Here is a 56,869-nt window from a genome sequence, read left to right on the forward strand (position 1 = left end):
GTTCGTGGTGCTGGTACGGCTGACCTTGGCGCTGCGGCCGCCGAAGTAGGCGGCGAAGCAGCGGTCGTACCTGGGCAGGTCGTCGGGTGCGGCGCAGAGCGTGAAGCGGCCGGCCCAGTAGACGTCGGCCGGAGCTGCCACGTCGAGGTGGTCGAGGGCCAGCAGCAGGTTGCGGGTGCGCTCGTGGTCGGCGGCGACGCCCGCGGCGCGCAGTGTCCTGGCGAAGCCCGTCATGGTCGCGGCCAGCTCACGCATGGAGGAGCCCGTTGCCCAGGACGTTTTCGACGTCCTCGCGGTATTTCAGCGCGGCGCCCAGCGTGGCCGCGGCGCGGGCGGGGTCGAGCTCCTTGGCGCCCAGGGTGAGCAGCGCCTCGGTCCAGTCGAGCGTCTCGGCGACGCCCGGCGGCTTGACCAGTCCGGCCTGCCGCAGCCGCGCCGCCGCCTGGGCCACCTGGACGGCCAGGGTTTCGGTGCAGTCGGGCAGGCGGCGCAGCAGGATCGCCACCTCCCTGTCGAAGTCCGGGTGCTCCAGCCAGTGGTAGAGACAGCGGCGCTTGAGCGCGTCGTGCACCTCACGGGTCCGGTTGGAGGTGACGACCACGACCGGCGGCGTCTTGGCGCTGACCGTGCCCAGTTCGGGGATGGAGATGGTGAAGTCCGACAGCACTTCCAGCAGGAACGCCTCGAACTCGTCGTCGGCCCGGTCGATCTCGTCCACGAGCAGCACGCTGGGCTGCGTCTCGACGGCCTTGAGCAGCGGCCTGGCGATCAGGAACCGGCGGTCGTAGATCTCGCCTTCGAGACGGCCCACGTCGGTGATCCCGGCGGCCTCGGCGGCCTTGAGGTGGAGCAGCTGGCGGGCGAAGTCCCAGTCGTACAGCGCCTGGGCGGCGTCGAGCCCCTCGTAGCACTGCAACCGGATCAGCGGCGCCTCCAGCAGCGCGGCCAGGGTCTTGGCCAGCTCGGTCTTGCCCACCCCCGCCTCCCCTTCGAGGAAGAGCGGCCGGCCCATCCTGAGCGCCAGGAACGCGGCCGTGGCCAGTCCCTCGTCGGCCAGGTAGGCGTGCCGGTCGAGCAGCTCGATGAGCTTGTCCGGAGACTGGATGTCCATTGCCGTGATTGTCCGCCGCAGCACGCCTTCAGGCTACGCGCCACTTGGTCCACGCGAGAATCCCGCGCCTAGTGCTCCTCCGCGTCCTGTCCGCCCTTCGCCTCTCCGCGCTCGTGGATCAGGGCGGCCAGCTCGGCCGTGGCGCGGTGGGCGCGGGCCTTCTCCGAGCCCTGGATGCCCATCGCGCCGATGGTGCGGCCGTCGGAGAAGTCCAGCTTGGGCCAGGGCTCGCCGACCAGCAGGGTCACGTCCAGGACCTCCGGCCAGCTGTAGCGGTGGGTACGGATGGCGTTGACGATCGTCAGCCCCGTCTCGTCGGCCTCGACCCGCACCCGGCCCAGCAGGTGCAGGACGAAGGCCACCAGGCAGCCGAACAGCACCAGCCCGATCCGGTCCACCAGCTGGAACGGCTCGGCGATGAGGACGGCCATCACCACCGAGCCGAGGACGATCAACGTCGCGGAGCCGTACGCGACGATTCTCCCCCGGCGGGGACGCCAGGTGATGGGCAGCGGCGGGGGAGTCATCGGCTCGGACACGAACGGAAACCTATCGCAGGTCAGTGGAGGGTCTTCAGGAGGAGTGCGGTCTCCAGCGCGGCGATGGCCGACTCATAGCCCTTGTCCTCCTTGCTGCCCGGCAGGCCCGAGCGGTCGAGTGCCTGGTCGAGCGTCTCGCAGGTGAGCACGCCGTTGCCGACCGGGGTCTCCTCGTCGAGCGAGATCCGGGTCAGGCCGGCGGTCACCGAGTCGCAGACGTACTCGAAATGCGCGGTCTCGCCCTTGATGACCGCGCCCAGCGCCACCACCGCGTCGCAGCGGCGGGCCAGCGCCTGGGCGATGACCGGGATCTCCAGCGACCCCGGCACCCGTACGACGGTGGCCGTGGCGCCGCTGTCCTCGCACGCCTGCAGGGCGCGGGAGAGGAGCTGGTCGGTGATCTTGGCGTGCCAGCCGGCGGCGACCACGCCGACCGTCAATCCCGCGGCGTCCGGTGCCGCGGCCGCCGCAGGACGTCCTTCCCCGCTCATGAAGCCTCCGAGATGTCGTGGCCGAGGCGGTCGCGCTTGGCCTTGAGGTAGCGCTCGTTGTAGGGGTTCATCGCCACCGGCATGGGCTCGCGGCCGAGCACCTTGATGCCGTAGCCGTCCATGCCCTTGAGCTTGGCCGGGTTGTTGGTGAGCAGCCGCACGGACTTGACGCCGAGGTCGGCCAGGATCTGCGCGGCGTTGGAGAACTCGCGGGCGTCGACCGGCAGGCCCAGCTCGATGTTGGCGTCGACGGTGTCGCTGCCGGCGTCCTGCAGGCTGTAGGCCCTGAGTTTGGCCAGCAGGCCGATGCCCCGGCCCTCATGGCCGCGCAGGTAGACCACGACGCCGCGGCCCTCCTGCGCGATGGCGGACATGGCGTGCTCGAGCTGCACGCCGCAGTCGCAGCGCAGCGAGCCGAACACGTCGCCGGTCAGGCATTCGGAGTGGGCACGGACCAGGATGTTCTCGCCCGGCTCGGCGCCGGACAGGTCGCCGTAGACGAGGGCGATGTGCTCGCCGCCGTCGAGCGCGCTGGCGTAGCCGTAGGCCCGCCACATCCCGTAAGCGTTGGGCACGTTCGTCTCGGCGACCCTGGTGACCATGCTCTCGGTCCTGCGCCGGTAGTCGACCAGCTGCTCGATGGAGATGAGCGCCAGATCGTGCTCGTCGGCGAAGACCCGCAGCTCGGGCAGCCGGGCCATGGTGCCGTCGTCGTTGACGATCTCGGCCAGGACGCCCGCGGGGCTGAGCCCGGCGAGCCTGGCCAGGTCGACGGCCGCCTCGGTGTGGCCGCGCCGGCTCAGCACGCCGCCCTCGTGGTAGCGCAGCGGGAAGATGTGGCCCGGCCGGACCAGCTCGTAGGGCTCGGTGGCGGAGTCGGCGAGCGTACGGATCGTCCTGGCGCGGTCGGCGGCGGAGATGCCGGTGGTCACGCCGTCGCGGGCGTCGACGCTGATCGTGTACGCGGTGCGCAGCCGCTCCCGGTTCTGGAACACCATGAGGGGCAGGCCCAGCCGGTCCAGCTCCTTGCCCTCCATGGGCACGCAGATGACGCCGCTGGTGTGCCGGATGGTGAACGTGAGCAGCTCGGGAGTGGCCTTCGAGGCGGCGAAGATGATGTCGCCCTCGTTCTCCCGGTTCTCGTCGTCGACGACCAGGACGGGCTTGCCGTTACGGATGTCGTCGATCGCCCGTTCGACCGGGTCGAGAATGGTCTCGGTCATGATGCCACCGCCAAGTCCGCGGGAGCGCTCTGGTACTCCCTGAGCCATTTCACGAAGCCGTACAGCACGAGCACGAAGAACACCCCGTAGACGGCGCCGGAGACGACCAGCCCCGAGCTGAACGCCAGCGGCACGCCGACCAGGTCGACGGCCACCCAGATGATCCAGAAGTCGACCAGCGCCCGGCCCTGCGCCCAGGTGGCGACCGCGCTGCCGACGAAGATGTAGGCGTCGGCGGCCACCAGGAACGCGCCCTTCGGCAGCGGCACGCTGGCCCCCCACGACAGGTGGGTGAAGAAGAACAGCAGGCCGACGAGGACTGTGCCCAGCACCATCACGCCGATGTAGGCGGTCCGCTCACGCGAAGTGGCCGGGCGTACGGTCAGCTGCTTGCCGCCCTCCGTGCCGCGCCGCCACGCCCACCAGCCGTAGACGGCCAGCGCCCCGAACATCACCTGCTTGAGGGCGTTGCCGGTGATGCCCGCGTTGATCGAGGCGACGAACAGCAGCACCGAGCCGGTGAGCTGCACCGGCCACGTCCACACCGACTTGCGTATCGCCAGCAGGACGGTGCTCAGCGCGGCGATGTTGCCGACCAGGTCCGTCCAGAGGACGTGCGTGCCGAATACCTCGAATCCGGCGTTGGCCCAGTTCACTGCTTGCCCACCAGCCTTTCCACGTACTTCGCGATCACGTCGACCTCGATGTTCACCATGTCGCCCACTTCGCGCTCGCCCATCGTGGTCAGCTTCAACGTGGTGGGGATGAGACTCACGCCGAAGCCGTCGTCGTCAACCGTGGTGACCGTCAGACTGATTCCGTCGATGGCGATCGAACCCTTCTCCGCCACGTAACGGGCGAGGGAGTCGGGGAGGGAGAAGCGGAGGTTGTCCCAGTTCGCCCCGGGTTCCCGGGATCGCAGCACGGCCGTGCCATCGACATGGCCCTGCACGATGTGGCCGCCGAGACGCTGGTCGGCCCGTACGGCCCGCTCCAGGTTCACCGCGGAGCCCACGTCCAGGGCGCCGAGCGAACTGCGGTCGAGCGACTCCTTGATCACGTCCACGGTGAACACGTCGTCCTGGACGTCCACGACCGTCAGGCAGACGCCGTTGACGGCGATCGAGTCACCATGGCGCGCGTCGGAGGTGACGATCGGGCCGCGGACGGACAGCCGCGCCGAGTCGCCTACCGCCTCGACGGCCACGACGTCACCCTTTTCCTCGATGATTCCGGTGAACATCAACTCTCCTTGCGTGGTGGTGCCAGCACCGGCCGCGCGGTCAGCCGCAGGTCCGGTCCGATGGGGGAAACGTCGTCGAAGGCCAGCCGGTGGGTGGCGGCGATGGTCGCCACGCCCGCCTCGCCGAGCGCGGCCGGCCCGGCGCCCAGGAGGGCCGGGGCGAGGTAGGCGATGACGCGGTCGATCAGGCCCTGGCTCAGGAACGCGCCCGCGAGCGTCGGGCCGCCTTCCAGGAACACACTGACGACCTCGCGCGCGGCCAGTTCGCGGAGGAGGGCGTGCAGGTCGAGGCCGCTGTCCTGGCGCGGCAGCCGGATCAGGTCGGCCTTGAGGCGGGTCTCGACGTCGTCGGCGACCGCGACGAGCGTGGGCGCCGCGCCGTCCAGCACCCTGGCGGCGGGCGGGGTACGCGCCTCGGAGTCGACCACGACGCGCAGCGGCACGCGTACGGCGGGCCGGGCTTCGCCGTCCGGGCTGGTCGGACGGCTCGCGTCGGACGAGCTGGTCGGACGGCTCGCGTCGGACGGGTTGGTCGGATCGCTCGCTTCGGCCGGGCGGCTCGGGCGGGCGGTCAGGTGGGGGTCGTCAGCGAGGACCGTGCCGATGCCGGCGATGATCGCGCCGGACTCCGCGCGCAGCCGGTGGACGTCGGCTCGGGCCTCGGGGGAGGTGATCCACTGACTGGTGCCGTCGGGGGCGGCCGACCGGCCGTCGAGGGTGGCGGCGAACTTCCAGGTCACGTACGGCCTGCCGAGCCGGGCGTACGTGAGCCACTCGGCGTTGACCCGCTCAGCCTCCTCGGCCAGCAGCCCGGACTCCACGGCGACGCCGTGCGCGCGCAGCCGCGCGGCGCCTCCGGCGGCCTTGGGCGTGGGATCGGCGACCGCCACCACCACCCGCGCGACGCCCGCGTCGAGCAGCGCCAGGCTGCACGGCCCGGTCCGGCCGGTGTGGTCGCAGGGTTCGAGCGTCACGTACGCGGTGCCGCCGCGGGCCCGCTCCCCCGCCGCGCGCAGCGCGACGACCTCGGCGTGCGGGCCACCGGCGTAGGCGTGGAAGCCCTCACCGGCGACGTTCCCCGAGGCGTCGAGGACGACGCAGCCGACGACGGGGTTCGGGCTGGTGGCGCCCCGCCCGCACGCGGCCAGCTCGACAGCCCGCGCCATGTGCGCGGGGTCCGTGCGGGCACGTGCGTGCGCGGGGTCCGTGCGGGCATGCGCCTCGCGGGCGGCCCGCGCCGAATCCGCGGGGTCCTGAGCGGGTGTCTCCACCCCGGGCCTCCTACTCGCCAGTAGCTCCAAGCCACGGCGGGCCCCGGGGGGTATGGCGGTGCGCGTACGCACCACAGTGGCGCCCGGCTCAAGGCCGGACACCCGCGCGCTTCCTCCCATCCGGACTTTAACCGTCGGTCCCGGAATTTCACCGAGTCAACCGGCCGATGGCATCGGCCGGGTCGCGGACTGTAACCGCCGGTTCGGAATTTCACCGACCCCGGAGCACGCTAGCTCTCTTCTCACACCAGTCTGCCATGCCGACAAAAGCGGATGCGACCGCCCCCTACTATGCCAAACAAGCGCTCGCTTGGTCAACGGTGAGCTGCAGGAGGGCTGACGGTGGGCGGCGGGAATGACGGAAGGTCAGGCGGGGGGACAGCCGAAGGGTTAGGCAGTGGGACGGCGGAAGGTCAGACGGCGGAACGTCGGGAGGCCAGGCGGCAAGACGGCCGCAGGTCAGGCGGCCATGAGGCGGCGGGCGAGACGGGCGGCCGGGCTGTAGCGGACCTGCGCCGGGATCAGCCCCAGCCCGGTGTGCAGCGCCTTCAGCGTGGTCGTCGCCCACAGGTCGCCGACCGGGGTGGCGGGCAGGCCGTACAGCCGCCTGGCCCAGCGCGGGAGCGTCGCGAACGCCAGCAGCGTCACCCCCGGCAGGACCGGCTTGAGCGGGGTGAGCAGCAGCGGGAGCGGCGCGGTGAGCGACAGGCGGAGCGGGTGCGCCGCCTCGGGGACGAACCGCAGACCGGGACGTTCCCCCTCGATGTAGTCCCGCAACTCGCCCACGGTGCCGGGGACGGAGGCCGGGTCGAGGCCGACGACCTCGGCGGCCCGTCGCCATTCGGCCACGAAGGTGTCCGCCTCGGCGTCCGTCAGCTTGACGCCGCCCCGGCGCGCCACCGAAAGGTAGGAGTCGACCTCCCCCACGTGCACCCAGCGCAGGGCGTCCGGGTCGTCGAGGTGGAAGCGCTCGCCCGTGTCCGGATCCCACGCGGTCAGTTTGGCGTGGATCCTGCGGACCCGGCGGCCGGCCCGCTCGACCTCCTCGTGCGTCCCGTACGTGCGGACCCGGACGAATTCCGTCGTCCGGGTGAAACGCGACCACGCCTCGTTCGGGTCCATCAGAGAGGAGTTCTGCAGCACACCGCGCATCGCCTTGGGGTGCAGCCCCTGCATAAGCAGCGCCCGCAAGCCGCCGACCAGCAGGATCGGCTCGCCCATCACCCGCCAGGTCACCGATTCGGGCCCGAAGAGCCCATGGTCCTCCATAAGCGGACAGTTACCCAGGTAACGCCTGCTTCATGTCACAGCATCATCTTGTTTATGCCTTGATTCCGTGATTAAGAAAACGTCACCACGACAGATCATGACATCGCATACATGACCAGGTCAACGGCATAGAAGGCACGACCGCATCGATATTTCACAACAAAACAATCAAACCTTGGCGAAGCATTGCCCTCACCCGATCTGGCCTGCAAATCTGCCATATGGCCTGAAACTTCCCGTTCTGGCACGTTCCTTGGGGGCCTTGTTAGATGACCACACCGACGTCCACCGCACCAGAGATCGACGCGACGTCCGTGACCGAAGCACCGGATGCGGTGGGCCGATCGCCCGGCCAGCTCATGTGGCTGCGCTTCCGGCGGGACCGCACCGGGGTCATCTCCGCCGCGATCGTGATCTTCTTCTTCCTGGTCGCCATCCTCGCGCCGGTCATCTCCCTGGTGTACGGCAAGGACCCGTACACCCTGTACGGCCAGGACCGGCCCGGACTGCTCAACGACTTCGGCTACGCGATGGCGCCCAACGGCGGGATCAGCTCGGAGTTCTGGTTCGGCATCGAGCCCAACCTGGGCCGTGACGTGTTCATGCAGCTCATCTACGGGATCAGGACCTCGCTGCTGATCGCGGTGGTGGCGACGATCCTCACCACCCTGATCGGCATCGTGGTCGGCATCATCGCCGGGTACGCCGGCGGCAAGACCGACTTCTTCATCGGCCGGGTCATCGACCTGATGCTGTCGTTCCCGCAGGTGCTGTTCATCATCGCGTTCACGCCGGTGGTGGACCAACTGCTGGTGCCCTCCAACGAGGAGACCCCGGTGTGGCTGCGGGCGGTCACGCTGACCATCCTGCTCACCATCTTCGGCTGGGCCGGGCTGGCCAGGCTGCTGCGCGGCCAGGTGCTGTCGATGCGCGAGCGTGAGTTCGTGGAGGCCGCCAAGGTCACCGGCGCCTCCCCCGCCAGGATCGTGTTCAAGGAGCTGCTGCCCAACCTCTGGACCCCGATCCTCATCCAGTCGACGCTGCTGCTGCCCGCCCTGGTCACGGCCGAGGCGGCGCTGTCCTTCCTGGGGGTCGGGATGGGCGAGCAGGTCCCCGACTGGGGCCGGATGTTCCTGCGGGCCACGCAGGTCTACCAGAACGACATCACCTATCTCATCTTCCCCGGCGTCGCACTGCTGATCTTCGTCATCGCCTTCAACCTGCTCGGTGACTCGGTCCGCGACGCCTTCGACCCCAAGATCAAGCGCTAGGAGAGAAATGAATCACCGCAAACGGTCGGCTCTCGCGGTTGTCGCGGCGGCCTCGCTGGCGTTGGTCGGCGCCTGCGCGCCGGGCAACGCGGGCGCTCCGTCGAGCGCCCCCGCGAGCGCGGGCGCCTCGTCTGCGCCGGCGGCGGCCTACAAGCCCCCGACGATCACCCTGGGCACCGCGGAGGACTCCAAGGGCCCCGCCATCCCGCCGGAGGGCGTCGTCAAGGGCGGCACCGTCACCATGATCGACCGGGACGACTTCGCCCACTTCGACCCGGCCCAGATCTACGTGAACACCGACGCGAACTTCGGCCTGCTCATCAGCCGCGGCCTGACCGGCTACAAGCGGATCGCCAAGGGCGACTACAAGCTGGTCGGCGACCTGGCCACCGACGCGGGCACGCCGTCCGACGGCGGCAAGACCTGGACGTTCACCCTGAAGGACGGGGTGAAGTGGCAGGACGGCAGCCCGATCACCTCAGCCGACGTGAAGTGGTCCGTCGAGCGGATGTTCGCCCCCTTCGTCACGTTCGGGCCGAACTACATTCAGACGTGGCTCACCTCCGAGGACTACAAGAAGGCCTACCCCGGCCCGTACGGCGGCAAGGAACTCGACAACATCGAGACCCCTGACGACAAGACGGTCGTCTTCAAGTTCAACTCGCCGCACGCCGACGCCAACTACGCCTTCGCCATGGCGGGCTACAACATCGTGCCCAAGGCCAAGGACACCAAGGAGAAGTACGACAAGGAGCCCGTCTCCTCCGGTCCGTACATCATCAAGTCGCACGTCGTCGACAAGTCCCTCGAGCTGGCCCGCAACCCCAACTGGGACGCCGCCACCGACCCGATCCGCGGCGCGTACCCGGACGTGTGGAAGATGGAGTTCGGCCAGGAGGCCACTCAGGTGACCGACCGGTTCGTGGCCGACTCAGGACCCGACCAGACGGCGTTCACGTTCTACTCCAACACCCCGGCGGAGCGGCTGCAGCAGGTGCTGGGCGACGCCAGCCTGGCCGACCGCCGCATGATCAGCCCGTCGCCGTACGGCAACTACTACTACTTCAACCTCGACCGGGTGAAGGACCAGAAGATCCGTCAGGCGATCAACTACGCCTGGCCGGCCAAGCAGATCCAGCAGGCCCTGGGCGGCCCGCAGGCCGTGGCGCTGCCGACGACGATCCTCAACGAGAACACCACGGTCGGCTACAAGCCGTACGACCTGTTCGGGAAGACGGCCAAGCCCGAGGGCGACATCGAGAAGGCCAAGCAGCTGCTGGCCGAGTCGAGCAACCCGCACCCGACCATCGTCTACGCCTACAACAACCTGCCCACCCAGGAACCGGTCACCCTGGTGATCAAGAACGCCCTGGAGAAGGCCGGGATCAAGGTCGTGGCCAAGTCGCTGGACCGTAAGACGTACTACGACTCGATCAGCCAGACGAAGAACGAGTTCGACCTGTACTGGGGCGGCTGGGGCGCCGACTGGCCGTCCGGCTCCACCGTGATGCCGATCATCTTCGGCCCGGTCTCCGACGGCGGGCAGAACATGAGCCACCTCAACGACCCGACGGTCAAGGCCGAGATGAAGAAGATCTCGGAGAACCCGGACATCAACGCGGCCAACGAGGCCTGGATGAACCTCGACAAGCAGATCCAGGAGACCATCACCCCGCTGGTCGTGGCCGAGAACCGGATCGGCACCTTCCTGCACGGCTCCAAGGTGGGCGGCGCCGAGATCGATCCGCAGCAGTGGATCGTCTCCCCCAACACCATCTTCGTGAAGCAGTAGCACCGCCGCTCCGGGCGCCGTCGCGGCGCCCGGAGCACCCTTTTGGAGATCTCGTGCTTCGATTCCTGACCCGCCGCGTCATCGGCGCCGCGGTCATCCTCGTGATCATCTCGGGGGTGACCTTCTTCCTGTTCTTCGTGATCCCCGCCGACCCGGCCCGACTGGCGTGCGGCAAGGTCTGCCCGCCGGAGACGCTGGCGCAGGCCAGGCACAACCTGGGCCTCGACCAGCCGGTCGTGGTGCAGTTCGTGTCGTGGCTCGGGGGGATCTTCTTCGGCCGCAACTTCGAGGGCCTCGGCAACTGCCCCGCGCCCTGTCTCGGCTACTCCTTCGTCAACCGCGCCCCGGTCTTCGAGACCATCATCGACCGGCTGCCCGTCACCATCGCGCTGACGATCGGCGCCTCGGTGATCTTCCTGACGTTCGGCGTGGCCACCGGCATCCTCGCCGCGCTGCGCCAGGGCAAGCCGCTCGACAAGATCGCCAGCATCTCGTCGCTGGTCGGCGCCTCGATGCAGATCTACTTCGTCGGCACGCTGGCCATGTACTTCTTCGTCTACCAGGCGCACATCTTCCCGCAGCCCAAGTACATCCCGATCACCGAGGATCCGCTCGGCTGGTTCGGAGGGCTGCTCCTGCCCTGGATCGTGCTGGCGATCATCTTCACCGCCAACTACACCAGGATGACCCGCTCCACGATGGTGGAGAACCTGGCTGAGGACTACGTACGGACCGCCAGGGCCAAGGGCATGTCCGGCAGGAGCGTGGTGCTGCGCTTCGCCCTGCGCGGCACGCTGACCCCGATCATCACCATCTTCGGCGTGGACCTGGGCCAGCTCATCGGCGGCGCGATCATCACCGAGACCACGTTCGGGCTGCAGGGGATCGGCCGCCTGTCGGTCCGCGCGGTCGACAACTCCGACCTGCCCACACTGATGGCCACCGTCCTGGTGGCGGCGGGCGCGATCGTGGTGATGAACATCGTCGTCGACGCCCTGTACGCCGTCATCGATCCCCGCGTGAGGCTGAGCTGATGTTCCTTGAGGTCAACGAGCTCACCGTCGACTTTCACACCGAGGACGGCGTGGTCCACGCGGTGGACCGGCTCTCCTTCCAGGTGGAGCAGGGGACCACGCTCGGCATCGTGGGAGAGTCGGGCTCGGGCAAGTCGGTGACGAACCTGGCCGTGCTCGGCCTGCACAATCCGGAGACGGCGAAGATCTCCGGCAGCATCACCTTCGACGGCCAGGAGCTGATCGGCGCGTCCAGGTCCACGATGGAGAAGCTGCGCGGCGACCGGATCGCGATGATCTTCCAGGACCCGCTGACGTCGCTGTCGCCGTTCCACACGATCGGCGCGCAGATCGCCGAGGTGTATCGCAAGCACAAGGGCGTCTCGCGGTCGTCCGCGCGGGACCGGGCGATCGAGATGCTGGACCGGGTCGGCATCCCGCAGCCGAAGGTCCGCGTCGACGACTACCCGCACCAGTTCTCCGGGGGCATGCGCCAGCGCGCGATGATCGCCATGGCGCTGGTCTGCGACCCCGGGCTGCTGATCGCCGACGAGCCGACGACAGCGCTCGACGTCACCGTACAGGCGCAGATCCTCGACCTGCTGAGCGAGTTGCAGGAGCAGTCGGGCACGGCGATCGTGCTGATCACCCACGACCTGGGCGTGGTGGCCAACACCGCGCACAACGTGCTGGTCATGTACGCCGGGCGGGCCGTGGAGCGGGGCACGATGCACGAGGTGCTGCGCGAGCCGCGCCATCCGTACACCTGGGGGCTGCTGGGCTCGATGCCCAGCCTGCGCCGCCCGGTGGACCTGCCGCTGGAGCCGGTGCGCGGCACCCCGCCCAGCCTGATCAACCTGCCGTCCGGCTGCGCGTTCCACCCGCGCTGCGACTACATGAAGCTGCTGGGCAAGGAGGTGTGCGCCGGTGACCGGCCCGAGCTGTCGCCCGAACACGGCCACGGCGACGCCTGCTTCCTGACGCTCAAACAGAAGGCGGAGCAGCGCCGGCGACCAGTTGAGGAGACGAAGTGACGGAGAAGCTGCTGGAGCTGTCCGGGGTGGTGAAGCACTTCCCCGTCAGAGGCGGCTTCCTGGTCAAGCACCAGGTCGGCGTGGTGCACGCGGTGGACGGCATCGACCTGACCGTGCACGCGGGCGAGACGCTCGGCCTGGTCGGCGAGTCGGGCTGCGGCAAGTCGACGACCGGACGGCTGGCGGCCCGGCTGCTGGAGCCGACCGGCGGCCGCATCACCTATGACGGCCGCGACATCACCCACGCGGGCCGCCGCGAGCTCAAGCCGATCAGGCCCGAGATCCAGATGGTCTTCCAGGACCCGTACTCCTCGCTGAACCCGCGGCACACGGTCGGCTCGATCATCCGCGGCCCGATGGACATCAACGACATCAACCCGCCCGGCGGCCGGGAGGCCCGCGCCAGGGAACTGCTGGAGATCGTCGGCCTGAACCCGGAGCACTACAACCGCTTCCCGCACGAGTTCTCCGGCGGCCAGCGGCAGCGCATCGGCGTCGCCAGGGCCCTGGCCCTGGAGCCCCGGCTGATCGTGGCCGACGAGCCGGTGTCCGCGCTGGACGTGTCGATCCAGGCCCAGGTGATCAACCTGCTGCAGCAGCTGCAGCGGGACATGGGGATCGCGTTCCTGTTCATCGCGCACGACCTGGCGGTGGTCCGGCACTTCTCGCAGCGGGTCGCGGTCATGTACCTGGGGAAGATCGTCGAGATCGCGGACCGGGAGTCGCTCTATGAGCGGCCGCGCCATCCGTACACGCACGCGCTTTTGTCGGCGGTGCCGGACGCGGACGTGGAAGGGCCGGCGCGGCAGCGGATCCGGCTGGCGGGGGACGTCCCGTCGCCGCTCAACCCGCCGTCGGGGTGCCGCTTCCGTACGCGGTGCTGGAAGGCGCAGGAGAAGTGCGCGGTGGAGGAGCCGCCGCTGACGCGGCTGTCGGGCAACCACGAGGGCCACCTGACCGCCTGCCACTTCCCCGAGGCCCCCACCACCCAAGGTGAGGACGTGGTGCTGGACCCGGCGCTGGCGTGATCATCCTGCTCTGACCGACCATCCGGCCCGCCGTGCTTCTCGCGGCGGGCCGGACGTCTTTCACAACCGTTTTTCTTGTACGGCCTGAGCTTGTTCGGCCTGGGACCGGAGGGCGTCGACCGCCGCCGCCGGGTCCGAGGCGCCATAGACGGCGCTGCCCGCCACGAAGACATCCGCGCCGGCCACCACGCAGCGCTCGATGGTGTCCGCGTCCACCCCTCCGTCCACCTGGAGCCAGATCTGCCCGCCGTGCCGCTCGATCAGGGCGCGGGCCCGGCGGATCTTGGGCAGCACCATGTCGAGGAACTTCTGCCCCCCGAACCCCGGCTCGACCGTCATCAGCAGAAGCATGTCGACCTCACCCAGCAGATCCTCGTAGGGTTCGATCGCCGTGGCCGGGTTGAACGCGATGGCCGCCCGCGCGCCCAGCGACCGGATCTCGCGCAGCGTGCGCACCGGTGACTTCGCCGCCTCCACGTGGATCGTGACGCTGCCCGCGCCCGCCTCGGCGTAGGGCGGGGCCCAGCGGTCGGGGTCCTCGATCATGAGGTGGCAGTCGAGCGGCATCGAGGTCGCCTTGCGCAGCGCCTCGACCACGGGCAGCCCGAGGGTCAGGTTGGGCACGAAGTGGTTGTCCATGACATCCACGTGCAGCCAGTCGGCATTGGTGACGGCCGCGGCTTCGTCGGCGAGCCTGGCGAAGTCGGCGGACAGGATGCTGGGCGAGATCTGTAGGGCCATGATGGTCAGAGTCTATTGAACGGCGCCCACACCCGCAGCGGTGCGGGTCCGTCGAGGTGCCCAGCCGCCCACGGCGAAAGCGCACCGACCCTCTTGAGGACGGCGCCCTCGATCCCGAGGCCGCCCTTCGCCAGTGCCACCCAGCCGCCCAGCCGCGGCCCGCCCAGTAACGCCCCGTCCACCGGTGACGGGGTCAAGTCCCGCACCAGGTCGGTGACAGCCTCCAGGACCCGCTCGAGTTCATCCCGCTGCCATGGCTGGGCGGGCAGCCGACCCGGAATCTCCTCGAATATCAGCGCGACCCAGTCACCATCGTCATACGCGTCCAGCAACCGTGGCACCGGCACCGTCCGGGGAAGCCACCGCGAGATCTCGATCTCCCTACGGTGAAAGGCCGCCACCGCCGGCGTCGCCAACGTACTCGCCGCCTTCACGAACGCGCCCCCGCCGCCCGCCAGACGCACGCGCGCGGCCAGGCCCTCGGAGAACCCGCCCGGCTGGCTGACCGCGCCGACCACCCGGTCACCGAGCAGCCGCTCGATCCCCGCCGCCACCTCTTCAGGCACGGCCGCCCAGGCGATCCTCCTACCGCCCGTAGCCCGCGGAAGCGCACCGGAACCGTCTTCCTGACTGCTCACACTCCGTGATCCTTCCTGCTCTGGCCACCTGGGAATTGCGGTTCCCGGCAGCACAGGATGAGCCGCAAGCTACGATGGCCACATGACCGCTCCCCAGCACCGCGCGCAACTTGCCGCCCGCGTCCAACGCCTCGAAGCGGCCGCTTTTACGCTCGGTTCCGACCTTGGGGATATCAAGGCCGCGGTGGACCAGCTCCCGCAGACGATCCGCCAGGAGATCCTCGAATACACGGAGCCCGTCTTCGGGGAAATCATGGCGGGCAATGCTTCGCTGGCCACGAAGGAGCAGCTGGACCAGCTGGAGCAGCGCCTGAATGACCTGAAAGACCTGACCGAAGCACGTTTTGGTCATGTTGACGCCAAACTGGACCAAATCCTGGTGGCTCTGGCGCAAACGCCTCCGCGCTGAGCCCTGGGAGCAAGGAAAGCGGTCTCAGCTTTTGGCCGTGGTGCCGTGGCGGAAGAGGGCGGCCACGAGCGCCGCCACCGCGAGGCTGGTCACCGCGCCCACGAGCACCGCCAGGTGCATGCCGTCGAGGACGCCGCCGACGTTCGCCTTGACGCCGGTGACCGTGCCGGCGCCGTAGATCGCGACAGCGGCCAGCACGGGAGTGCCGAGGGTCAGGGCGACCTGCTGGCTCATGGTGCTCAAACCGGTGGCCAGGCCCTGCTCCTCGTCAGGCAGGCCGGAGGTGGCGATGACCGTGTAGGAGACCAGGCCCATGGCGTGGCCGAAGAACGCGACCGCGACGGCGGCGAGGACGATGTAGATACCCGTGGCGCCTTCGCCCACGGCCAGCAGCCCCAGGAGGCCCAGACCCTGGACCGCCAGGGCGATGACGAGGGTCCGCTTGCCACCGATGGCGCCGATCACCCGGGGGGCGAGGAGCCCGCCCGCGATGGCCGCGATGCTGGACCCGCCGAACGCCAGGCCGGAGGCGAGCGGCTGGTAGTCGAGGACGTCCTGCAAGTAGAGCGTCATCTGGAAGACGACCGCGCTGGGCATGCTGATGACGATGATCCCGGCGAAGTTGCCCCAGCGGACAGTGGGCCGCTTGAGCACGCTGACCGGCGCCAGCGGGTGCGGGCTGCGTAGTTCGATGAACCAGAACGCGACCAGCAGGAGCGCGGCGAGGATCAGGCAGCCGATGACGATGGGGTCGCCCCAGCCGTTCCGCTCGGTCGCGGAGATGCCGTAGACCAGGCTCACCAGGCCGCCGGTGACCGTGACCGCGCCGGGAATGTCGAGGCGGCGGCGAATCCGCTCGCCGGTGTCGCTCAGCACGCGCGGGGCGATGAGCACGATGAGCGCGACGACCGGCAGGTTGATCAGGAAGGCCCAGCGCCAGCTCAGCAGCTCTGTCAGTACTCCCCCGAGCACCGACCCGAGCGCGAAGCCGCCGGTCAGCAGGGTGCCGTTGAGCCCGAGGGCGCGCCGGCGGAGCGGGCCTTCCGGGAAGGACGTGGTGAGCAGCGACATCGCGGCGGGTGTTGCCATCGCGGTGGCCAGCCCCTGCCCGATACGTCCGGCCAGGAGCATGCCCGGCGACTGCGCCAGGCCGCCGACCAGCGACGCCACGCCGAGGAGCAGCATTCCCGCCAGGAAGAGGTTGCGCCGGCCGAACAGGTCGGCGACACGGCCGAACAGCAGGGTGAAGCCCGCGGCGGGCAGCATGAACCCCGTGACGATCCATTGCAGGCTGCTCAGCTCGAAGCCCAGCTCCGAGCCGATCGTCGGCACGGCGATGTTGAGTACCGAGAAGTCGACCGCGAGCATGAACTGGGCGCCGAGCAGGAGAACCAGGATCAACTTGTGCCGGGACGTCATCTGGTTCTCGATGGGTTCGTCCCGCGCCTGCCTGCTGGAATCGAGCGTGGAGTCGAGCTCCGTCATGGTGTTCCTCTCGCCTGGTGCTCTCTTACGCCGGAGGGCTCGATCACGGGTTCGCGAGGGTCGATCACGGCCCGTGAGCGAGCCAACAGCAACTAGAAGAACACCGGCGGGCCACGGCCGGTTGCGGGAATCAGCCCAGCGGGACGTCTGACGAGCGGGAGGGGATGGCGTCGAGCGTGTCGAGCATGGCGCCGTCGAAGGTGATCGCACCGGCGGCGATGTTCTCGTCGAGGTGCTCGATGCTGGCGGTGCCGGGGATGAGCAGCACGTGGGGCGCGTGGTGCAACAGCCAGGCGAGGCCGACCTGTACGGGCGTGCGGCCGAGGGACGTCGCGGCGGCGTGGACGGCCGCTTCGTCGGTCACCTTCGGCATCTGGGGGAAGGCGCCGCCGAGGGGGAAGAACGGTACCCAGGCGATGCCCTCGGTCCGGCACAGTTCGAGCACGGCTTCGTCGTCTCGGGTGACGAGGCTGTAGGCGTTCTGCACGCAGGCGATGCCGGCGGGGAGCGCTCGGCGCAGCCCGTCGAGGGTGACGCTGCCCAGCCCGATCGCGCCGATCTTGCCCTCGTCGCGCATCGCCGTCATCACGGCGAGCTGGTCGTCGATGTCGACCGCCTGATCGCCCGTGGCCCGCACGCCGGGACCGGAGTCGGGACGGCGCAGGTTCACGACCGGGATCTGCTCCAGGCCGAGGCTGAGGAGGTTGTCCTCGACGCTGGCGCGGAGTTCTTCGGGCCGCTGTGCGAGCCGCAGCGGGATCGGACCGTCTGGATCGGGGGTGGCGCCGACCTTGCTGACGACCATGACATCGTCCTCCGGCCGGATCGCCTCGCGAAGGAGCCCGTTGACGAAGCCGTTGCCGTAGAACTGGGCGGTGTCGATGTGGTCGACGCCGGAGTCGATCGCCCGGCGCAGGACCGCCAGGGCCGCGTCACGGTCGTCGTGCAGGCGGCTGAGCTGCATGGCGCCATATCCGATGCGGGACACGGTACGCCCGGCGAACTGAGCGGTGCCACCGGGCCGCGGAACCTTGACCGGCTCATCGGAAAGGGTGTTGCTGGAGGTCATGATAATCCCATCCAGGTAAGATGCCAGAGATAGCGGAGGAACCTCCGGTATCTCTGACCGACTATAGAGCAATATCGGAGGTACCTCCACTTTGACTTCGCCTGAACCGGTGTCCGCCGACACCTCTTTGAGTTCGCCCGAACCGGCGTCCGCCGACACCGCCGCAGAACAGCCGACCACGACACAGCGTCCGCTCCGCGCCCACGCCCAGCGCAACCGGGACAAGCTCATCGCCGTCGCCCGGACCGCCTTCGCGGCCGCCGACGACACCGTCCCGCTCGAAAGCATCGCCCGTGAGGCGGGCGTCGGGATCGGCACCCTCTATCGCCATTTCCCGACCCGCGAGGCGCTCGTGGAGGCGGTCTACGCAGCCGAACTCGACAACATCACCACGGGCGTCCCGGCCCTGCTCGAACAACTCCCGCCGCCGCTCGCGCTGCGCGCCTGGCTGGAGCGCTACGGGGCGTTCGCCGCGATGAAACGTGGCATGGCCGACGCACTGCGCGCCGGGCAGGCCTCAGGCCGCATCCCGACAGCCACCACCAGGGAACGCATCACCGCCGCGATCACGGCGATCCTCGCCAAGGGCGCCGAAACGGGCTCACTCCGTGCGGACGTCGACCCCGACGACGTCGCCACGATGCTCTTGGGCATCTTTCTCGCCACGGCGGCCCGCGACACCCCCGAGCAGACCGGCCGGCTCCTCGACCTGATCGTTGACGCCCTACTCCCCAATCCAGGCCGCTAGCGGGGGTGTCGCGGGCAGCCCGAAGGATCATTTCGTGTCCCAGACGTACCAACGCATGACAGCCCTCGTCTGCGAAGCCGGCTACCGCAGCGACGAACCGATCGTGGTCGGGATGCGGCAAGGCGGCGCGCCACCCGTACTCCTCGCCCAAGGGCTGTCAGTGACCGCCGCGACGCTCGCCTACGCGGCGTCGCTGTCGAAGCAGATGACCGCGGCCTGCGTGGCGTTGCTGGCCCAAGATGGCGTACTGGACATGGAATCGACCCTGTCACCGTGGCTGCCTCAGCTACCGGCGTGGGCCGGCACCATCCGCCTGCGGCACCTCGTCCATCACACAGCCGCCCTTCCCGCCGACTCCGAGATCGATGCCATCATCACCGGCGACGCCGACCGGACCACCCCGGGCATCATCCAAGCGCTCGCCCAGTTCCCGGACCTGGACCACCGGCCGGGGACCGAACACCGCTATTCCAACGCCGGATACGTCTGCCTGGCCGCGGTGGTGGAACGAGCGGCGGACACGCAGCTGCCCGACTTCGCCGAGCGCCACCTCTTCGTCCCGCTGGCGATGGCGGACACCCGGTACTGGCCCGGGCCTGACCCGACGCCTCCGGGCGCCGCGCCGCTTGCCCGCCTTCATCCCGCCCCGCTGTCCCTGGGTGACGGAGGGGTATGGACCACTCTCAGCGATCTGCTGCGCTGGGGCCAGGCGCTCAACGCCGATGAACTCGGCATCTCGGAGCTCATGCAGACTCCTGGACGCCTCGACGACGGAACGCCGATCGACTACGCCTGGGGCATCGGCGTCCGATCCCACGCCGGGCACCGCGTCTATCGGCACGGAGGAGGCTGGACCGGCCTGCGTGCCCTGCACGCCCGAGTACCCGACCTGGACCTGAGCGTGGCTCTCCTCGCGCTCAACGACGACACCGAACGCCGAGTCCCGCTCCTCAACGGCCTTCTCGATGCGGTGACCAATCCCAGCTTCCGGTCGTAGAACGAGCAGACCTGAGTCCCGGCGCCCATCACGCCGGGAAACGCGAACATGATCCGCTCAGAGCGGACGCTTGCGGAGGAGGGCGAGGAACATCGCGTCGGTGCCGTGGCGGTGCGGCCAGAACTGCGCGTGCGGGCCGTCGCCCAGCCCCTCGATCTCCGGCAGGTAGTCGCGCGCGTCGAGCTGCTCCACGTCGCCGCGCCGGCCGGCGACGTCACCGACGACGACCCGGGTCTCGGCCAGGTGCGGCGAACAGGTGACGTACGCGACCACCCCGCCGGGCCGTACGGCGTCGAGTGCGGCGTCGAGCAGACGTCGCTGCAACCGGCCCAGCTCGGCGATGTCCGCGGGATCCCGCCGCCACCTCGCCTCGGGGCGACGGCGCAGCGCTCCGAGCCCGGTGCAGGGCGCGTCCAGCATGATCCGGTCGAACGCACCCGGCCGCCAGGCCGGCTCGGTCCCATCGGCGGTGACCACGGCGGCGTCCCGGGTGGTCTGCCAGACCAGCCGCGCCCGGTGATACTGCACGTCGGCGGCCAGCAGCCGGGCCCCACCCGGATAGGCCACAGCCCGAACCCCGAGCCCAACAGGATCGGCGAGATCGCGGTCGTCGGAAGCCGCGACGCCTCCGCGGTCGGCAAAGTAGCGGTCGTCGGAGGCCGCTAGGTCGCCATAGGTGGCGATGGCGTCGAGGAGGCCCGCCTTGCCGCCCGGACCGGCGCACATGTCGAGCCACAGCTCGTCACGCCCGTCGAGCGGGACGCGGGTGAGAGCGAGCGCCACGAGCTGGCTGGCCTCGTCCTGGACGGCCGCGCGGGTCTCGGCGACCGCCGGGATCCTGCCCGGGTCGCCCTCCGGCAGGTAGGCGGCGTACGGCGAGTAGCGGCCCGGGTCGGCGCCGCTGTCGGTCAGCTCCTCGATCGAGCTGCGGCCGGGCCGGGCGACCAGTGTCACCAGCGGCCGCGCGTTGTCGGCGGCCAGCAGGTCGGCCACCTCGTCGGCCCGGCCGCCCAGGGCGTCGCGGAACGCGCTCACGATCCACCGCGGATGGCTGTAGGCGACCGACAGATGCCCGGCCGGGTCATGGGCCTCGTCGGGGGCCACGATCGGGACCCACTCCTCGATGGTCCGTGACCCGATCTTGCGCAGCACGGCGTTGACGAACTTGGCGGCGCCCGCCCCGATGCGCAGCCGTACGAGATCGACGGTCGTGCCGACGGCGGCGTGCGGGGGAACGCGCATCTTGAGCAGCTGGTGGGCGCCGAGCCGCAGGGCGTCGCGCACGTCGGAGTCGGGCGCCCGGTCGACGCACATCTCGATGATCGCGTCGTACGTCCCGAGCCCGCGCAGCGTCCCATAGGCCAGCTCGGTCGCCAGCGCCGCGTCACGCCCCTTCACCTCACGCTCGCGCAGCAGGCGCGGCATCAGCAGGTTGGCGTACGCGTCACGCTCGTCGACGGCCCGCATGACGTCGAAGGCGGCATTGCGCGCCTGGTCACGCGCCGGACCCCGCGACCGGCCCCGGCCACCGCCACGACTCCCGCCCTGACCGCCCCGGCCACTACCTTGACCAGCCTGGCCACCGCCTCGGCTGCCGCCTTGACCACCCCGGCCACTGGCTTGACCGCCTTGGCCGCCTTGACCACCCCGGCCGCCGCTGCCATGTCCGGTCCCGGTCGGCCGTCCCTCGTTCTGGCGGCGTGGGCCCTGTCCCATGTCGTTTCTCACTCGACACCTGGTCTCACTCGGCACCTGGTCTCACTCGACACCTGGTCTCACTCGAACCTGGTCTCACTCGAACCTGCCGTCGCTCTCAGGACGCACACCGCGCGCCCACTCCCCCGCGCTCATCAGCCGCTTGCCCTGCGGCTGGAGCTCGCCCAGCTCGACCGGGTGGGTCGCGGTGCCGACCAGCACGGTGTTCTTGGTGGCGGCGATGGCGCCGGGCGGCAGCGGCTCGGCCGTGGGGGCGAGCCGGACCGGGCCGAGCTTCAGCCGGTGGCCGCGGAACTCGCTCCAGGCGCCCGGGTTGGGGGTGCAGGCGCGAATCAGGCGGTCGACGCGCATGGCGGGCGCGGACCAGTCGACCCGGGCGTCGGTCACGTTGATCTTGGGCGCGATGCTGACCCCGTCGGCCGGCTGGGGAACCGCCTGCAGCTTGCCGTCGGCCACCCCGTCGAGCGTGGCCGACAGCAGCTCGGCGCCCGAGACCGACAGGCGTTCGAGCAGCGCGCCGCTGGTGTCGTCGGGACGGATCTCCTCGGTGACGACACCGAAGACCGCCCCGGCGTCGAGCTCCTTGACGATCTGGAACGTCGAGGCGCCGGTGATCTCGTCACCGTGCAGAATCGCGTGCTGGACAGGCGCGGCGCCCCGCCAGGCGGGCAGGATCGAGAAGTGCAGGTTGATCCAGCCGAGCGGCGGCACGTCGAGCGCGGACTGCGGCAGCAGCGCCCCGTAGGCGACCACGGGGCAGCAGTCGGGCTCCAGCCCGCGCAGCCGGTCGAGGAACTCCGGGTCGCCGGCCTTGGCCGGGCGCAGCACCTCGATGCCCGCCTCCTCGGCCAGCTCGGCCACCGGCGACGGGTGCACCTTGCGACCGCGCCCCGACTGGGCGTCGGGCCGGGTGACCACCGCGACGACCTCGTGCCGCGGCGAGTCGATCAGTGCGCGTAGTGACGGCAGTGCCGTCTCGGGCGTGCCCGCGAAGACCAGGCGCATCGTCAGAGTGCCTTCCCGCCCGTGGTGTGCGGGGAGAACTTGACCATGGGGGCGGACAGCCCGCTCCACTCCGCCTCGCGGACGGCCTTCATCGCGAGCTTGCGCTGCTTGGAGTCCATCCGGTCGATGAACAGGATGCCGTCGAGGTGGTCGGTCTCGTGCTGGAAGCAGCGGGCCATCAGGTCGGTGCCCTCCAGCGTGACCGGCTCGCCGTACATGTCGAAGCCCTTGGCGACGGCGCGGATGGCCCGCGGCGTCGGGAACGACAGGCCGGGGAAGGACAGGCAGCCCTCCTCGCCCTCCTCGTCGATGTCGGCCGACAGATCGAGATCGGGGTTGATCAGATGGCCGAGCTGCTCGTCGACGTAGTAGGTGAACACCCGCAGCCCGACGCCGATCTGCGGGGCCGCGAGCCCGGCGCCGGGGGCGTCCATCATCGTGTCGGTGAGGTCTTTGACCAGCTTGCGGAGCTCCTTGTCGAAGTCGACGACCGGTGCCGCCGCGGTGGTCAGCACCGGGTCTCCGAACAGGCGGATCGACTGGATCGCCAAAGGGTCACTCCGTTTCGTCAGTGGGTCAGCCCAGTTTAGTGTGCGCCAGCGATCGGGCCTTCATCGCGGCTTTGCGGGCTGCCTTCACGACGGCCTTGTCGTCGTGCGCGGTGGCGAGCATGTCGAGCACCGCGATCGTGTCCGGGTGGCCCACGGCGGGCATCTGGCCGACGAGCCGGATCAGATCCTCACCCGGCTCGGGGTCCAGCCGGCCCGCGGCGGGGCCGGACAGGTGCATGAGGGCGGCCAGCGAGTCGACCGCGATCCAGGTGTGGTCGTCGGGGCTGAGCGTGGGTGCGTCGAGGTCGCGGATGTGCAGCCAGGACGCGGCGTAGCGGCGCATCAGCGGCAGCTCGAGCGCCTCGCGGACGGGAGCCTCGGCCTCGGGCCCCAGCTCCTCCAGGATGGCGCCCACGGCGCCGCGCTGCCCCGCGGTGCCCTCCGCCGCGATCTCGATGAGGTCGTGCGCGGCCTGCGCGGGCGGGCGGCGCTCCAGCCAACCGGCCACCGCGCTCTGCGTGGCGGCGCCCTTGACCAGGGCCTCGACCAGCTCGGCGGCGGTCAGGTCGGCGAACACCTCGACCTCGGCCGTCGTCGGCGCGTCATGCCCCTCGCGCAGCAGGTCCCTGCGTACGGCCCAGACGCCGAGCGGGGTGAGCGCGGTGCGGCCGGCCGCGGTCTGCTCGACCAGGCCGCAGTAGGCCAGCAACGCCAGCGCGTCGAGCAGCTCGGCGGGCAGCGAGGCGGCCAGTCTGCGCATCTCGATGGCGCCGGGCTCGCAGGCGACCTCGTGCGACTGCAGGATGCCCCGGGCGAGGTTGGCGATCGCGACGCCCGAACGTACGGAGTAGACCGTGGCCAGCATCTCCGCCAGGTGCTCGTCGACGACGGCCGACCCGGTCAGGCCCTCGTCGGCGCGGTCGAGCACGTCCATGACCACGCCGTCCCAGAACTCCAGCGTCGCCTCGACCGAGAGCCGCTCCGGCAGCGGCCCGCGCGAAGCGCGCCCGCCGGCGATCTGGAGCAGCCCGGTGTTGACGGCGACGATCCAGACGAGGCGGAGCCGGGCGGCGTCGAGGCCCAGCTCGGCCGCGGCGGCTTGGGCATCGGCCGCGACCGGCAGCCCTTCCGGGGTGACCTCGCGGGTGCCGGTCCAGTTCATGAGCCGGATGGCGTCGGCGACGAGCGGCACCGTGGGCACGATCCCGGCCAGCTCGGCGTCGGGCGCCAGCAGGACAGGTGGGAACGTCAACGCCTCTTGCTCCGCCACGGGAGTCTCCTCGGGTGGCCGTGGGGGCACGGCGGACTGCTCATCGATCAGCTTACGCAGCTCGGCGAGGTCGAAGACGTTGTTTGCCACCCCACGAAACTTACTGCACACGAGTCACATGAGCGTACTCAACGGATGGCTCGGGAGCGCGCTTTGAAGGCGGCCTTGCGGGCCGCCTTGGCCACCGTACCGTCGGGCAGCGAGCGTCCGAGCAGCTCCAGCACGTCTACGACGTCGGGGTGGTCCACGCGCCACATCTCTTCGATGAGGTGGGCGGGCGGGCCGGAGGCGGCCATGTTCTCGGCGAAGATCTCGGGGGCCTCTTCGGCGGCGGGCAGCGCCAGGGCGAGCATGTCGATGCTGACCCACAGCAGCTCCTCCTGGCTGAGCTGCGGGGCGGCCAGCCCTCGGGCGGTCAGCCAGTGGATGGCGTGCGGGCGCAGCTCCTGGTCCTCCAGGCAGGCGCGTACCTCGGGCTCCGCCTCGGCGCCCAGCCGGTCGACGATGGTCACCGCGATGCCGCGCGCCACGGCGGGGGCGCCGGAGGCGGCGGCGAGCAGCTCGGCCGCCGCCGTGACCGGGCTGCGGCCGGCCAGCCACCGGCTGATGTCCTCTTCGGCCAGCTCGGTGGGCATGCCGTCGAGCAGGCCCTCGATCAGCCCGGTCGCGTCGGCCTCGGCCAGGTCACCGGCCTGCGGGGCGTCGAGGCCGAGCGCCAGGTAGTGCTCGCGCAGCCCCCACACGGCCAGCGGGGTGAGCCCGGCGGCCTCGCCCTCGACCGCGACCATGCCGCACCAGGCCAGCCGGTCGAGCACCGCGCCCAGATCGGCGCCGCCCGCGTCCGCGACCTCCTCCAGGTAGTCGCCGATCACGGTGACGGGCACGGGCGCCCGCAGCCGGTAGAGCATGTCGAACAGGTCGTAGAGCTCCTCGTCGAGCTCGGCCGAGCCGGTGACCGTGCCGCGGGTGTCGCGTTCGACGATGTGGGCGACGATCTCGGCCCACGCCTGGAGCGGGTCGTCACCGACGTCGCGCCGCAGCTCCTCTTCCAGATCTTGGTACGGTCCGGCGTTTCCCGCCAGGAGCGGCACGTCCGCCAGCTCGGCCACGAGCGCGTCGGGCTCCGCCAGTCGTACGGCCGGCAGCGGCGCGCACCCTGGACAGTCGCAGGGCGCCTCCCCCAGATCGGGCAGCTCGCCCGAGGGGATCGCGACCGACTGCTCCAGCGACTCGGGACCGATGGAGCTGAACAGGCTCTTGGCCATGCCGAAGTTGGCCGTGTCGGCGAGCGCCACGGGCATCTTCGGCTCGATGCCGGCCAGCTCCTCGCGCATCGCCGCCGCGGTCTCCTCGCCGACCGCGCCGGCCTGCTGCAGGAAATCGACGAGGGTACGGGCGGCGGCAACCGTCTCCGGCGCGCTCTCCGGCGGTGCGATGACCTTGCGAGGGTAGATGGACAGCAGCAGCTCGTCGAAGGTCGCGGGAGTGAAGTCGCCCAGCTCGTTGACGTTGAGATAGTCGCTGGCGTAGTCGCAGAGCAAGCGGATTTCGTCCGCGTCCACCACGACGCCCCGCGCGCGCCCCCAGGCACGGAGGTCGTCGATGGCCTGGTTCACCCATTCGATCGACACAGGGGCACGCTAACGGCTGGCTTACAGATGAGCGAATCGGGGAAACCGCTTAAATCAGGTCGAGCGGGTCGACACTCACCCGTACGACATCAGGTGCCTTACGGGCCGCACGTACCCCACTGGCCCCTTTGAGCGCGGCGGCCAGCGCGCCGCCGCCGCCGCGCGGGACGCGGATCATGGCGCGTTCCCTGCCCGCCTCGTCCACCGGCACGGGGCCGAGCACCTGGGCGCCGTCGGGCAGGCGCGTCTCGTCGAGCATCTGCCGGACCGCGGCGGCGCTGCCCGTGAGCGTCGCCATCCGTACGGCGGGCGGGAAGCCCAGCTCGGCGCGTTCGGCCAGCTCACGCTCGGCGTGGGTGATCGGATCCCAGCGCAGCAGCGCCTGTACGACCGGCAGCGCGGCGTCGCCCAGCACCACCACCTCGGCGCCGGGCCGGAGCAGGGCGGCGGCGTTCGTCCAGCGGCGCAGCGCCTCCTCGGTGGCCCGCAGGTCCGGCCGGCCGAGCAGCGCCCACGCGTCCAGCAGCACGGCCGCCGCGTAGCCGCCCTCGGCCACCGGCTCGGCGCCGGGCGTGGCGACGACCAGGGCTCGGGTGGCGGGCACGGTGGCCAGCACGCCGTCGCGTCCGGAGGTGCGTACCGGGACCGAGGGGAAGGCCCGGCCCAGCTCCTCGGCGGTACGGCGGGCGCCCACGACGACGGCTCGCAGCCGGTGGCCACCGCAGTTCGGGCAGCGCCAGCCGGCGTCCACCCGGCCGCACCAGCGGCAGTAGGGGGCGGAGTGACCGCCTCGCAGGCCGAGCGGGCCATGACACGACGAGGGCCCCGCGGAACCGGGCTCGCTTTCGAGCCTCAGCCCGCCGTGCTTCGTCCCGCGGCCGGCCGTCGCCGCCATGGCCAGGCCGGGTATGTCGGCATACGGCTCGCTCGCCTCGGCTCCTGGAGCCGTGCTGAGGCGGGTGGGCGGGAGCGCGCAGCGGGCGGGGGCGCGGCAGTTCTGGCAGGCCAGTGCGGGCAGGTAGCCGCGCCGGGGCACCTGGACCAGCACCGGACCGGATTCCAGCCCTTGGCGCAGCGCGCGCCAGGCCAGGCTGGGCAGCCTGGCCTGGCGCGCGGCCTGGTCCTTGGCGAGCTCGGCGTCCTCTCCGGCGGGATGTACGCGGGGGGCGAGGCTTCTGATCGTGGTGCGTGCGGCGACGATCGGCCTGGCCCAGCGACTGGCGATGAGCTGCGTGGCCTCGGCGGTACGCGTGTAGCCACCGATCAGCATGGCCGCGCCCGTGCGATGGGCCCGCAGCGCGAGGACCTCGCGGGCGTGCGGGTAGGGGGCCAGCCGTTCGGCGTGAAGGTCGTCACCGTCGTCCCAGATGGCCACCAGACCGAGCGCGGCCACGGGGGCGAACACGGCGGCCCGGGTGCCCACGACCGCCCGTACCTGCCCTCTCAGGACGCGCAGCCAGCGCCGGTAGCGTTCGGCCGGGCCCAGGTCCGCGGTGAGCGCCACGTGCCGCCCGTCACCGAGCACCCGGGTGAGCTCGGCGTCGGCCAGCGCCACGTCCTTGCCGTCGGGCACCACGACGACCGCGCCCCGCCCGCCGTCGAGCGTCGCGCGGACCGCCTCGGCCACCGCCCAGGCCCAGCCCTTGGCCCCCGGCAGGGCCGACCATACGGCCCGGGGCGTCCGGCCGTTGCGCAGCGCGTCGAGGAACGACGGCCCCATCGGGTAGTCGTCCCAGGGGCCGGCGGGCGCGTTGTCGGCCGGGACGGGAGTGCCTCCGGTCGTGTCGGTGACCGGGCTGGTGGGCGTATCAGCCGCCGCGTCGCCGGGCTGGCCAGAAACCGGACCAGTCGCCGCGTCACCGGGCATACCGGGAACCGGACCAGTCGCCGCATCGCCAGACATACCGGGAACCGGACCAGTCGCCGCATCGCCAGGCGTACTGGGAACCGGTTCGGTTGGCGCGGCGGTCGTTTCGGCGGGTCTTGGGGGGTTCGCCTCGGCCCTGGCGTGGCGGGGCGGGATGGCCAGGCGCAGGACGTCGGCGAGCGTGCCCGCGTAGCGGTCGGCGACCGCCCTGGCCAGGCCCGCGATCTCCCCGGTCAGCACCCGCTCGCCCGACACGACCCGTTCGAGAGCGGTGAGCTTGCCCGTGTGGTCGCTCTCCTCGACCCGTTCGAGCACGAACCCGTCCACCAGCTGACCGGCGAACCGCACCCGCACCCGCACCCCCGGCTCGGCCGTCTCGTGCATCGTCACCGGCACCAGGTAGTCGAACGGCCGGTCGAGGTGCGGCAGCGGGTTGTCGACCGCCACCCGGGCCACCGGCCGCGAAGGAGCGGGAACCGGCGCCCCCTTACCGGGCTTGGACGGCTCCACCCTCCGCACGGCGTCGAGCGGCAGGAGGGCATTGGAGTCGGTCACGCATTACGTCTACCAGACCCGGACCACCCGTAACGCCGCACGCTTGTCGAACCCAAGCCCCCCGCCTGCCCGGTCCCCAAGCCCTATGCTGGTCCGGTCCCAGGCCCCACGAGTGCCCGGCCCCCAGGCCCCACGCCTGTCCGATCCCAGGCCCCACGGCCTGCTCGGTCCCCGAGCCGCAGACGGGGCTCAGCCTTGCTCGCGCTGCCGCCGCCCGATCACCCAGGCGGCGACCTGACTCCGCCCGGAGAATCCGAGTTTGGCGAGGATGTTCTCCATGTGAGAGTCCACCGTGCGCCGGGCGACGACCAGCCGCTGCGCGATCAGCCGGTTGGTCAGCCCGGCGGCGACCAGCTCGGCGACGTCCGCCTCGCGCGGGGTGAGCGGCGCCCAGAACGGTACGGCCGGGGCAGGAGGCGTGACGCCCGGGGCGAGCGCGTCGGCGATCGCTTCCTCCTCCGACATGGCCCGGCCCTCGGAGACGGCTTGGCCGTGCTGCCGGCCGAGGGTCTCACGTAGTACCTTCAGGTGGCTGTCGCGCTCGGCGGCGAGGATCGGCGCGCCGAGCAGGGGGCTCACCTCGTACCCCCACAGCCGTTGCGCCGCGCTCAGTAACCGGGCGGCGCGGGCGGGCCGGCCCTGGTCGGCGGCGAGCCGGCCGAGGAGCTCGACGCAGAGCGCCCGCCCGAACGTCATGTGCAGCGACACCTGCGTCCGCAGTGCCGTCCTGGCCAGGGTGTCCGCCTCCGCGTACTGTCCGGCCGTCCGCCGCGCCAGGGCGAGCGCGAGCTCCGTCCAGGCGGCGGTGGCGGCGTCGCCCGCTTCCCGGCCGAGCGCGCCGGCCTTGGCGAGAACCTCCTCCGCCTCACTGGTACGACCGGCGAGCAGCAGAGTGAGGCCCAGTTCGACGGTGGCGTCGAGCGGATGGACGCCACCGTCGGGCGACAGGCCGTCGACGCACCGGGTCAAATGGCCTTCGGCCGTGGGCAGGTCGCCCGCGCAGAGGCTCACCGTGCCGCGCGCCTTGGCGAGGTTGAGGGCGCCGCGCGGGCCCAGCCGGGCCGCGGGCGCCTCGGCCTCCTCCAGCGCCTTGCGGGCCACATCCAGGTCGCCGCTGGTGGCCGCCAGGTGGGCGAGCAGCAAAAGGGCGTCGAGCCGTACCGGATCGGGGCAGGAGGTGATGAGCAGCAGGCGTTCCAGGTAGCGGCGCCCGTACTGGGCCATGCCCCCGAACGTCCACAGCCTGCCCAGCCGCAGACCCATCCGCAGCCCGCGCTCGCGCGCGGCCGGGTCTGCGGCGAAGGACTCAAGCGCGGCCCGCAAATCGGCCCACTCATCCCTGACCCGGACAATCGCCTCACCCCTGTCACGGCCCGCCGAGTAACCCCGGTCACGACGCACTGCTTCGGCGAGCGTGTAGTAGTGCTCGCGGTGGCGTGCCCGCAGCCGTTCCCGATCGCCGGTGCCCGCCAGGCGGGCGGCGGCGAACTCGCGCGCGCTGTCGGGCATGCGGTACCTCGCCTGCGGCTCGTCCTGCTCCCTGGTCACGATCGCCTTCTCGACCAGCGCCGCCAGCGTGGCGCGAACCCGCGCGGGGGGCAGCGGGCCGCCTGCGCAGACCTTCTCGGCCGCCGCCCGCTCGAACGTCCCCGCGAACACGCTCAGCCGCTCCCACAGCAGGCGCTCCTCAGGCGAGCAGAGCTCGTGGCTCCACCCGATCACGGCCCGCGTGGTCGCGTCCCCGCCCCGGTGCGTACCCGCGTCCGGCGGACGCCTCCCCCAAGGGCCGCCCGCCTCCGCTGGATGGCTCCCCTGCGGCCCGCGCACGTCCGCTGAGTCGCTCCCCCGAGACCTCCGAGCGTCCGCTGAGGGCCTGAGCCGCCTGCCCGCATCTGCCACGTTCCTGGCCCGCCGCCCACCCACGTTCACGGGATATGTGGCCCGCCGCCCGTTGCCGTCCGACGCCACCGACTGCCCGTCCGAGTCCGGGCGACCGTCCGAGTCCGGGCGACCGAGCGAGTCCGAGCGGCCGCTCGGGTCAGGGTGCCGGTCCAGGTCCGGGCGACCGAGCGGGTCCGGGCGGCCGAGCGGGCCGCCGTACGCGTCCATCCGCGCGAGCAGCTCGTCCACGGGCGACCGGCGGACGTGGGCGGCGGCCAGCTCGATCGCCAGTGGGATGCCCTCCAGGCGGCGGCAGAGCTCGGCGACGGAGGCCGCGTTCCGCTCGGTGAGCTCGAAGCCGGGATCAACACCGGGGTCGACGGCCGCGACCCGGTCGAGGAGAAGCGACACCGACTCGACGCGCGCCACGTCGGCGGGCGCCGACTCTCCACCTGGTACGGTCAGCGGCCGGACGATGACCGCGTGCCCGCCGGGGACGCGCAGCGCCTGCCGGCTCGTGGCCAGCACGTGCAGGCCGGGGGCGGCGCGCAGCAGCGACTGTACGAGGGCGGAGCAGGCGTCGGTCAGATGTTCGCAGGTGTCGAGCACCAGGAGCAGGCGGCGGCGCGACAATTGCGCGGTCAGGTCACCGGTGACGTCGAGGCTCTGGGCGATGACCTCTTCGAGGGACTCGGGGTCGGTGTGCCCGGCCAGCTCGACGAACCGGCTGCCGTCGGTGAAGGCCCGCCGCATGAGCTGCGCGGCCCGTACGGCCACGCGCGTCTTACCCACCCCGGCGATGCCGGTGACGGTGACGAGGCGGCTGCGCTGGAGCATCCGCCTGACGTCAGCGACCTCCTGACGGCGACCCACGAAGCTGGTCGCCGTGGCACGCCATGGCATGATCCATTCCCCAGTTTCCGGAAGATCCAAGGAGACCACGGTACGTCTCGACGGCCTCCCTCAGAGAACGGCCCCCGCCCGACCGGCCGTGAACACGCAGATGCCGCACCCCGAAGCCGGGGTGCGGCATCTGACGGGAACGGTCACAGACCGGCGGCGGACCTCAGGGTCTCGGCGCGGTCGGTCGACTCCCAGGAGAAGCCCTCACGGCCGAAGTGGCCGTAAGCGGCGGTCTCCGAGTAGATCGGGCGCAGCAGGTCGAGGTCGCGGATGATCGCGGCCGGGCGCAGGTCGAACACCTGGAGCACGGCGGCCTGGATCTTCTCGACCGGCAGCTTCTCGGTGCCGAAGCACTCGACGAACAGGCCGACCGGCTGGGCCTTGCCGATGGCGTAGGCGACCTGGACCTCGCAGCGGTCGGCGAGCCCGGCGGCCACGACGTTCTTGGCGACCCAGCGCATCGCGTAGGCGGCCGAGCGGTCGACCTTGGACGGGTCCTTGCCGGAGAAGGCGCCGCCACCGTGGCGGGCCATGCCGCCGTAGGTGTCGATGATGATCTTGCGGCCGGTGAGGCCGGCGTCGCCCATCGGGCCGCCGATCTCGAAGCGGCCGGTCGGGTTGACCAGCAGGCGGTAGCCCTCGATGTCGATGTCGAGGCCCGCGAGCACGGGGTCGACCACGTGCTCCTTGATGTCGGGCGTCAGCATCTCCTTGAGGTCGATCTCGGCGGCGTGCTGCGTGGAGACGACCACGGTGTCGAGACGGACCGGCTGGTCGCCGTCGTACTCGATGGTGACCTGGGTCTTGCCGTCGGGCCGCAGGTAGGGGACGGTGCCGGACTTGCGCACCTCGGACAGGCGCTGGGCCAGCCGGTGCGCGAGCGTGATCGGCAGCGGCATCAGCTCGGGCGTCTCGCGGCACGCGTAGCCGAACATCAGGCCCTGGTCGCCCGCGCCCTGGCGGTCGAGCTCGTCGATGTCGCCGTCGACCCGGTGCTCGTAGGCGTCGTCGACGCCCTGGGCGATGTCGGGCGACTGCGCCCCGATGGACACCGACACGCCACAGGAGGCGCCGTCGAAGCCCTTGTGGGAGGCGTCGTAGCCGATTTCCAGGATCTTCTCCCGGATGACGCCGGGAATGTCGACGTAGGTCTCGGTCGTGACCTCGCCTGCGACATGGACCTGGCCGGTAGTGATCATCGTCTCGACGGCGACCCGGCTCTTGGGGTCGTCCTTGAGCATGGTGTCGAGAATCGCGTCACTGATCTGGTCGGCGATCTTGTCCGGGTGGCCTTCGGTGACCGACTCGGAGGTGAACAGGCGACGTGACAACTCAGTGGCTCCTCATGCAGCGGCTGCTGACGGACGTGCGGGCTCCGGCGACTGTACACCCCGGCCAGTGCCTCGCCGAAGTCTAGCCCTACCCACGGGCATGTCGCGAAACGGGTCGTTCACAGGTCGGGCAGGGGGTCGGGGGGCAGCGTCTCCGGCGCGAAGATCTCCGCGTCGGCGGCGGCGACCACGGCGGCGTACTCCTCCTCGAACTCGAACGCCATCACGCCCAGCTCGATCACCGGCCCGGAAGCCTGCATGATCGGGCCGAGCCTGGTGTGGCGGGGGAAGGTCGCGTGGACGGAGACCGGGCGGTCGCTCCGGAGCATCCGGGTGGCGAGGACGGAGATGGCCGTGTCGGTGACCACGATCAGGAAGTTGCCCGTGCCCGGCGGGCCCAGGGACAGCGCGGGGAATACGTAGCGGATCTCCCCCTGATCGCCGAGCAGCGTTCTGCATCGATCTCTGACAGTGGAACTCACCGGCATTCCCCGCCCCCTTTTGCCCCCTTTGTCTTAAGTATCGGCAGGCGTTCGGGGATGCCGCAACAGCTTGGCGACCTGATCCCAGACGGCGTCGGCGACGTCGTCCTTGGGACCCCGGGGGATCTCCACCGGCTCGCCGCCCGCGACCAGCACGGTCGCCGCGTTGTCGGGCGTGCCGAAGGCCAGGTCGGGGCCGACCTGGTTGACGACGAGCAGGTCGCAGCCCTTGCGGGCGAGCTTGGCCTGCCCGTTGGCGAGCACGTCGTCGGTCTCGGCCGCGAACCCGACGATCACCTCGGGATGACGAGCGGCGATCACCTCGGACTCCGGCCCGACGGCCGCCACCGAATCCGACCCGGCCGCCGCCTCGGGGGACGACTCTGCGGCGCGGCGGCGTTCGCCTAGTTCCGCCAGGATGTCGGGATTTTTCACTAGATAGAGGGGCTCGGGGTCGCCCTCGGTCTTCTTGATCTTGGAGTCCTGCCGCGCGGCGGGCCGGAAGTCGGCCACCGCCGCCGCCATCACCACCACGTCCGCGGCGGCCGAGGCGGTCAGCACCGCCTCGCGCAGTTCGGCCGCCGACTCCACCCGCACCACGGCGGCCCCGGCCGGATCGGGCAGGGACACGTTGGCGGCCACCAGCGTCACCTGGGCCCCACGGGCGACGGCCGTGCGGGCCAGGGCGTACCCCTGCAGCCCGGAGGACCGGTTACCCAGGTAGCGGACCGGATCGATGGCTTCGCGCGTGCCGCCGGCCGAGACGACGACCCGCCGCCCGGCCAGGTCGCGCGGCCGGCCGGCCAGTACGCGCAGGCAGATCTGGAAGATCTCGGCGGGATCGGGCAGACGCCCGGGCCCGGTGTCGGCGCCGGTGAGGCGCCCGACCGCGGGATCGATCACCACGGAGCCCCGCTCGCGCAGCGTCGAGACGTTGGCCCGGGTGGCGGGGTGCTGCCACATCTCGGTGTGCATCGCGGGCGCGAACACCACCGGGCAGCGCGCGGTCAGCAGCGTGTTGGTGAGCAGGTCGCCGGCCAGGCCGTGAGCGGCCTTGGCGAGCACGTCGGCGGTCGCGGGCGCCACCACGACGAGGTCGGCCCGCTGGCCGATCCGTACGTGGGGCACCTCGTGAACGTCTTCCCACACATCGGTCGTCACCGGGTTGCCGGACAGCGCCGCCCAGGTGGGCTCGCCCACGAACCGCAGGGCGTCGCGGGTCGGAACGACCCGCACCTCATGCCCGGACTCGGTGAACAGGCGCAACAGCTCACACGCCTTGTACGCGGCGATGCCCCCGCTGACGCCCAGGACGACCCTCTTCATTTAGCGGGTCAGACCGCGCCTTCGATGGGCTCGGCGTTGAGCAGGCCCTCGGCCACCTCGCGCAGCGCGATGGACAGCGGCTTCTCCTGCGCGTGCGTCTCGACCAACGGCCCGACGTATTCGAGCAGGCCCTCGCCGAGCTGGGAGTAGTAGGCGTTGATCTGGCGGGCGCGCTTGGCACCCATGATCACCAGGGAATACTTGCTGTCGACGATGTCGAGCAGCGCGTCGATCGGCGGGTTGGTGATGCCCTCTGCGACCGGGGCAATTCCTGCCACGATTGTCAGACCTCTCGGTTGGTGGTTTTGATGACCCCCTGAGGGTCAGTCATCAAGGCTATCAGCCGGCGGCACACCTCTTTGACACTTGTGTTCACCAGCGTGAGGTCGAATTCCTTCTCGGCCGCCATCTCGACGTGGCCGGCCTCAAGGCGGCGGGCGATGACGTCCTCCGGCTCGGTGCCACGGCCGCGCAGCCGCTTCTCCAGCTCCTCCCAGGAGGGCGGGGCCAGGAACACCAGCAGGGCCTCCGGCATGCTCTGCCGCACCTGCCTGGCGCCTTCGAGGTCGATCTCGAGCAGTGTGGGCATGCCCGCGGCGAGCCGGTCGAGCACCGGGGCGCGCGGCGTGCCGTACCTGTTGCCCGCGAACTCCGCCCACTCGAGCAGCTCCCCCGACTCCACGAGCCGGTCGAACTCCTCGCTGTCGGCGAAGAAGTAGTGGAGCCCGTGCACCTCGCCGGGCCGGGGTTTCCTGGTTGTCACCGAGACCGACAGCCACACCTCGGGGTGTGCCCGCCGAATCTCGGCGACGACCGTTGACTTACCGACGCCCGACGGTCCGGACAGGACCGTCAGGCGCCGCTCGCTCGAGGGGAGGAAGTCGCCGACCCTCGCTCCAGATCCGACTGCCTCATGGGCCCAAACACTGCCGGACCTGGACCTGTCGGTCACTTCCTACCCCCCGTTGAACCTGCGCTTTCGTGTGGAACCGAGATTAGCTCTCGTTGCCACCGAACTCGCGCTCGAGGGATGCCCTCTGGTTCGCACCGAGACCCCGCACGCGGCGGGACTCGGCGATGGCAAGCCGCTCCATGAGCTGCTTGGCGCGGACTTTGCCCACGCCTGGGAGCGATTCCAACAAGGCCGACACTTTCATCTTGCCGATGACGTCGTCGGTCTGCCCATCCTTGAGCACCTGAGCCAGAGAAACCGCGCCATGCTTGAGCCGGTTCTTGACCTCGGCACGCTCTTTACGGGCCTTGGCAGCCTTTTGCAGGGCTGCGGCGCGCTGCTCAGGGGTCAGGGGAGGAAGAGCCACGCCGGGTCACCTCGAATTTCTGTCGATGTACTCGGACGGGAAGGGAAACTAGCTGGTCATCGCCCCCTAAGCAACGTCAATGGCGGTTTCTCTCCTCACAAAATCCACTTCATCACTCTCCGTGTATGTAAAACTACAGAGTGCTGATCAAATCGCCTCCACTTCCCGCTTCTTCCTTACACACAGGAAGCGCCGTGGGGGTACGATGATGATCACCCACCCGTCAGGGAGCGGTGTCCGAAACGTGCGCGGGTTTACGTCCGAAACCCCGCCCGAGGTGGGCATCCGTATGCCCTGCGGGGGTGTCCTCACGATCGTGTACGGTCGGCGTGGGACGCCGTTCTGGGGTCGGCGTCCCTCCGGGGAGGCCCTCACCGTGCGTACACGGCCACCCGCCGTACGTGTGCTCATGGGAGCGGTCCCACCACGGCCGGGTGACAACGGTTGTGCTCCCGGCACATTCGCCCGACCGACCGGCCCGCCGTACAGTGAGCCGAGCCGCGCCTGGCTGGTCGGGGCCGCCGTACGGTGGGCCTGAGTTACACCGGCCGAGCGGCCAGCCGCATGGTGGGCTGGACCAGGCTTCGCTGATCGACCGCTTGCGGTGGTGCGCCGGACAACGACGCGCCGCCCAGTCGGCCCCGCGTCGGCGTGAGCGCGCGTCACGACGGAAGCGCACGGCGCCCAGGGCTGAGCCGCACATGGGCGCGGTGGGCCCGATGCGGGCGCGATGGCGCGAGGGCCCCACGCGGGCGCGATCGACTGCGCACGCACAGGGCGCGGCGGGCTGCGGACGGGCGCGATGGGCCCACATATGCGCGGTGGGCCGCAGACGCACACGGACGCGGATCCTGCCTGGCCGTGGCACTGGCGGCGGCCGGTTCGCCGCTGCGCACCGATGCCACGCCACGATGGGCCGCCCCCGAAGGCCCATCAGGAACACGGAACGGCCCTAAGGGCCGCGAACCCCATCAGAAGGGGGTCGTGCGCCGCAAGGAGGATGCGATGGCGGCGGCTGTGGCGCCCGGGTCCGGGGAGGCGGTGATCGGGCGGCCGATGACCAGGAGGTCGGCGCCGTCCGCCAGCGCCTGCTCCGGCGTCGCCACCCGCGCCTGGTCCTGGCTGTCCGCCCCGGCGGGACGTACGCCGGGTGTGATGAGGGTGATCTCCGGCCCGACCTCCGAGCGCAGGTCGACGACCTCGTGCGGTGAGCACACCAGGGCCGTGGCGCCCGACTCGACCGACAGGACGGCCAGGCGGCGGACCGCGTCCGAGGCGGGGCCGGCGAGCCCGATGCGGCTCAGGTCGGCCTCCGACAGCGACGTCAGCACCGTGACCGCCGCGATCTGGGTGTCCGGGGCCGCCTCGACGGCCGCGCGGATCATCGCGGGGCCCCCGGCCGCGTGGACCGTGAGGATGGCCGGCCGCAGCCGGGCGACCGCCCTGGCCGCCGCCGCGACCGTGTTGGGGATGTCGTGCAGCTTGAGGTCCAGGAAGACCTGTACGCCGCTCGCCCCCCGGATCGAGGCGATCACGTCGGGGCCGTAGCGCAGATAGAGCTCCAGCCCGATCTTCACCGTGGTGACGTGCGGGGTCACCAGGGCGGCCCACCTGGCGGCGGTCTCCAGGTCGGGGGCGTCGAGGGCGACGGCGATGGGTGCGGGCGTCAAGGGGAGCTCTCCTCGGAGTCGACGAGCAGGTGCCGGGGGGCGCTCCCCGGCGGACGGTGGGCCAGGCCGACCGCGTCGGCCAGCCGCTGGAAGCCGCGTGCCCGCAGCAGGTCCTCAAGCTCTCGCTCGATGCGCAGGCACGCGTAGGGGTCGTGGAACAGCGCCGTCCCCACCCCGACCGCGCAGGCGCCCGCCAGGATGAGCTGGAAGGCATCCCTGCCGGTCGTCACGCCGCCGACGCCGATCAGCGGCACCCCGGGCAGGGCGGCGTGCACCTGCCACACGCACCGTACGGCAAGGGGCAGGATGGCCGGCCCCGACAGCCCGCCGGTCACGGCCGCGAGCGAGGGCCGCAGCGCCTCGGTGTCGATGGCCATGCCGAGCGGGTTGTTGATCATGGACAGCGCGTCGGCTCCGGCGTCCACGCAGGCGCGGGCGACCGCCACGATGTCGGCCACGTCGGGCGCCAGCTTGGCGACCACGGGGACGTCGTACCGCATGATGGAGCGCACCGACGCGATCACCTCGGCGGCGGCGCTGCCCTCGCGGGCGAAGACCCGGCCGCGGTCCTCGATGTTCGGGCAGGACAGGTTCACCTCCAGGGCGGTGACGCCGGGCGCGTCGGCCAGCCTGCGGGCCAGCGCCGAGTACTCGGCCACGGTGCCGCCGCCGATCGAGACGATGGTCCTGATGCCGCGCTGGGCCAGCCAGGGCAGCTCGCGTTCGAGGAAGGCGTCGATGCCGGGGCCCTGGAGGCCGACGGCGTTGAGCATGCCCGAGGGGGTCTCGGCCATCCGGGGGGTGGGGCGGCCGGCGCGCGGGGCCATGGTGATCGAGCTGGTGGTCAGGGCGCCCAGGCGGTGGAGGTCGAAGAACTGGGCCAGTTCGCGGCCCGAGGCGGCGCAGCCGGCGGCGGTGGTGATGGGGTTGGCGAGCTCCACATGCGCCAGAAAAGTCCGCATATCTACTGACACGTCAGCTCACCCGCCGCAGAGCAGCCGCAGACAACGCGGAGAAACAGCCACCGGATCGCGCGAGACGCGGGCGCGGCGCGGAAGCAAGACGCGGACGCGGCAGGGAAGCGGGACACGGGCAATCGGTGTCAGCCCGCATGGCGAGCACCGCCCTGACCCCCGGGCGCCCCCAGCGCGTCGAACGGGATCGTCCCCACATCCTCGAACCGCACCCGCTCCCCCCGGAACACCGGCCCCTCGGCGCAGGCCCGCACCATCCGGGTCACGCCGTCGTCGCCGATGACCGGCAGCACGCACGTCATGCAGACCCCGATCCCGCAGGCCATCGCCTCTTCCACCGCCACCTGCACCGGGATGTCGAACTCCATCGCCACCGCCGTGACCGCCCGCAGCGTCTCCATGGGCGCGCACGCGTAGACCACGTCCGCCCGCGTGTCGGCGATCACCGCGGGCAGCGCGTCGGTCACCCGGCCGCGCAGCCCGAGCGAGCCGTCCTCGGTGGTGAGCGTGGTGGTCTGGGCCATCCGCCTGGCCCGCATGGCGCCGAACACCCGGTCCGCGCTGGCGCCGCCCAGCACGAAGTCGACCCGGCAGCCGCGTTCGATGAGCTGGTCGGCCACCGGGAACAGCACCGCGGAGCCGTACTCGGAACCGACCAGCACGCAGTGGACCGGGTCGCGCGGCAGCGGGAAGGGCCGGCCGAGCGGCCCGACGAGGTCGATCGTGTCACGCGCCCGGCGCTCGGCCAGCCACGCGGTGCCCGGCCCGCGCACGGTGAAGACGAGCTCCACCGTGCCGCCGTAGTCGGGCTTGACGTCGTGGATGGAGAAGGCCCGCCGCGTCACCATGGACGTGTGGGCCCCGCCGACGGCGACGGACACGAAGTGGCCGGGCCGGTAGCGCTCGGCGATGCCGGGCGCCACCACGGTGAGGGCATGGTAGGCGTCGACCCGGCGCGTCGTCAGCACCGTGCCCGTCACCTGCACCGGAGTGCCGGCCAGTCCTCTTCACCTCCCGCGGGAGCCTGCCGTCGATCGAGCCTTACGCCCCTGCCGCCCGCAGCGCCCGCCCGTGCTCCTGGAGGGACCGTACGCCGACGTCGCCCCGCACGATGGCCTGGATGCCCGCGGCCGCGGCGGCGAGGCCGGCGACCGTGGTGATGCACGGGATGCCGCGCAGCACGGCGGCGGTACGGATGTCGTAGCCGTCGAGCCGCGGGCCCGACTGGCCCGGACTGCCGAACGGCGTGTTGACGATCAGGTCGATCTCGCCGTCGAGGATGTACTGGACACTTGTGGGCTCACCTCCGGCTCCGGGCCCCTCGCTCTGCTTTCGCACGATCTTGGCATGGACACCGTTGCGGCGCAGCACCTCAGCGGTCCCCTCGGTGGCCAGGATCTCGAACCCGAGGTCGGCGAGCGCCCGTACCGGGAAGATCATCGCACGCTTGTCCCGGTTGGCCACGGACACGAAGGCCCGGCCCTTGATGGGCAGTTCCCCGTAGGCCGCCGCCTGCGACTTGGCGAAGGCGACGCCGAAGGACTCGTCGATGCCCATGACCTCGCCCGTGGAGCGCATCTCGGGCCCGAGCACGATGTCGACGCCGCGGAAGCGGTTGAACGGCAGCACCGCCTCCTTCACCGCGATCGGCGCCTCCAGCGGCAGCGTGCCGCCGTCTCCCGTGGCGGGCAGCATGCCCTCCTCGCGCAGCGAGGCGATCGAGGCGCCCAGCATCACGCGGGCCGCCGCCTTGGCCAGCGGCACCGCCGTGGCCTTGGAGACGAACGGCACGGTACGGCTGGCGCGCGGGTTGGCCTCCAGGACGTACAGGACGCCGGCCGACATGGCGTACTGGACGTTCAGCAGCCCGCGGACCCCGACGCCGCGGGCGATGCCCTCGGTGGCGGCGCGGATGCGCTTGATGTCGTTGCTGCCGAGCGTGATCGGCGGCAGCGCGCACGCCGAGTCGCCGGAGTGGATCCCGGCCTCCTCGATGTGCTCCATGACGCCGCCCAGGTAGAGCTCCTCGCCGTCGAACAGGGCGTCCACGTCGATCTCGATGGCCTCGTCGAGGAACTTGTCGACCAGCACCGGATGGCCGCCCTCCTGGGCCGCCATGTAGGTGGTCAGCGTCGCGTCGTCGTAGACGATGGCCATGCCGGCCCCGCCGAGCACGTACGAGGGCCGGACGAGCACGGGGTAGCCGATCTCCTCGGCCACGCTCAGCGCCTCGGCGACGGTCGTCGCGGTGCCGTGCTTGGGCGCGGGCAGCTGCGCCTCGGCGAGCACCCGGCCGAACGCGCCGCGCTCCTCCGCCAGGTGGATCGACTCGGGCGAGGTGCCGACCACGGGCACGCCGGCGTCCTTGAGCGCCTGCGCCAGGCCGAGCGGCGTCTGCCCGCCGAGCTGCACGATCACGCCCGCGACCGGGCCCGTCTGCTGCTCGGCGTGGACGACCTCCAGCACGTCCTCCAGCGTGAGCGGCTCGAAGTAGAGCCGGTCGGAGGTGTCGTAGTCGGTCGAGACCGTCTCCGGGTTGCAGTTGACCATGACGGTCTCGAACCCGGCCCGCGACAGCTCGAAGGAGGCGTGCACGCAGGCGTAGTCGAACTCGATGCCCTGGCCGATGCGGTTCGGCCCGGAGCCGAGGATGATGACCTTCTCCCGCTCGCCGTACGGGACCTCGCTCTCCTCGTCGTAGGCCGAGTAGAGGTAGGGGGTCTTGGCGGCGAACTCGGCGGCGCAGGTGTCGACCGTGTTGTAGACCGGCCGCAGGCCGAGCGCGTGGCGCAGGTCACGTACGCGGGCCTCGTCGATGCCGCGGATCTCGCCGATCTGCGCGTCGCTGAAGCCGTGGCGCTTGGCCCGCTCCAGCACCTCGGCGGTCAGCTCGGTGGCCTCACCGAGGACCTGCGCCTCCTCGTCCAGCAGGAACAGCTGGTCGAGGAACCAGGGATCGATGTGGGTGGCCTCGAAGAGCTCCTCGGCGGTGGCGCCGGCCCGGATGGCCTGCTGCACGGTGCGCAGCCGGCCGTCGTGCGGGACGCGGGACTCCTCGATGAGCTCGGCCTTCGGCCGCTGGGGGCCGGCCCAGGTGAAGGAGGAGTCCTTCTTCTCCAGCGAGCGCAGCGCCTTCTGCAGCGCCTCGGGGAAGGAGCGGCCGATGGCCATGGCCTCGCCCACCGACTTCATGTGCGTGGTGAGGGTCTGGTCGGCGCCCCTGAACTTCTCGAAGGCGAACCGCGGCACCTTGACCACGATGTAGTCGAGCGTGGGCTCGAAGGAGGCCGGGGTCTCCTTGGTGATGTCGTTGGGGATCTCGTCGAGGGTGTAGCCGATGGCCAGCTTGGCGGCGATCTTGGCGATCGGGAAGCCGGTGGCCTTAGAGGCCAGGGCGCTCGATCGGGACACGCGCGGGTTCATCTCGATGACGATCATGCGGCCGGTCGCCGGGTTGACCGCGAACTGGATGTTGCAGCCGCCGGTGTCGACGCCGACCTCGCGGATGACCGCGATCGCGACGTCGCGCATGTTCTGGTATTCGCGGTCGGTCAGCGTCAGCGCGGGGGCGACGGTGACGCTGTCGCCGGTGTGGACGCCCATCGGGTCGATGTTCTCGATGGAGCAGACGATGACCACGTTGTCATGCTTGTCGCGCATGACCTCGAGCTCGTACTCCTTCCAGCCGAGGATCGACTCCTCCAGGAGCACCTCGGTGGTCGGCGAGGCGTCCAGCCCGGCGCCGGCGATGCGCCGCAGGTCGGACTCGTCGTAGGCGAACCCGGACCCGACGCCGCCCATCGTGAAGGAGGGCCGCACGACCAGCGGGTAGCCCAGCTCGGCGACGGCGGCCAGGCACTCGTCCATCGTGTGGCAGACGACCGAGTTGGCCGACTCCGCGTTCAGGCCGTGCTCGCGGGCGACCTTGGCGACGATCTCCTTGAACTTCTCGCGGTTCTCCCCCGCCTGGATCGCGTCGAAGTCGGCGCCGATCAGCTCGACGTCGTAGCGCTCCAGCGCGCCCGACTCGTGCAGGGCGACGGCGGTGTTGAGGGCGGTCTGGCCGCCCAGGGTCGGCAAGAGCGCGTCGGGGCGCTCCTTGGCGATGATCTTCTCGACGTACTCGGGGGTGATCGGCTCGACGTAGGTGGCGTCGGCGAACTCGGGGTCGGTCATGATCGTCGCCGGGTTGCTGTTGACGAGGATCACGCGGAACCCCTCGTCGCGCAGCACGCGGCAGGCCTGGGTGCCGGAGTAGTCGAACTCGCACGCCTGACCGATCACGATCGGCCCCGAGCCGATCACCAGGACGGACCTGATGTCATCACGCTTGGGCACGGTTCATGACCTCACAGAACTCGTCGAAAAGGTAGGCGGCGTCGTGGGGACCTGCGGCGGCCTCCGGGTGGTACTGCACGCTGAAGGCGCGCCCGTCGAGCAGGCGCAGCCCTTCCACGCAGCGGTCGTTGAGGTTGACGTGGCTGACCTCGGCCCGGCCGTAGGGGGTCTCGAACGGCTCGCCGAGCGGCGCCTCGACCGCGAAGCCGTGGTTGTGGGCGGAGATCTCTACCTTGCCGGTCCGTACGTCCTGGACCGGCTGGTTCACCCCCCGGTGGCCGTAACGCAGCTTGTACGTGGACAGGCCCAGGGCCCGGCCGAACAGCTGGTTGCCGAAGCAGATCCCGAAGAAGGGCACCTTCGCCTCCAGCACCCCGCGCAGCGCGGAGACGTCCGCGGTGGCCGGGTCGCCGGGACCGTTGGAGAAGAACACCCCGTCCGGCTTCACCGCCATGATCTGCTCGAAGGTGGCGGTGGCCGGCAGCACGTGCACCTCGCAGCCGCGCTCGGCCATCCGGTGCGGGGTCATGCCCTTGATGCCCAGGTCCACGGCCGCGACGGTGAACCGCTTCTGGCCGACGGCCGGCACGACGTACGGCTCGGCCGTGGCCACCTCGGCGGCCAGGCTCGCGCCCGCCATGGCCGGCACCCGCCGTACGCGCTTGACGAGCTCATCGACCGGCTCGGACGGATCGGTGAAGATCCCGGCGCGCATGGCGCCGCGCTCGCGCAGGTGGCGGGTGAGCGCGCGGGTGCCCGGCATGGCGATGCCGACGACGCCCTGTTCCTTGAGGTAATCGTCGAGCGAGCGGTTGGCCCGCCAGTTGGAGACCACGCGGGACGGCTCGCGTACGACGTAGCCGGCGACCCAGACGCGGCCCGACTCGGGGTCCTCGTCGTTGACGCCGGTGTTGCCGATGTGCGGGGCCGTCATCGCGACGATCTGCCGGTGGTAGGACGGGTCGGTGAGGGTCTCCTGGTAGCCGGTCATGCCGGTGTTGAAGACCATCTCGCCGAACGTCTCGCCCGCGGCGCCATACGGGGTTCCGTGGAAGACGCGACCGTCCTCCAGAACGAGCAGCGCAGAAGTCACACCAGCTTCCCTTCAAGTACTGTCGGCTTGCCGCGCAGGAAGGTCGCCACGACCCGGCCGGGGAGCGTCATGCCCTCGTACGGCGTGTTGCGGCTCTTCGACGCGAAGGCGGACGGATCCACCTCTGTACGGACGGACGGGTCGTACAACGTGAGGTTGGCCGGCACGCCCACCTCGATCGGTTGCCCGTGCCCCGATAGGCGGCCGATACGCGCGGGCACGATCGACATGCGCTCGGCGACGCCGGCCCAGTCGAGCAGCCCGGTGTCGACCATGGCCTCCTGCACCACGCTGAGCGCGGTCTCCAGGCCGACCATGCCCATGGCCGCGGCCGACCACTCGGTCTCCTTGTCCTCGACCGGGTGGGGCGCGTGGTCGGTGGCGACGATGTCGATCGTGCCGTCGGCCAGCGCGGCGCGCAGCGCCTCGACGTCGGCGCGCGTGCGCAGCGGCGGGTTGACCTTGTAGATGGGGTTGTAGGCGCCGACCGGCGAGTCCTCGACGAGGTCGTCGGTGAGCAGCAGGTGGTGCGGGGTGACCTCGGCGGTGATGTTCCAGCCCTTGGACTTGGCCCAGCGCAGGATCTCCACCGAGCCGGCCGTGGAGACGTGGCAGACGTGCAGCCGGGAGCCGACGTGCGCGGCCAGCAGGCAGTCGCGGGCGATGATCGCCTCCTCGGCGACCGCCGGCCAGCCGGTCAGGCCGAGCCGGCCGGACACGACGCCCTCGTTCATCTGGGCACCGCCGGTGAGCCTGGGCTCCTGGGCGTGCTGGGCGATCACGCCGTCGAAGGCCTTGACGTACTCCAGGGCGCGGCGCATCAGCACGGCGTCGTCGACGCACCTGCCGTCGTCGGAGAAGACGCGGACGCGGGCGGCGGAGTCGGCCATCGCGCCGAGCTCGGCCAGTTGCCTGCCCTCCAGGCCGACGGTGACCGCGCCGACCGGCTGGACGTCGCAGTGGGCGAACTCCCGGCCCAGCCGCCAGACCTGCTCGACCACGCCGGCGGTGTCGGCGACGGGCGAGGTGTTGGCCATGGCGTGCACGGCGGTGTAGCCGCCGCGGGCGGCCGACTGGGTGCCGGTCTGCACGGTCTCGGCGTCCTCGCGGCCGGGCTCGCGCAGGTGGGTGTGCAGGTCGACGAGGCCGGGCAGCACGATCGCGCCGCCGCCGTCGATCGCCGCCTCCCCCTCGATCCGCGGGGCGATCTCGGCGATCACCCCGTCCTCGATCCGGATGTCGACGGGCTCGCCGCCGACGATCCGTACGTTGCGAATGATCACGAAGTCTCTCCCCCGAGCAGCAGGTACAGGACGGCCATGCGGATGGTCACACCGTTGGCGACCTGCTCGACGATGGTCGAGCGCGGCGAGTCGGCCACCTCGGCGGCGATCTCCATGCCCCGGTTCATCGGCCCGGGGTGCATCACGATGGCCTCGTCGGGCATCTTGGCGAAGCGGTCGCGGTCGAGGCCGTAGCGGCGGGAGTATTCGCGCTCGCTCGGGAAGTAGGCGGCGTTCATCCGCTCCTTCTGCACCCGCAGCATCATCACCACGTCGGACTTGGGCAGCACCGCGTCGAGGTCGTAGGAGACCGCGCACGGCCAGGTGTCGATCGAGACCGGCAGCAGCGTGGGCGGCGCCACCAGCGTGACGTCGGCGCCGAGTGTGGCCAGGAGCAGCACGTTGGAGCGGGCGACCCTGCTGTGCAGGACGTCGCCGACGATCGTGACCTTGCGGCCGTCCAGGCCGCCCAGGCGGCGGCGCATGGAGAAGGCGTCGAGCAGCGCCTGCGTGGGGTGCTCGTGGGTGCCGTCGCCGGCGTTGACGACGCTGCCGTGCACCCAGTTGGCCAGGCGGTGCGGCGCACCGGAGGCGCCGTGGCGGATGACGACCGCGTCGGCGCCCATCGCCTCCAGCGTCAGCGCCGTGTCCTTCAGCGACTCGCCCTTGGAGACGCTGGAGCCCTTGGCGGAGAAGTTGATGACGTCGGCCGACAGTCGCTTGGCGGCCGCCTCGAAGGAGATGCGGGTGCGGGTGGAGTCCTCGAAGAACAGGTTGACCACCGTACGGCCGCGCAATGTCGGCAGCTTCTTGATGGAACGTTCCGAGACCCTCGCCAGCTCCTCGGCCGTGTCGAGGATGAGCAGGGCGTCGTCCTTGCCGAGGTCGCCCGCGGAGATGAGATGGCGGTTCACTTGGCCTCCTCCTTCATCAGCAGCACCGCGTCGCGCCCGTCGGTCTCCTGCAGGTAGACCTTCACCTTCTCGCTCTTGGCGGTCGGCAGGTTCTTGCCGACGTAGTCGGCGCGGATGGGCAGCTCGCGATGGCCGCGATCGACCAGCGTGGCCAGCTGTACGGCGGTCGGGCGGCCGAGGTCGTTGAGCGCGTCGAGCGCCGCGCGGACGGTGCGGCCGGAGTACAGGACGTCGTCCACCAGCACCACGATCCGGCCGTCGATGCCGTCGGGCGGCAGCTCGGTGTGACCGAGCGGCCGGGCGGGCCGGAGGCGGAGGTCGTCGCGGTACATCGTGATGTCGATCGAGCCGACGGGGATCTTGACGCCCTCGAAGCGCTCGATGCGGTCACCCAGCCGGCGGGCCAGAGTGACGCCGCGGGTCGGGATGCCGAGGAGGACGACGCCGTCGGCGCCCTTGGTTCGTTCGAGGATCTCGTGCGCGATACGGGTCAGCGCCCGGTGGATGTCCGGGCCCTCCAGAACAGCCCTCGACAAGGGTGTCAGGTCGGAGGTTGGGGATTCGGACACGGCAGAGCTCACCACCTTTCCCGCCTCACGGGACGGGTCTTAAAAGGGTGTTGGTCGTGACACACAGTACCAGGGGCTACCAGCCAGAACTCTTGCCACCTACTCCCCACGGCCGCCCACGGTTGGGTAATTTCCCCGCTCTTTCCGTGTCGGAACCGTCCACGCGGGGCACGTGACGGGACATCGCGGGCGGTGCCAGCGCGTTGACGTCCGCCTGCTTCGAGGGGATACAGGGACAATGACCTTCCATGTCGACTCCGAGGTGGGCAAGCTCTACCAGGTGCTGCTGCACAAGCCCGACCTGGCGCTCAAGCGGCTCACCCCGACCAACAAGGACGCGTTCCTCTTCGACGACGTGCTGTGGGTGCAGCGCGCGATGGAGGAGCACGAGGAGTTCCAGCAGGTGCTGCGGGATCGCGGCGTCAAGGTCCACATGCTGGCGGACCTGCTTCAGGAGACGGTCGAGATCCCCGAGGCGCGTAAGCACATCCTCGACGGGATCCTCGACGAGCGCTTCATGGGCCCCCTGGCCGTCGACGACATCCGCAACACCCTTGACTCCATGGACTCCAAGACCCTGCAGATGTACCTGACGGGGGGCATCACCAAACGCGAGATGGTCGAGGCGGGCTGTGACCCCAAGTCGATGTCCTACCACGCGGCCGGCGACGACGACTTCATCCTGCCGCCGCTGCCGAACCACCTGTTCACCCGCGACACCTCCTGCTGGGTGTACGACGGCGTCTCGATCAACGCGATGAAGAAGAAGGCGCGCATGCGCGAGACGGTGAACATGGAGGCCGTCTACGAGTTCCACCCGACCTTCGCCGACGGGTTCGGCCGGCCGCAGAAGGGCGGCTACAACGTGTGGCTGCCCGGCCAGTCGGTCGCCCCGGCCACGCTGGAGGGCGGCGACGTGCTGATCCTCGGGCGCGGCGTGGTGCTGATCGGGATGAGCGAGCGCACCCAGCCGCAGGCCATCGAGATGCTCGCGCAGCGGCTGTTCCAGGCCGGCTCCGCGCGGAAGATCATCGCGCTGAACATGCCGAAGGCCCGCGCGTTCATGCACCTCGACACCGTGATGACGATGGTGGACGTCGGCGTGTTCACCAAGTACGCGGGGCTGGGCATGCTGCCCTCGTACACGATCGAGCCGGGCGACACCGAAAAAGAGCTCAAGGTCACCGACCACCCGCCGGAGGACATGCACCGGGCCATGGCGCGGGCCCTGGACCTGGACGACATCAAGGTCCTCATCCCGACGCAGGACGTCTACGCCGCCGAACGGGAGCAGTGGGACGACGGCTGCAACGCGCTGGCCATCGAACCGGGCGTCGTCATCGCCTACGAGCGCAACACCACGACCAACAACTTCCTGCGCGGCCACGGCATCGAGGTCATCACCATCCGGGGCAGCGAGCTCGGCAGAGGACGCGGCGGGCCGCGCTGCATGAGCTGCCCACTCGAGCGGGACGGCTTCTGATCGATGAGGGTCATCGTCGCCCTGGGGGGCAACGCGGTGCTCCGGCGCAGCCAGCGGGCGGACGTGGAGCCGCAGATCGCCAACGTCGCCAACGCGGCCAAGACGCTGGCCAAGCTCGCGGAGAAGCACGAGCTGATCATCACCCACGGGAACGGGCCGCAGGTGGGCCTGCTGGCGCTGGAGAGCGCCAACGACCCCCGCCTGACCAAGCCCTACCCGTTCGACACGCTCGGCGCCGAGACGCAGGGCATGATCGGCTACTGGATGCTGCAGGCCCTGCAGAACGCGCTGCCCGGCCGGCAGGTCCTGGCCATGGTGACGCAAACGCTCGTGTCGGCGGTCGATCCGGCCTTCGACAACCCGACCAAGTTCGTCGGTCCCGTCTACGACCAGGACGAGGCCACGAAGCTGGCCAAGGAGTACGGCTGGACGGTCGCCGCCGACGGCCACGACTGGCGGCGCGTCGTCCCCTCCCCCACCCCGCAACGCGTGGTGGAGACGCGGCTGATCAGCAAGATGGTCCGCGAGGGGGTCGTGGTGATCTGCGCGGGCGGGGGCGGCATCCCGGTCATCCGCGACGAGCACGGCCGCCTGTCCGGTGTCGAGGCGGTCATCGACAAGGACTCCACGGCGTCGATGCTGGCCGAGGCGCTCGAATGCGACGCCTTCCTCATCCTGACCGACGTGCCGCGCGTACTGAAGGACTTCGGCACGCCGCACCAGAGCGAACTCGCGAACACCACCCCGCACGAACTACGCGCCCTCGACTTCCCGGCGGGCTCCATGGGGCCGAAAGTGGAAGCGGTCTGCCGTTTCGTGGAGACCACCGGCGACATGGCGGCCATCGGCGAGCTCGGGCAGGCGGAGCAGATCCTGGAAGGCACCGCCGGCACGATCGTCACGCCGAATGCCCGCTGGCCGCTGACCAGCACGCTCTAGGGCTCTAGGAGGTTTCGATGGCACTCGCCCAACGGCTCTTCCGCATCAAGCCCACCGACCAGATCGTGGCCGAGGGCGGCCACGGCGAGGGCGGTGAGCTGCGCCGAACGATGTCGCTGTGGCAGCTCACGCTGTTCAGCGTCGGCGCCACGCTCGGCACCGGCATCTTCGTCATCCTCGGCCAGGCCGTGCCGAAGGCGGGTCCCGCCGTCGTGCTGGCCTTCGTGCTGGCCGCGATCACGGCGCTGTTCTCCGCGCTGTCGTACGCGGAGCTGGCCGGCACGATCCCGGTGTCCGGCTCGTCCTACTCCTACGCGTACGCGACGCTGGGCGAGATCGTCGCCTGGATCTGCGGCTGGTGCCTCATGCTGGAGTACGCGGTGTCGGTCGCGGCGGTGTCGGTCGGCTGGGGCGAATACCTCAACTCCTTCCTGAAAAGCCTGTTCGGCTGGGAGCTGCCCGCGTCGATCACCCGCTCCCCCGGCCAGGACGGCGGCGTGATCAACGTCACCGCGATCCTCATCGTGCTGCTGGCCACCTGGCTGCTGCTGCGCGGGGCGTCGGAGAGCGCCACGGCCAACGCCGTGTTCGTGCTCATCAAGGTCGCCGTGCTGGTCTTCTTCTGCGTGGTGGCCTTCACCGCGTTCAGGGCCGGGCACTTCTCGCCGTTCGCGCCCATGGGCGTGGCGGGCGTCACGGCCGCCGCCTCGCAGGTGTTCTTCTCCTACATCGGCTTCGACGCGGCCTCCACCGCCGGCGAGGAGGCCAAGAACCCCAAGCGCGACCTGCCCCTGGCGATCATCCTGTCGCTGGCCATCGTCACGGTCGTCTACGTCCTGGTGGCCGTGGCCGCGATCGGCGCCATGCCGTGGACCGACTTCGACCCCGAACGCACCGAAGCCAGCCTCTCCTACATCGTCGACCTCGCCACCGGCGCCACCTGGCCGGGCCTGATCGTCTCCTTCGGCGCCGTGGTGGCCATCGCCAGCGTCGTCCTGACCGTCATCTACGGCCAGACCCGCATCCTGTTCGCCATGTCCCGCGACGGGCTCATCCCGCACATCTTCCAGAAGGTGAACCCGCGCCGCCAGGTCCCCGTCGCCAACACGCTCATCGTGGCGGCGTTCATCTCCGTACTGGCCGGGCTGGTGCCGCTGGGCCAGCTCGCCGAGGCCACGAGCATCGGGACGCTGTTCGCCTTCGCCATCGTCAACATCGGCGTGCTCGTGCTCCGCTACCGCAGCCCCGAGCTGCCACGCAGCTTCCGCACGCCGCTCTTCCCCGCCACGCCCATCCTCGGCACGATCTTCTGCGTCATCGTGATGGCCGGTCTGGCGGGCGTCACCTGGCAGGCGTTCGGCCTCTGGATGCTGGCGGGCCTGATCTGTTACTTCCTGTACGGCTATCGCCACTCGCGGTTGAACACCGAGGTGCCCCAATGAAGCTCGAAAGCGTACTGGCCGGATTCATCCCCGAGCCGAGAGGACGTGACGCGCTGGCGCTGGCCATGCTCCTGGCCGGGCAGGTCAAGGGGCAGCTGACGGTGGCGTACGTGCAGCCGCCCGTGTGGACCACCCCGGGGCCCGCGCGCGCCGACCTGACCGAGTGGCGCAAGTATCTGCAGGAACAGGCGGAGGCCACGCTCGGGCAGGCCCGGGCGCTCACCGGCGACAAGGCCGACTACGTCGTCCACACCAACAAAGGCAGCGGGCGCGGGCTGGTGGACCTGGCCCGCAAACGCGCGGCCGACGTCGTCGTGATCGGCTCCGCGCCGGGCGGCGGCAGGGGCCGCATCTCCGTCGGCAGCACCGCCGACCAGTTGCTGCACTCCTCGACGGTGCCGGTCATGCTGGTCCCGCGCGGCTACGCGGACGCGCCGGCCGCGGCCGTCGAGCGGATCACGGTCGCCTACCGCCGTAGCCCCTGCTCCGACGCCGCGGTGCACGAGGCCGCCAAGGCCGCGGTCATCCTCGACGTGCCGCTGCGGCTGGTCACCATGCTGATCCGCGGCGCCCGCCGCGCCAAGATCGAGGAGGACATGCTCACGCGCCTGCGGGACCAGGTGGCGGACGACCTCCAGGCGGCGGCCACCGGGCAGCGGCGGCACATCCGGGCGGAGTTCGAGATCCTGGAGGGCCGCGACGTGGCACAGGCCATGGGCCAGACGTCGTGGTCGCCGGGCGAACTGCTCATCTGCGCCTCCAGCAACGCGGGGCCGTTGCGGCGGGTGTTCCTCGGGGACACGTCGCTCAAAATCGTCCGTGCGGCCACGTGTCCAGTCATGATCCTAACCCGTCAATCCTGACCCCTGCGCCACACCACCGGCCCCACTGACCGTCCCCGCCGGCCCTCTGCGCGCTCTTGGATGGCCCTCGCCAGCCCTTCTCAGTGCCTCTCACCTCGGTCTCCACGCGATCACTGACATGGTTTAGAGGTGATTTCCACCATGCATGTCACCGGACAAACAGTGACGAAGTATTGTTACTCATGGGACAAGAGGGGCTATTAAGTCGTTCCATCCCGGATCGGATTCGGCATCTTTTTTCCAATCAGCTTGACCTTCGGCGTCCGCCCCTTTACCGTCACTGTGCGTAACCACACTGCGCGGCGTTATGGGGTAAACCCAGAGCCATGGCTACCGATGGTGCCTAACAAGGCACACACCCCCCGGTGGCCGGGGCATTCGCCGCAAGGGAGCACAATCTACTGAGAGCGCTACATACGAGAGCCGGGGGGCCACACGATGCCGTCTGAGTACGCAAAGTCGCTGGGTGCACGACTCCGCGCCATCCGCACCCAGCAGGGCCTGTCCCTGCACGGAGTCGAAGAGAAGTCGCGTGGCAGGTGGAAAGCCGTGGTCGTGGGCTCGTACGAGCGTGGCGACCGTGCTGTAACGGTTCAGAAACTTGCCGAGCTTGCCGACTTCTACGGGGTGCCCGTCTCCGAGCTGCTGCCCGGCGGTGCCGCGCCGAGCCCGCTCGGCCCGACACCGAAGCTTGTCATCGACCTGGAACGTCTTGCGACGCTGCCCAAGGAGAAGGCCGGGGCACTCGCCCGCTACGCGGCCACCATCCAGAGCCAGCGTGGCGACTACAACGGGAAGGTCCTGTCGATCCGCCAGGAGGACCTGCGCTCCCTGGCCGTGATCTACGACAAGTCGCCGAGCGAGCTGACGGAGGAGCTCATCAGCTGGGGCGTCCTCGACGCGGAGGCCCGCCGCGCCGTCGAGTCCTTCTGACCGCTCCTGTTTTTCGGGGCGCGCCATGTGACGGGCGCGTCCCGCTTTTCGTCTTAGTGTCTCGCGTACGGCGGCACGGTGAACCTCCGTACGGGAGCACGACGAACCTTCGTGCGGGAGCCTGAGGACGGGCTGTCCGGGCACGCACGGGAACCCGCCACCCGCCGGCCAGGCTGAGGACCCCGGTAGGGCGGTCCTTTCCGCACACCTCCAGGCCCGTGGTCCTGCCGCACCGGTCCCTCACGCGGATCCCGCCGCACACCTCCGGCACTCGTAGGCCCTACGCGACCCCATAGGCCCTTCGCGACGCACGCTGCCAAGCGCCGTGCCTGTCGAGACTATTCGCAACCCCCGAAGGCCCTTCGCGATCCCGTAGACCCCTTTCGCGAGTTCACCGCCGCGGGGCCAGCGACACGTCCCCGCACAAGCCCGCCGAACACCCCCTCCGCACACCCACGCCCATCCGGGCGCGTTCACAGCGCGGGCCCATCGGCACCCCCCACCGCCCGCGCCCGCACGCCCACGCCCATCCGGGCACATTCACAGCGCAGGCCCAGCGGCACCTCCGCCGCCCACACGCCGCACTCTCACCCTGCCCGCACGCCCACACACGCAGGCCCGGCCACGCAGGTCCAGCGGAGTCTGGCCGTCCAGGTACCCACCGCGTTCGCCCAGATGGGGCCCGGGAAACGGCGCGTTCGCCTAGCGATATCGAACGCCAGTTCGTATAATGGACCAATGCATCTCGACATGAAAGGCCTACCAGGGTTGTGGCGGCCGCCGATCGTCGAACATGCCGCGACGACGTTCTCGACCGCCGGCCGCGGCGGCGAGGCGCGTTATCTGCTGGCTTGGGGCGATACGGAAGGAGAGCGGTGGGGATTCCTGCTATGGCCCCCGCAGACGCTGAACACCGACGGCGGCACCGAGCACATGGGCCAGGCCCAGTGGGTGCGCTGGCAGGACATCCGGCCGGTGACCGGCGAGGACTACAGCACCGTCCCGCTGTGCGATCCAATGTGAACCACCTCCTGACGCGCCACTGAGAACGTGCGGGCAGACCGGACGGGGCTCGTACGCCGAGCAGGTCGGGCCCCGCAGAGCGAGCATGTTGAGGCGCGTGGAGCGGATCTGAGCACTCGGGACGAGCAGATCGCGCGGCGACGAAAGGCGGAACACCACTCGCCTTCGTCGCCGCGCGGTTGCGTCCGGCGCGTCCCCGCTGCAAGCCGCCGACATGGTCACACGTCCAGACGGTGCCGGTCGGCTCGGGGGCCGTGTGCCGGTCAGTTCGGGGGCCGTGTGCCGGTCAGCGCGAGGATCGTTCATGCCGTGGTGGGCACGGCGATGTTCTGCTCGTAAGCGGTGCCGCCGGGAAGGCGGAAGGCTTCATCGGGGCCGGGACTTCGCGTGTTTTCGGGGCGGGCCGTCTCGGCGGAGTCAGTCGTGAAAGGCTGTCAGCACCTGGCCTGGCTGTTGAGGAGAGCGACCAGAGGCAGCAGCGGAGTGGCGCTGGCCCAGGCCAGCAGCAGGGCGATCACCGTTGAGAGCTGGACGGCCTGACGTTCCCCTGCCGAGGGACCACATTGGCTTACCGTTCAATTCTGCGGAGATCCTCCTCGACCCCCTGTCCGCCCAAGTCCGTGGCGTTCGATCGCCTGCATGCGGCGTCTTCGGGCATGCTTCAGGCGTCGCGCTCCGCTTCCACCGGCTTGGCGGGGTCGTCCTTGGTCGGGATGGTCTGCTGGCCCTCGCCTGGGTCGGTGTGTTCGCTCGTGTTCGCGTTGTCCGGCTGCCCACTCGCCGCCGACGTCGGCGGCGCGAGCGGTGTGGTCAGCCGGCCAGGGGGACCTCGACCGGGAGTTGGGGTTGAGCGGGGACGCCCAGGATCTCCTGGACTACGGCGACGAAGGTGTCGGCCTCGGCCAGGAGCTCGTCCGCGTCGGCCGCGCTGACGCCACGGACCATGCCGGCCTCGGCGGCGGCGCGCTTGGCCGCGCTCACCGAGAAGTAGGCGGCCCATTCCGCGAGCTTGGGCTCCGCCTCCGGGAGCAGCTCCCAGGCGCTGCGCAGGCGGCGCCTGCGGCCTTCCATGGGGCGTGGGCGGGCGGCCAGGATCGCCGCCGCCGCTCGTAGGGCTGCCAGGTGCGCTGCCACGTATCGGGATGCCGGGGTGCGAGCGGCTGTCGCCTCCGCCAGGCAGGAATGTGAATCCGTCAGGTGCGCCCTAACTGCGGGCGACAGCCGGGGCCCCTGCGTATCGCTGAGCCTTGGTGCCATCTTGCGCGCCTCCTTGGAGTCATGGCGGCTCCCGGCGTCTCCGCCGGTGAAGCCAGGTTCGCAGACTCCACCGACAATTCCGCCGGGCTGGCCGGACGAGGAGCTTCCCCGCACCCCGTCCGGCCAGGACGCGCCCACTCGTCTCCGCCGACGACGAGGACACGCCCTTCGCCCTGGAGCCTGATCGCGGGTCTCGCTTGGGGGAAGCGAACGGCCCGCGACCAGGTCCTACGACGTGAGCCGCGAGCCTCACGTCACTAGGTCGAACATAATTTCGATCACGCTCGGTGTCAACCTGTTCTACGAACATAGATTCGATCAGCGTGGGAGAGGTGGACGACACACCCATTGACGTGCGGCGGGACGAGATTGGGGACCAAGGTTGAGGGACCAAGGTTGAGGGACGGGCAAAGGCGTGCAGAGGACATACGAGAGGCATGCGACGCGCAAGGGCCGGTCCGCGACCAACTGGCCGACGCCTCAGCAGGTCCGCGAAACTGACGCATCCGCGCCGGGTATCCGCAACCGAGGCCCGATAGCCGGGTATCCGCAACCGAGGCCCGATAGCCAGGTGTCCGCAACCGAGGCCCGATAGCCAGGTGTCCGCAACCGAGGCCCGATAGCCAGGTGTCCGCAACCGAGGCCCGATAGATGGTCGGCCGATAGGCGGTCGGCCCAGTAGAGGGTCAGCCCGATGGACGCGCGTCCCAGAAGACGGTCGCGGCGACGGCGGGGAAGGTTCGGGCTGGGCGAGCCGTAAGACGGCCGGCCAGACCGGTACGACAGAAGGCACCCGCCGTCGACGCGAAGGACCCAGCAAATCGAAATCAGACCACCGAGATGGCGCCTGACGGGCACAGCGTCACGGCGCGGCGGACGGCTTCTTCCAGTTCGGCCGGTGGGGTGGAGTCAAGGACCACCACGGTCCCCTCCTCCTCGCTCTGGTCGAATATCGCCGGCACCGTCAGCGCGCACATGCCCGCACCGATGCACACCGTCGTGTCTGCCTTGATCTCCATCATTGACCTACCAGGTGACAGGGAGGCGGTGCACACCATAGATGCTCATGTCCGAGCGCATCGGCACCTCCTCCGGTGATATGGCCAAGCGTAGGCCGGGGAAGCGCCGCAGGAGCGCCGGGTAGGCGATGCGCATCTCGGCCCGGGCCAGTTGCTGGCCGAGGCACTGGTGGATGCCGTGGCCGAACGTGAGGTGGCCCGTGGCGGGCCGGGTCAGGTCGAGGGCGTCGCCGTCCGGGAAGCGGGAGGAGTCGCGGTTGGCCACCGGGAGGTGGATCGTGACCGAGTCGCCGGCCTTGATGAGCCGGCCCTCGATCTCGACGTCCTCCAGCGCGCTCCTGACCGGACCGAGGTGGATGATCGTGAGGTAGCGCAGGAGCTCTTCGACACCGTTCTCGACCGCGGACGGGTCATCGCGCATGAGGGCGAGCTGGGCGGGGTTGGTGAGCAGCGCGTACGTGCCGAGGCCGAGCATGTTCGCGGTCGTCTCGTGGCCGGCCACCAGCAGCAGGAACGCGACGCCCGTGAGCTCCTCGTCGTTCAGTTCGCCGTTCTCGATGAGCCCGCTGAGCAGGTCGTCCTCCGGCTGCGCGCGCTTGCGCTGGATCAGCCCGTACAGGTACGCGGAGATGCGCGTCACCGCGGCCACGGCGTCCTCGGCCTTGATCTCCAGGTTGACGAGCACCTTGGTGTCTTCCTGGAACTGCGCCCGGTCCTCGTACGGCACCCCCAGCAGCTCGCAGATCACCAGCGACGGGATCGGCAGCGCGAACTCCTGCACCAGGTCCACCGGCTTGGCCGCGGCCTCCATGGCGTCCAGGCAGGCGTCGGTGATCTCGGCGATCCTCGGCTCCAGCTCCTTCATCCTGCGCACGGTGAACTGGCCGGTGAGGAGCTTGCGGTAGCGGGTGTGCTCGGGGGCGTCCATGCGCAGGAAGAACCCGGGCGGCACCCGGAAACCCTGTTCCTTCGCGAGCTGCAGCCGGGCCGGGATCGGCGGGTGGATGAGCTCGGGGCGGTTGCTGAAGCGCGCGTCGGCGAGCACGGCGCGGGCGGCGGAGTAGCCGGTCACGATCCAGCCGAGGTGCCCGTCGGCGTAGGTCATGCGGTGGATCGGCGTTTGTTCTCGCAGCTCGGCGATTTCGTCAGGTGGATCGAAGGGGCGCTGGCGGGTGGTGGTGAGGGTCAGATCCGACATGGTGCGACTCCTTTCGCTTGGTCAACTCCACCAGAAAACCTCATTCGCTGCAAAACTTCAATGGATGAAAATCCCTAAGTTTGGCGGTACAGTTCCCGGCATGGTGGGACTACGAGAGCGCAAGAAGCAGCGCACACGCCGGGCGCTGATCGAGGCCGCGCTCCGGCTGTTCGACGAGAAAGGCTTCGAGGAGACCACGCTGGCCGAGATCGCGGCCGAGGCCGAGGTGTCGACGCGGACGTTCTTCAGCTACTTCGCCAGTAAGGAGGACGTGCTGTTCTTCGACAGCGCGACGCGCGTGTCGCTGGCCGTGGAGATGATCTCGTCCAGAACGCCCGGCGAGCACGTGGCCGACCTGCTGCTGCGGCTCATACGGACGAGCCTGCGGTGGGCGAGCGACGACGACTTCCGAGTGATGGACGCGCCCCTGCGGATGCGGCTCATCATGACCGTCCCCTCCTTGCAGGCACGGGCGCTGCATCTGCTGTTCGACAGCCAGCTCCAGCTGACGCGAGCGCTGGAGGACGCCTTTCCCGACGAGCTCGACCACGTGGACGCGGCGGCGGCCGTGGGCGCGCTGATCGGCGCCACCAAGCTCGCGGTCATCTCCACCATCAACCGGGGCGGGTCGATGGAGCAGGCGGAGGAGTCGGCCATGCGCG

The 56,869-nt window shown here is 70.5% G+C and carries 53 protein-coding genes and 1 riboswitch (2 of these 54 only partly in view); of the genes, 15 read left to right on the forward strand and 38 right to left on the reverse strand.

Annotated features, from left to right (window positions below; genetic code table 11):
- From AB0J16_RS13680 to AB0J16_RS13720, 9 genes are all read right to left on the reverse strand, one after another.
- On the reverse strand, window positions 1–255 hold the beginning of the coding sequence (locus AB0J16_RS13680) for a VWA domain-containing protein (protein WP_358538273.1). Its footprint begins 816 nt before the window's first position; 255 of the gene's 1,071 nt are visible here — the first part of the coding sequence; it begins with the start codon at window positions 253–255; its stop codon lies beyond the left edge, outside the window.
- The gene (locus AB0J16_RS13685; protein WP_358538275.1) at window positions 248–1,111 is read right to left on the reverse strand and encodes a MoxR family ATPase; all 864 of its coding nucleotides are present in this window, start codon (window positions 1,109–1,111) and stop codon (window positions 248–250) included. The genes AB0J16_RS13680 and AB0J16_RS13685 overlap by 8 nt, the downstream gene beginning before the upstream one ends.
- Window positions 1,112–1,179: 68 nt before the next feature.
- Complete coding sequence (locus AB0J16_RS13690) at window positions 1,180–1,650, reverse strand: PH domain-containing protein (protein ID WP_358538277.1); 471 nt, start codon at window positions 1,648–1,650, stop codon at window positions 1,180–1,182.
- Window positions 1,651–1,670: 20 nt separating this feature from the next.
- Entirely contained in the window at window positions 1,671–2,141 is a 471-nt protein-coding gene (gene ribH / locus AB0J16_RS13695) for a 6,7-dimethyl-8-ribityllumazine synthase (protein ID WP_358538279.1), read from the reverse strand.
- Window positions 2,138–3,364 (reverse strand): bifunctional 3,4-dihydroxy-2-butanone-4-phosphate synthase/GTP cyclohydrolase II, encoded by a 1,227-nt coding sequence (locus tag AB0J16_RS13700; protein ID WP_358538281.1) that lies wholly within the window; start codon window positions 3,362–3,364, stop codon window positions 2,138–2,140. Before AB0J16_RS13700 ends, ribH begins: the two co-directional genes overlap by 4 nt.
- Complete coding sequence (pnuC, locus tag AB0J16_RS13705) at window positions 3,361–4,020, reverse strand: nicotinamide riboside transporter PnuC (RefSeq protein ID WP_358538283.1); 660 nt, start codon at window positions 4,018–4,020, stop codon at window positions 3,361–3,363. The genes AB0J16_RS13700 and pnuC overlap by 4 nt, the downstream gene beginning before the upstream one ends.
- Window positions 4,017–4,607 (reverse strand): riboflavin synthase, encoded by a 591-nt coding sequence (locus AB0J16_RS13710; protein WP_358538285.1) that lies wholly within the window; start codon window positions 4,605–4,607, stop codon window positions 4,017–4,019. Before AB0J16_RS13710 ends, pnuC begins: the two co-directional genes overlap by 4 nt.
- Window positions 4,607–5,878 (reverse strand): bifunctional diaminohydroxyphosphoribosylaminopyrimidine deaminase/5-amino-6-(5-phosphoribosylamino)uracil reductase RibD, encoded by a 1,272-nt coding sequence (gene ribD, locus AB0J16_RS13715; protein ID WP_358538287.1) that lies wholly within the window; start codon window positions 5,876–5,878, stop codon window positions 4,607–4,609. The genes AB0J16_RS13710 and ribD overlap by 1 nt, the downstream gene beginning before the upstream one ends.
- A 102-nt stretch (window positions 5,879–5,980) precedes the next feature.
- Window positions 5,981–6,111, reverse strand: a riboswitch (FMN riboswitch).
- Window positions 6,112–6,337: 226 nt separating this feature from the next.
- Window positions 6,338–7,147 carry an oxygenase MpaB family protein gene (locus tag AB0J16_RS13720; RefSeq protein WP_358538290.1) on the reverse strand — a complete coding sequence of 270 codons (810 nt, stop codon included), beginning with the start codon at window positions 7,145–7,147 and terminating at the stop codon, window positions 6,338–6,340.
- A 269-nt stretch (window positions 7,148–7,416) separates the two neighbouring features.
- Here AB0J16_RS13720 and AB0J16_RS13725 point away from each other — a divergent pair, with 269 nt between their 5' ends.
- From AB0J16_RS13725 to AB0J16_RS13745, 5 genes are read left to right on the forward strand one after another with little or no spacing between them, the layout of a single operon-like run.
- A complete protein-coding gene (locus AB0J16_RS13725; RefSeq protein ID WP_358538292.1) occupies window positions 7,417–8,418 on the forward strand; it encodes an ABC transporter permease in 1,002 nt (333 codons plus the stop codon).
- Between the two features lie 7 nt (window positions 8,419–8,425).
- A complete protein-coding gene (locus AB0J16_RS13730) occupies window positions 8,426–10,210 on the forward strand; it encodes an ABC transporter substrate-binding protein (RefSeq protein WP_358538293.1) in 1,785 nt (594 codons plus the stop codon).
- 53 nt (window positions 10,211–10,263) lie between these two features.
- The gene (locus AB0J16_RS13735; protein ID WP_358538295.1) at window positions 10,264–11,244 is read left to right on the forward strand and encodes an ABC transporter permease; all 981 of its coding nucleotides are present in this window, start codon (window positions 10,264–10,266) and stop codon (window positions 11,242–11,244) included.
- The gene (locus AB0J16_RS13740; protein ID WP_358538297.1) at window positions 11,244–12,257 is read left to right on the forward strand and encodes an ABC transporter ATP-binding protein; all 1,014 of its coding nucleotides are present in this window, start codon (window positions 11,244–11,246) and stop codon (window positions 12,255–12,257) included. Before AB0J16_RS13735 ends, AB0J16_RS13740 begins: the two co-directional genes overlap by 1 nt.
- Window positions 12,254–13,285 carry a dipeptide ABC transporter ATP-binding protein gene (locus tag AB0J16_RS13745; protein WP_357945315.1) on the forward strand — a complete coding sequence of 344 codons (1,032 nt, stop codon included), beginning with the start codon at window positions 12,254–12,256 and terminating at the stop codon, window positions 13,283–13,285. Before AB0J16_RS13740 ends, AB0J16_RS13745 begins: the two co-directional genes overlap by 4 nt.
- 60 nt (window positions 13,286–13,345) lie before the next feature.
- Here AB0J16_RS13745 and rpe read toward each other — a convergent pair whose 3' ends face one another.
- Together rpe and AB0J16_RS13755 are read right to left on the reverse strand one after the other, a co-directional pair.
- A complete protein-coding gene (gene rpe, locus AB0J16_RS13750) occupies window positions 13,346–14,026 on the reverse strand; it encodes a ribulose-phosphate 3-epimerase (RefSeq protein ID WP_358538299.1) in 681 nt (226 codons plus the stop codon).
- 5 nt (window positions 14,027–14,031) lie between these two features.
- Window positions 14,032–14,592: a hypothetical protein gene (locus AB0J16_RS13755; protein WP_358538301.1), complete on the reverse strand. Its 561-nt coding sequence runs from the start codon at window positions 14,590–14,592 to the stop codon at window positions 14,032–14,034.
- Between the two features lie 154 nt (window positions 14,593–14,746).
- Here AB0J16_RS13755 and AB0J16_RS13760 point away from each other — a divergent pair, with 154 nt between their 5' ends.
- Window positions 14,747–15,073 carry a hypothetical protein gene (locus AB0J16_RS13760; protein WP_358538303.1) on the forward strand — a complete coding sequence of 109 codons (327 nt, stop codon included), beginning with the start codon at window positions 14,747–14,749 and terminating at the stop codon, window positions 15,071–15,073.
- Window positions 15,074–15,097: 24 nt separating this feature from the next.
- Here AB0J16_RS13760 and AB0J16_RS13765 read toward each other — a convergent pair whose 3' ends face one another.
- Together AB0J16_RS13765 and AB0J16_RS13770 are read right to left on the reverse strand one after the other, a co-directional pair.
- A complete protein-coding gene (locus tag AB0J16_RS13765) occupies window positions 15,098–16,558 on the reverse strand; it encodes an MFS transporter (protein WP_358538305.1) in 1,461 nt (486 codons plus the stop codon).
- A 130-nt stretch (window positions 16,559–16,688) separates the two neighbouring features.
- Entirely contained in the window at window positions 16,689–17,627 is a 939-nt protein-coding gene (locus tag AB0J16_RS13770; protein ID WP_358538308.1) for an aldo/keto reductase, read from the reverse strand.
- Between the two features lie 109 nt (window positions 17,628–17,736).
- On the opposite strand from AB0J16_RS13770, the gene AB0J16_RS13775 reads away from it, so the two are divergent.
- Entirely contained in the window at window positions 17,737–18,375 is a 639-nt protein-coding gene (locus tag AB0J16_RS13775) for a TetR/AcrR family transcriptional regulator (protein WP_358538311.1), read from the forward strand.
- Window positions 18,376–18,409: 34 nt separating this feature from the next.
- On the forward strand, window positions 18,410–19,372 hold the full coding sequence (locus AB0J16_RS13780; protein ID WP_358538314.1) for a serine hydrolase domain-containing protein: 963 nt from the start codon (window positions 18,410–18,412) through the stop codon (window positions 19,370–19,372).
- Window positions 19,373–19,429: 57 nt separating this feature from the next.
- On the opposite strand, the gene AB0J16_RS13785 is transcribed toward AB0J16_RS13780, so the two are convergent.
- The 22 genes from AB0J16_RS13785 to pyrR form a co-directional block, all read right to left on the reverse strand.
- The gene (locus AB0J16_RS13785; protein WP_358538316.1) at window positions 19,430–20,839 is read right to left on the reverse strand and encodes a transcription antitermination factor NusB; all 1,410 of its coding nucleotides are present in this window, start codon (window positions 20,837–20,839) and stop codon (window positions 19,430–19,432) included.
- Window positions 20,797–21,036, reverse strand: coding sequence for a hypothetical protein (locus AB0J16_RS13790; RefSeq protein WP_358538319.1), 240 nt, complete (start codon window positions 21,034–21,036; stop codon window positions 20,797–20,799). Before AB0J16_RS13790 ends, AB0J16_RS13785 begins: the two co-directional genes overlap by 43 nt.
- A 127-nt stretch (window positions 21,037–21,163) precedes the next feature.
- Window positions 21,164–22,093, reverse strand: a complete 930-nt coding sequence (gene fmt / locus AB0J16_RS13795; protein WP_358538322.1) for a methionyl-tRNA formyltransferase — start codon at window positions 22,091–22,093, stop codon at window positions 21,164–21,166.
- A gap of 2 nt (window positions 22,094–22,095) precedes the next feature.
- Entirely contained in the window at window positions 22,096–22,644 is a 549-nt protein-coding gene (gene def / locus AB0J16_RS13800; RefSeq protein WP_358538324.1) for a peptide deformylase, read from the reverse strand.
- A gap of 25 nt (window positions 22,645–22,669) precedes the next feature.
- A complete protein-coding gene (locus AB0J16_RS13805) occupies window positions 22,670–24,004 on the reverse strand; it encodes a hypothetical protein (protein WP_358538327.1) in 1,335 nt (444 codons plus the stop codon).
- 38 nt (window positions 24,005–24,042) lie between these two features.
- Window positions 24,043–25,545, reverse strand: a complete 1,503-nt coding sequence (locus tag AB0J16_RS13810) for a hypothetical protein (protein WP_358538330.1) — start codon at window positions 25,543–25,545, stop codon at window positions 24,043–24,045.
- Window positions 25,546–25,594: 49 nt separating this feature from the next.
- Window positions 25,595–27,967 (reverse strand): primosomal protein N', encoded by a 2,373-nt coding sequence (locus AB0J16_RS13815; protein ID WP_358538333.1) that lies wholly within the window; start codon window positions 27,965–27,967, stop codon window positions 25,595–25,597.
- A 189-nt stretch (window positions 27,968–28,156) separates the two neighbouring features.
- Window positions 28,157–30,751, reverse strand: coding sequence for a LuxR C-terminal-related transcriptional regulator (locus tag AB0J16_RS13820; protein ID WP_358538336.1), 2,595 nt, complete (start codon window positions 30,749–30,751; stop codon window positions 28,157–28,159).
- 143 nt (window positions 30,752–30,894) lie between these two features.
- Complete coding sequence (gene metK / locus AB0J16_RS13825; protein WP_219532887.1) at window positions 30,895–32,082, reverse strand: methionine adenosyltransferase; 1,188 nt, start codon at window positions 32,080–32,082, stop codon at window positions 30,895–30,897.
- Window positions 32,083–32,201: 119 nt separating this feature from the next.
- The gene (locus tag AB0J16_RS13830; protein WP_358538338.1) at window positions 32,202–32,570 is read right to left on the reverse strand and encodes a hypothetical protein; all 369 of its coding nucleotides are present in this window, start codon (window positions 32,568–32,570) and stop codon (window positions 32,202–32,204) included.
- 27 nt (window positions 32,571–32,597) lie between these two features.
- A complete protein-coding gene (gene coaBC, locus AB0J16_RS13835) occupies window positions 32,598–33,890 on the reverse strand; it encodes a bifunctional phosphopantothenoylcysteine decarboxylase/phosphopantothenate--cysteine ligase CoaBC (protein WP_358538341.1) in 1,293 nt (430 codons plus the stop codon).
- Between the two features lie 8 nt (window positions 33,891–33,898).
- Entirely contained in the window at window positions 33,899–34,168 is a 270-nt protein-coding gene (gene rpoZ, locus AB0J16_RS13840; RefSeq protein WP_214637710.1) for a DNA-directed RNA polymerase subunit omega, read from the reverse strand.
- A gap of 5 nt (window positions 34,169–34,173) precedes the next feature.
- Window positions 34,174–34,746, reverse strand: a complete 573-nt coding sequence (gene gmk, locus AB0J16_RS13845; protein ID WP_358538851.1) for a guanylate kinase — start codon at window positions 34,744–34,746, stop codon at window positions 34,174–34,176.
- A 139-nt stretch (window positions 34,747–34,885) separates the two neighbouring features.
- Window positions 34,886–35,209, reverse strand: a complete 324-nt coding sequence (gene mihF, locus AB0J16_RS13850; protein WP_358538343.1) for an integration host factor, actinobacterial type — start codon at window positions 35,207–35,209, stop codon at window positions 34,886–34,888.
- A 971-nt stretch (window positions 35,210–36,180) separates the two neighbouring features.
- Window positions 36,181–36,879, reverse strand: a complete 699-nt coding sequence (gene pyrF, locus AB0J16_RS13855; RefSeq protein ID WP_357945259.1) for an orotidine-5'-phosphate decarboxylase — start codon at window positions 36,877–36,879, stop codon at window positions 36,181–36,183.
- Window positions 36,876–37,841, reverse strand: a complete 966-nt coding sequence (locus AB0J16_RS13860) for a dihydroorotate dehydrogenase (RefSeq protein WP_358444884.1) — start codon at window positions 37,839–37,841, stop codon at window positions 36,876–36,878. Before AB0J16_RS13860 ends, pyrF begins: the two co-directional genes overlap by 4 nt.
- A 140-nt stretch (window positions 37,842–37,981) precedes the next feature.
- A complete protein-coding gene (locus AB0J16_RS13865) occupies window positions 37,982–38,839 on the reverse strand; it encodes a dihydroorotate dehydrogenase electron transfer subunit (protein ID WP_225298671.1) in 858 nt (285 codons plus the stop codon).
- 55 nt (window positions 38,840–38,894) lie between these two features.
- A complete protein-coding gene (carB, locus tag AB0J16_RS13870; protein WP_358538346.1) occupies window positions 38,895–42,191 on the reverse strand; it encodes a carbamoyl-phosphate synthase large subunit in 3,297 nt (1,098 codons plus the stop codon).
- Entirely contained in the window at window positions 42,178–43,284 is a 1,107-nt protein-coding gene (carA, locus tag AB0J16_RS13875) for a glutamine-hydrolyzing carbamoyl-phosphate synthase small subunit (RefSeq protein ID WP_358538349.1), read from the reverse strand. The genes carB and carA overlap by 14 nt, the downstream gene beginning before the upstream one ends.
- The gene (locus AB0J16_RS13880; RefSeq protein WP_358538351.1) at window positions 43,281–44,567 is read right to left on the reverse strand and encodes a dihydroorotase; all 1,287 of its coding nucleotides are present in this window, start codon (window positions 44,565–44,567) and stop codon (window positions 43,281–43,283) included. The genes carA and AB0J16_RS13880 overlap by 4 nt, the downstream gene beginning before the upstream one ends.
- Window positions 44,564–45,481 (reverse strand): aspartate carbamoyltransferase catalytic subunit, encoded by a 918-nt coding sequence (locus AB0J16_RS13885; RefSeq protein ID WP_225298664.1) that lies wholly within the window; start codon window positions 45,479–45,481, stop codon window positions 44,564–44,566. The genes AB0J16_RS13880 and AB0J16_RS13885 overlap by 4 nt, the downstream gene beginning before the upstream one ends.
- Window positions 45,478–46,050: a bifunctional pyr operon transcriptional regulator/uracil phosphoribosyltransferase PyrR gene (pyrR, locus tag AB0J16_RS13890; RefSeq protein WP_358538354.1), complete on the reverse strand. Its 573-nt coding sequence runs from the start codon at window positions 46,048–46,050 to the stop codon at window positions 45,478–45,480. Before pyrR ends, AB0J16_RS13885 begins: the two co-directional genes overlap by 4 nt.
- Before the next feature lie 238 nt (window positions 46,051–46,288).
- Between pyrR and AB0J16_RS13895 the strand changes: the two genes are divergently transcribed.
- From AB0J16_RS13895 to AB0J16_RS13920, 6 genes are all read left to right on the forward strand, one after another.
- On the forward strand, window positions 46,289–47,533 hold the full coding sequence (locus AB0J16_RS13895) for an arginine deiminase (protein ID WP_358538356.1): 1,245 nt from the start codon (window positions 46,289–46,291) through the stop codon (window positions 47,531–47,533).
- A gap of 3 nt (window positions 47,534–47,536) precedes the next feature.
- On the forward strand, window positions 47,537–48,472 hold the full coding sequence (gene arcC / locus AB0J16_RS13900) for a carbamate kinase (protein ID WP_358538359.1): 936 nt from the start codon (window positions 47,537–47,539) through the stop codon (window positions 48,470–48,472).
- A gap of 17 nt (window positions 48,473–48,489) precedes the next feature.
- Window positions 48,490–49,914 carry an amino acid permease gene (locus AB0J16_RS13905; RefSeq protein WP_358538362.1) on the forward strand — a complete coding sequence of 475 codons (1,425 nt, stop codon included), beginning with the start codon at window positions 48,490–48,492 and terminating at the stop codon, window positions 49,912–49,914.
- Entirely contained in the window at window positions 49,911–50,777 is an 867-nt protein-coding gene (locus tag AB0J16_RS13910) for a universal stress protein (protein WP_358538364.1), read from the forward strand. The genes AB0J16_RS13905 and AB0J16_RS13910 overlap by 4 nt, the downstream gene beginning before the upstream one ends.
- Window positions 50,778–51,215: 438 nt before the next feature.
- A complete protein-coding gene (locus AB0J16_RS13915) occupies window positions 51,216–51,710 on the forward strand; it encodes a transcriptional regulator (protein WP_026214021.1) in 495 nt (164 codons plus the stop codon).
- Window positions 51,711–52,448: 738 nt separating this feature from the next.
- The gene (locus AB0J16_RS13920) at window positions 52,449–52,733 is read left to right on the forward strand and encodes a hypothetical protein (RefSeq protein WP_358538367.1); all 285 of its coding nucleotides are present in this window, start codon (window positions 52,449–52,451) and stop codon (window positions 52,731–52,733) included.
- A gap of 810 nt (window positions 52,734–53,543) precedes the next feature.
- On the opposite strand, the gene AB0J16_RS13925 is transcribed toward AB0J16_RS13920, so the two are convergent.
- The 3 genes from AB0J16_RS13925 to AB0J16_RS13935 form a co-directional block, all read right to left on the reverse strand.
- A complete protein-coding gene (locus AB0J16_RS13925; RefSeq protein ID WP_358538370.1) occupies window positions 53,544–53,990 on the reverse strand; it encodes an SAV_6107 family HEPN domain-containing protein in 447 nt (148 codons plus the stop codon).
- An 827-nt stretch (window positions 53,991–54,817) separates the two neighbouring features.
- Window positions 54,818–55,009 carry a ferredoxin gene (locus AB0J16_RS13930; protein ID WP_357946339.1) on the reverse strand — a complete coding sequence of 64 codons (192 nt, stop codon included), beginning with the start codon at window positions 55,007–55,009 and terminating at the stop codon, window positions 54,818–54,820.
- Window positions 55,010–55,016: 7 nt separating this feature from the next.
- Window positions 55,017–56,207: a cytochrome P450 gene (locus tag AB0J16_RS13935; protein ID WP_358538373.1), complete on the reverse strand. Its 1,191-nt coding sequence runs from the start codon at window positions 56,205–56,207 to the stop codon at window positions 55,017–55,019.
- Window positions 56,208–56,307: 100 nt separating this feature from the next.
- On the opposite strand from AB0J16_RS13935, the gene AB0J16_RS13940 reads away from it, so the two are divergent.
- Window positions 56,308–56,869 carry the 5' portion of a helix-turn-helix domain-containing protein gene (locus AB0J16_RS13940; RefSeq protein ID WP_358538376.1) on the forward strand. It continues 41 nt past the right edge of the window, so the window shows 562 of its 603 coding nt (coding positions 1–562); it begins with the start codon at window positions 56,308–56,310; its stop codon lies beyond the right edge, outside the window.

Source organism: Nonomuraea sp. NPDC049750, from assembly GCF_040659625.1.
Lineage (GTDB): Bacteria > Actinomycetota > Actinomycetes > Streptosporangiales > Streptosporangiaceae > Nonomuraea.

What these genes read in the sequence shown, in the direction of transcription:
- fmt (WP_358538322.1), bottom strand. Translation starts at nt 22,093, where the DNA reads ATGCGCCTGGTCTTCGCGGGCACGCCCGAGACGGCACTGCCGTCACTA.
- AB0J16_RS13935 (WP_358538373.1), bottom strand. Translation starts at nt 56,207, where the DNA reads ATGTCGGATCTGACCCTCACCACCACCCGCCAGCGCCCCTTCGATCCA.
- AB0J16_RS13720 (WP_358538290.1), bottom strand. Translation starts at nt 7,147, where the DNA reads ATGGAGGACCATGGGCTCTTCGGGCCCGAATCGGTGACCTGGCGGGTG.
- AB0J16_RS13860 (WP_358444884.1), bottom strand. Translation starts at nt 37,841, where the DNA reads ATGCGGACTTTTCTGGCGCATGTGGAGCTCGCCAACCCCATCACCACC.
- AB0J16_RS13785 (WP_358538316.1), bottom strand. Translation starts at nt 20,839, where the DNA reads ATGCGGGCCGTCGACGAGCGTGACGCGTACGCCAACCTGCTGATGCCG.
- AB0J16_RS13920 (WP_358538367.1), top strand. Translation starts at nt 52,449, where the DNA reads ATGCATCTCGACATGAAAGGCCTACCAGGGTTGTGGCGGCCGCCGATC.
- AB0J16_RS13685 (WP_358538275.1), bottom strand. Translation starts at nt 1,111, where the DNA reads ATGGACATCCAGTCTCCGGACAAGCTCATCGAGCTGCTCGACCGGCAC.
- AB0J16_RS13830 (WP_358538338.1), bottom strand. Translation starts at nt 32,570, where the DNA reads ATGCCGGTGAGTTCCACTGTCAGAGATCGATGCAGAACGCTGCTCGGC.
- AB0J16_RS13930 (WP_357946339.1), bottom strand. Translation starts at nt 55,009, where the DNA reads ATGGAGATCAAGGCAGACACGACGGTGTGCATCGGTGCGGGCATGTGC.
- AB0J16_RS13925 (WP_358538370.1), bottom strand. Translation starts at nt 53,990, where the DNA reads ATGGCACCAAGGCTCAGCGATACGCAGGGGCCCCGGCTGTCGCCCGCA.
- AB0J16_RS13725 (WP_358538292.1), top strand. Translation starts at nt 7,417, where the DNA reads ATGACCACACCGACGTCCACCGCACCAGAGATCGACGCGACGTCCGTG.
- AB0J16_RS13740 (WP_358538297.1), top strand. Translation starts at nt 11,244, where the DNA reads ATGTTCCTTGAGGTCAACGAGCTCACCGTCGACTTTCACACCGAGGAC.
- AB0J16_RS13895 (WP_358538356.1), top strand. Translation starts at nt 46,289, where the DNA reads ATGACCTTCCATGTCGACTCCGAGGTGGGCAAGCTCTACCAGGTGCTG.
- coaBC (WP_358538341.1), bottom strand. Translation starts at nt 33,890, where the DNA reads ATGAAGAGGGTCGTCCTGGGCGTCAGCGGGGGCATCGCCGCGTACAAG.
- AB0J16_RS13770 (WP_358538308.1), bottom strand. Translation starts at nt 17,627, where the DNA reads ATGACCTCCAGCAACACCCTTTCCGATGAGCCGGTCAAGGTTCCGCGG.
- AB0J16_RS13790 (WP_358538319.1), bottom strand. Translation starts at nt 21,036, where the DNA reads ATGGCAGCGGCGGCCGGGGTGGTCAAGGCGGCCAAGGCGGTCAAGCCA.
- AB0J16_RS13760 (WP_358538303.1), top strand. Translation starts at nt 14,747, where the DNA reads ATGACCGCTCCCCAGCACCGCGCGCAACTTGCCGCCCGCGTCCAACGC.
- rpe (WP_358538299.1), bottom strand. Translation starts at nt 14,026, where the DNA reads ATGGCCCTACAGATCTCGCCCAGCATCCTGTCCGCCGACTTCGCCAGG.
- AB0J16_RS13915 (WP_026214021.1), top strand. Translation starts at nt 51,216, where the DNA reads ATGCCGTCTGAGTACGCAAAGTCGCTGGGTGCACGACTCCGCGCCATC.
- AB0J16_RS13905 (WP_358538362.1), top strand. Translation starts at nt 48,490, where the DNA reads ATGGCACTCGCCCAACGGCTCTTCCGCATCAAGCCCACCGACCAGATC.
- arcC (WP_358538359.1), top strand. Translation starts at nt 47,537, where the DNA reads ATGAGGGTCATCGTCGCCCTGGGGGGCAACGCGGTGCTCCGGCGCAGC.
- AB0J16_RS13710 (WP_358538285.1), bottom strand. Translation starts at nt 4,607, where the DNA reads ATGTTCACCGGAATCATCGAGGAAAAGGGTGACGTCGTGGCCGTCGAG.
- ribH (WP_358538279.1), bottom strand. Translation starts at nt 2,141, where the DNA reads ATGAGCGGGGAAGGACGTCCTGCGGCGGCCGCGGCACCGGACGCCGCG.
- AB0J16_RS13910 (WP_358538364.1), top strand. Translation starts at nt 49,911, where the DNA reads ATGAAGCTCGAAAGCGTACTGGCCGGATTCATCCCCGAGCCGAGAGGA.
- AB0J16_RS13765 (WP_358538305.1), bottom strand. Translation starts at nt 16,558, where the DNA reads ATGACGGAGCTCGACTCCACGCTCGATTCCAGCAGGCAGGCGCGGGAC.
- AB0J16_RS13820 (WP_358538336.1), bottom strand. Translation starts at nt 30,751, where the DNA reads ATGCCATGGCGTGCCACGGCGACCAGCTTCGTGGGTCGCCGTCAGGAG.
- AB0J16_RS13700 (WP_358538281.1), bottom strand. Translation starts at nt 3,364, where the DNA reads ATGACCGAGACCATTCTCGACCCGGTCGAACGGGCGATCGACGACATC.
- AB0J16_RS13730 (WP_358538293.1), top strand. Translation starts at nt 8,426, where the DNA reads ATGAATCACCGCAAACGGTCGGCTCTCGCGGTTGTCGCGGCGGCCTCG.